The 57,671-nt window shown below is 64.2% G+C and carries 46 protein-coding genes and 8 tRNA genes (2 of these 54 cut by a window edge); 22 read left to right on the forward strand and 32 right to left on the reverse strand.

Annotated elements, in window-relative coordinates:
- From A9O65_RS04210 to A9O65_RS04240, 7 genes are all read right to left on the reverse strand, one after another.
- Positions 1-342 carry the start of a porin gene (locus A9O65_RS04210; RefSeq protein WP_064701461.1) on the reverse strand. 771 nt of this gene lie to the left of the window's left edge, so only the first 342 of its 1,113 coding nucleotides appear in the window; it begins with the start codon at positions 340-342; its stop codon lies off the left edge, out of view.
- Positions 343-707: 365 nt separating this feature from the next.
- On the reverse strand, positions 708-1,793 hold the full coding sequence (locus A9O65_RS04215) for a ProQ/FINO family protein (protein ID WP_254783078.1): 1,086 nt from the start codon (positions 1,791-1,793) through the stop codon (positions 708-710).
- A gap of 64 nt (positions 1,794-1,857) precedes the next feature.
- Positions 1,858-2,397 (reverse strand): dihydrofolate reductase, encoded by a 540-nt coding sequence (locus A9O65_RS04220; RefSeq protein ID WP_064701463.1) that lies wholly within the window; start codon positions 2,395-2,397, stop codon positions 1,858-1,860.
- Positions 2,394-3,167 (reverse strand): thymidylate synthase, encoded by a 774-nt coding sequence (locus A9O65_RS04225; RefSeq protein WP_244534442.1) that lies wholly within the window; start codon positions 3,165-3,167, stop codon positions 2,394-2,396. Before A9O65_RS04225 ends, A9O65_RS04220 begins: the two co-directional genes overlap by 4 nt.
- 190 nt (positions 3,168-3,357) lie before the next feature.
- Positions 3,358-4,137, reverse strand: coding sequence for a prolipoprotein diacylglyceryl transferase (gene lgt / locus A9O65_RS04230; protein ID WP_064699413.1), 780 nt, complete (start codon positions 4,135-4,137; stop codon positions 3,358-3,360).
- A gap of 127 nt (positions 4,138-4,264) precedes the next feature.
- Positions 4,265-5,059 (reverse strand): sulfite exporter TauE/SafE family protein, encoded by a 795-nt coding sequence (locus tag A9O65_RS04235; RefSeq protein WP_064699414.1) that lies wholly within the window; start codon positions 5,057-5,059, stop codon positions 4,265-4,267.
- Positions 5,056-6,159, reverse strand: coding sequence for a response regulator (locus A9O65_RS04240; RefSeq protein ID WP_064701486.1), 1,104 nt, complete (start codon positions 6,157-6,159; stop codon positions 5,056-5,058). The genes A9O65_RS04235 and A9O65_RS04240 overlap by 4 nt, the downstream gene beginning before the upstream one ends.
- Before the next feature lie 107 nt (positions 6,160-6,266).
- On the opposite strand from A9O65_RS04240, the gene A9O65_RS04245 reads away from it, so the two are divergent.
- Positions 6,267-7,031, forward strand: coding sequence for an NRDE family protein (locus A9O65_RS04245; RefSeq protein ID WP_064701464.1), 765 nt, complete (start codon positions 6,267-6,269; stop codon positions 7,029-7,031).
- Positions 7,032-7,061: 30 nt separating this feature from the next.
- Here A9O65_RS04245 and ptsP read toward each other — a convergent pair whose 3' ends face one another.
- Positions 7,062-9,323, reverse strand: a complete 2,262-nt coding sequence (gene ptsP, locus A9O65_RS04250) for a phosphoenolpyruvate--protein phosphotransferase (protein ID WP_064699416.1) — start codon at positions 9,321-9,323, stop codon at positions 7,062-7,064.
- 80 nt (positions 9,324-9,403) lie between these two features.
- Positions 9,404-9,898 carry an RNA pyrophosphohydrolase gene (locus A9O65_RS04255; protein ID WP_064699767.1) on the reverse strand — a complete coding sequence of 165 codons (495 nt, stop codon included), beginning with the start codon at positions 9,896-9,898 and terminating at the stop codon, positions 9,404-9,406.
- Between the two features lie 148 nt (positions 9,899-10,046).
- On the opposite strand from A9O65_RS04255, the gene A9O65_RS04260 reads away from it, so the two are divergent.
- Positions 10,047-10,703 carry a histidinol-phosphatase gene (locus A9O65_RS04260; protein WP_064699417.1) on the forward strand — a complete coding sequence of 219 codons (657 nt, stop codon included), beginning with the start codon at positions 10,047-10,049 and terminating at the stop codon, positions 10,701-10,703.
- 130 nt (positions 10,704-10,833) lie between these two features.
- On the opposite strand, the gene A9O65_RS04265 is transcribed toward A9O65_RS04260, so the two are convergent.
- The gene (locus tag A9O65_RS04265; RefSeq protein ID WP_064701465.1) at positions 10,834-11,808 is read right to left on the reverse strand and encodes a malate dehydrogenase; all 975 of its coding nucleotides are present in this window, start codon (positions 11,806-11,808) and stop codon (positions 10,834-10,836) included.
- Between the two features lie 222 nt (positions 11,809-12,030).
- On the opposite strand from A9O65_RS04265, the gene A9O65_RS04270 reads away from it, so the two are divergent.
- Both A9O65_RS04270 and A9O65_RS04275 read left to right on the forward strand, forming a co-directional pair.
- The gene (locus A9O65_RS04270) at positions 12,031-13,137 is read left to right on the forward strand and encodes an efflux RND transporter periplasmic adaptor subunit (protein WP_064701466.1); all 1,107 of its coding nucleotides are present in this window, start codon (positions 12,031-12,033) and stop codon (positions 13,135-13,137) included.
- A 2-nt stretch (positions 13,138-13,139) separates the two neighbouring features.
- Positions 13,140-16,214 carry an efflux RND transporter permease subunit gene (locus A9O65_RS04275; protein WP_064701467.1) on the forward strand — a complete coding sequence of 1,025 codons (3,075 nt, stop codon included), beginning with the start codon at positions 13,140-13,142 and terminating at the stop codon, positions 16,212-16,214.
- A gap of 154 nt (positions 16,215-16,368) precedes the next feature.
- Here the strand turns inward: A9O65_RS04275 and rsd are convergent, their stop codons facing one another.
- From rsd to rnr, 6 genes are all read right to left on the reverse strand, one after another.
- Positions 16,369-16,881 carry a sigma D regulator gene (gene rsd / locus A9O65_RS04280; RefSeq protein ID WP_064699421.1) on the reverse strand — a complete coding sequence of 171 codons (513 nt, stop codon included), beginning with the start codon at positions 16,879-16,881 and terminating at the stop codon, positions 16,369-16,371.
- A gap of 63 nt (positions 16,882-16,944) precedes the next feature.
- Positions 16,945-17,496 carry a disulfide bond formation protein B gene (locus A9O65_RS04285; RefSeq protein WP_064699422.1) on the reverse strand — a complete coding sequence of 184 codons (552 nt, stop codon included), beginning with the start codon at positions 17,494-17,496 and terminating at the stop codon, positions 16,945-16,947.
- Entirely contained in the window at positions 17,493-19,121 is a 1,629-nt protein-coding gene (gene gshA, locus A9O65_RS04290) for a glutamate--cysteine ligase (protein WP_064701468.1), read from the reverse strand. Before gshA ends, A9O65_RS04285 begins: the two co-directional genes overlap by 4 nt.
- A 231-nt stretch (positions 19,122-19,352) precedes the next feature.
- On the reverse strand, positions 19,353-21,707 hold the full coding sequence (locus A9O65_RS04295; protein WP_064701469.1) for a Tex family protein: 2,355 nt from the start codon (positions 21,705-21,707) through the stop codon (positions 19,353-19,355).
- Between the two features lie 141 nt (positions 21,708-21,848).
- A complete protein-coding gene (rlmB, locus tag A9O65_RS04300) occupies positions 21,849-22,640 on the reverse strand; it encodes a 23S rRNA (guanosine(2251)-2'-O)-methyltransferase RlmB (protein WP_064701470.1) in 792 nt (263 codons plus the stop codon).
- A 35-nt stretch (positions 22,641-22,675) separates the two neighbouring features.
- Complete coding sequence (gene rnr / locus A9O65_RS04305; protein WP_064701471.1) at positions 22,676-25,105, reverse strand: ribonuclease R; 2,430 nt, start codon at positions 25,103-25,105, stop codon at positions 22,676-22,678.
- 234 nt (positions 25,106-25,339) lie between these two features.
- Here rnr and A9O65_RS04310 point away from each other — a divergent pair.
- The 3 genes from A9O65_RS04310 (at position 25,340) to A9O65_RS04320 (ending at position 25,705) form a co-directional block, all read left to right on the forward strand.
- Positions 25,340-25,426 (forward strand) — tRNA-Leu (locus A9O65_RS04310).
- 63 nt (positions 25,427-25,489) lie between these two features.
- Positions 25,490-25,576: transfer RNA gene (locus tag A9O65_RS04315), tRNA-Leu, on the forward strand.
- A 42-nt stretch (positions 25,577-25,618) separates the two neighbouring features.
- Positions 25,619-25,705, forward strand: a tRNA-Leu gene (locus A9O65_RS04320).
- 109 nt (positions 25,706-25,814) lie between these two features.
- On the opposite strand, the gene A9O65_RS04325 is transcribed toward A9O65_RS04320, so the two are convergent.
- The 12 genes from A9O65_RS04325 to A9O65_RS04380 form a co-directional block, all read right to left on the reverse strand.
- Positions 25,815-26,666 carry a DNA/RNA non-specific endonuclease gene (locus A9O65_RS04325; RefSeq protein WP_064701472.1) on the reverse strand — a complete coding sequence of 284 codons (852 nt, stop codon included), beginning with the start codon at positions 26,664-26,666 and terminating at the stop codon, positions 25,815-25,817.
- Positions 26,667-26,728: 62 nt separating this feature from the next.
- Positions 26,729-27,004: an Lrp/AsnC family transcriptional regulator gene (locus tag A9O65_RS04330; protein WP_064699428.1), complete on the reverse strand. Its 276-nt coding sequence runs from the start codon at positions 27,002-27,004 to the stop codon at positions 26,729-26,731.
- A gap of 90 nt (positions 27,005-27,094) precedes the next feature.
- Positions 27,095-28,663: a SpoVR family protein gene (locus A9O65_RS04335; protein WP_064701473.1), complete on the reverse strand. Its 1,569-nt coding sequence runs from the start codon at positions 28,661-28,663 to the stop codon at positions 27,095-27,097.
- A gap of 20 nt (positions 28,664-28,683) precedes the next feature.
- Complete coding sequence (locus tag A9O65_RS04340; RefSeq protein WP_064699430.1) at positions 28,684-29,970, reverse strand: YeaH/YhbH family protein; 1,287 nt, start codon at positions 29,968-29,970, stop codon at positions 28,684-28,686.
- A gap of 99 nt (positions 29,971-30,069) precedes the next feature.
- On the reverse strand, positions 30,070-31,992 hold the full coding sequence (locus A9O65_RS04345) for a PrkA family serine protein kinase (RefSeq protein WP_064699431.1): 1,923 nt from the start codon (positions 31,990-31,992) through the stop codon (positions 30,070-30,072).
- Between the two features lie 245 nt (positions 31,993-32,237).
- Entirely contained in the window at positions 32,238-34,250 is a 2,013-nt protein-coding gene (locus tag A9O65_RS04350; protein WP_064701474.1) for an NADPH-dependent 2,4-dienoyl-CoA reductase, read from the reverse strand.
- Between the two features lie 163 nt (positions 34,251-34,413).
- Positions 34,414-34,490 (reverse strand) — tRNA-Asp (locus A9O65_RS04355).
- A gap of 3 nt (positions 34,491-34,493) precedes the next feature.
- Positions 34,494-34,570: transfer RNA gene (locus tag A9O65_RS04360), tRNA-Val, on the reverse strand.
- A gap of 36 nt (positions 34,571-34,606) precedes the next feature.
- A tRNA-Asp gene (locus A9O65_RS04365) sits at positions 34,607-34,683 on the reverse strand.
- 27 nt (positions 34,684-34,710) lie between these two features.
- Positions 34,711-34,787 (reverse strand) — tRNA-Asp (locus A9O65_RS04370).
- Positions 34,788-34,827: 40 nt separating this feature from the next.
- Positions 34,828-34,903: transfer RNA gene (locus tag A9O65_RS04375), tRNA-Val, on the reverse strand.
- A 181-nt stretch (positions 34,904-35,084) separates the two neighbouring features.
- The gene (locus A9O65_RS04380; RefSeq protein ID WP_064699433.1) at positions 35,085-35,792 is read right to left on the reverse strand and encodes an alpha/beta family hydrolase; all 708 of its coding nucleotides are present in this window, start codon (positions 35,790-35,792) and stop codon (positions 35,085-35,087) included.
- A 160-nt stretch (positions 35,793-35,952) separates the two neighbouring features.
- Between A9O65_RS04380 and ccoN the strand changes: the two genes are divergently transcribed.
- The 9 genes from ccoN to A9O65_RS04425 are packed head-to-tail and all read left to right on the forward strand — an operon-like array spanning position 35,953 to position 44,558.
- Positions 35,953-37,380, forward strand: coding sequence for a cytochrome-c oxidase, cbb3-type subunit I (gene ccoN, locus A9O65_RS04385; RefSeq protein WP_064699434.1), 1,428 nt, complete (start codon positions 35,953-35,955; stop codon positions 37,378-37,380).
- A 16-nt stretch (positions 37,381-37,396) separates the two neighbouring features.
- Positions 37,397-38,005, forward strand: coding sequence for a cytochrome-c oxidase, cbb3-type subunit II (ccoO, locus tag A9O65_RS04390; RefSeq protein ID WP_064699435.1), 609 nt, complete (start codon positions 37,397-37,399; stop codon positions 38,003-38,005).
- A 2-nt stretch (positions 38,006-38,007) separates the two neighbouring features.
- Positions 38,008-38,217 carry a CcoQ/FixQ family Cbb3-type cytochrome c oxidase assembly chaperone gene (locus A9O65_RS04395; protein ID WP_064699436.1) on the forward strand — a complete coding sequence of 70 codons (210 nt, stop codon included), beginning with the start codon at positions 38,008-38,010 and terminating at the stop codon, positions 38,215-38,217.
- The gene (gene ccoP, locus A9O65_RS04400) at positions 38,214-39,158 is read left to right on the forward strand and encodes a cytochrome-c oxidase, cbb3-type subunit III (RefSeq protein WP_064701475.1); all 945 of its coding nucleotides are present in this window, start codon (positions 38,214-38,216) and stop codon (positions 39,156-39,158) included. Before A9O65_RS04395 ends, ccoP begins: the two co-directional genes overlap by 4 nt.
- Positions 39,159-39,194: 36 nt before the next feature.
- A complete protein-coding gene (ccoG, locus tag A9O65_RS04405) occupies positions 39,195-40,604 on the forward strand; it encodes a cytochrome c oxidase accessory protein CcoG (RefSeq protein ID WP_064701476.1) in 1,410 nt (469 codons plus the stop codon).
- Positions 40,604-41,116 carry a FixH family protein gene (locus A9O65_RS04410; RefSeq protein ID WP_064699439.1) on the forward strand — a complete coding sequence of 171 codons (513 nt, stop codon included), beginning with the start codon at positions 40,604-40,606 and terminating at the stop codon, positions 41,114-41,116. Before ccoG ends, A9O65_RS04410 begins: the two co-directional genes overlap by 1 nt.
- Before the next feature lie 3 nt (positions 41,117-41,119).
- Positions 41,120-43,573 carry a heavy metal translocating P-type ATPase gene (locus tag A9O65_RS04415; protein ID WP_064701477.1) on the forward strand — a complete coding sequence of 818 codons (2,454 nt, stop codon included), beginning with the start codon at positions 41,120-41,122 and terminating at the stop codon, positions 43,571-43,573.
- Positions 43,570-43,788 (forward strand): cbb3-type cytochrome oxidase assembly protein CcoS, encoded by a 219-nt coding sequence (gene ccoS / locus A9O65_RS04420; protein WP_064699441.1) that lies wholly within the window; start codon positions 43,570-43,572, stop codon positions 43,786-43,788. Before A9O65_RS04415 ends, ccoS begins: the two co-directional genes overlap by 4 nt.
- Entirely contained in the window at positions 43,785-44,558 is a 774-nt protein-coding gene (locus A9O65_RS04425; RefSeq protein ID WP_064699442.1) for a sulfite exporter TauE/SafE family protein, read from the forward strand. Before ccoS ends, A9O65_RS04425 begins: the two co-directional genes overlap by 4 nt.
- A gap of 125 nt (positions 44,559-44,683) precedes the next feature.
- Here the strand turns inward: A9O65_RS04425 and ttcA are convergent, their stop codons facing one another.
- From ttcA to A9O65_RS04440, 3 genes are all read right to left on the reverse strand, one after another.
- Entirely contained in the window at positions 44,684-45,562 is an 879-nt protein-coding gene (ttcA, locus tag A9O65_RS04430) for a tRNA 2-thiocytidine(32) synthetase TtcA (protein ID WP_064701478.1), read from the reverse strand.
- A 93-nt stretch (positions 45,563-45,655) separates the two neighbouring features.
- On the reverse strand, positions 45,656-46,282 hold the full coding sequence (locus tag A9O65_RS04435) for a 3'-5' exonuclease (RefSeq protein ID WP_064701479.1): 627 nt from the start codon (positions 46,280-46,282) through the stop codon (positions 45,656-45,658).
- A gap of 56 nt (positions 46,283-46,338) precedes the next feature.
- Positions 46,339-48,153: a putative nucleotidyltransferase substrate binding domain-containing protein gene (locus A9O65_RS04440; protein ID WP_064701480.1), complete on the reverse strand. Its 1,815-nt coding sequence runs from the start codon at positions 48,151-48,153 to the stop codon at positions 46,339-46,341.
- 530 nt (positions 48,154-48,683) lie between these two features.
- On the opposite strand from A9O65_RS04440, the gene A9O65_RS04445 reads away from it, so the two are divergent.
- From A9O65_RS04445 to mntR, 6 genes are all read left to right on the forward strand, one after another.
- The gene (locus A9O65_RS04445; RefSeq protein WP_064699446.1) at positions 48,684-48,944 is read left to right on the forward strand and encodes a DUF4212 domain-containing protein; all 261 of its coding nucleotides are present in this window, start codon (positions 48,684-48,686) and stop codon (positions 48,942-48,944) included.
- Between the two features lie 5 nt (positions 48,945-48,949).
- On the forward strand, positions 48,950-50,743 hold the full coding sequence (locus tag A9O65_RS04450; RefSeq protein WP_064699447.1) for a sodium:solute symporter family protein: 1,794 nt from the start codon (positions 48,950-48,952) through the stop codon (positions 50,741-50,743).
- Between the two features lie 94 nt (positions 50,744-50,837).
- Positions 50,838-51,353, forward strand: a complete 516-nt coding sequence (locus A9O65_RS04455; RefSeq protein WP_064699448.1) for a hypothetical protein — start codon at positions 50,838-50,840, stop codon at positions 51,351-51,353.
- 143 nt (positions 51,354-51,496) lie between these two features.
- Positions 51,497-55,441, forward strand: coding sequence for a hybrid sensor histidine kinase/response regulator (locus A9O65_RS04460; RefSeq protein ID WP_064699449.1), 3,945 nt, complete (start codon positions 51,497-51,499; stop codon positions 55,439-55,441).
- 129 nt (positions 55,442-55,570) lie between these two features.
- Positions 55,571-56,851: an Nramp family divalent metal transporter gene (locus tag A9O65_RS04465; protein ID WP_064699450.1), complete on the forward strand. Its 1,281-nt coding sequence runs from the start codon at positions 55,571-55,573 to the stop codon at positions 56,849-56,851.
- A gap of 10 nt (positions 56,852-56,861) precedes the next feature.
- Positions 56,862-57,272 (forward strand): manganese-binding transcriptional regulator MntR, encoded by a 411-nt coding sequence (gene mntR, locus A9O65_RS04470; protein ID WP_064701481.1) that lies wholly within the window; start codon positions 56,862-56,864, stop codon positions 57,270-57,272.
- An 86-nt stretch (positions 57,273-57,358) separates the two neighbouring features.
- Here mntR and A9O65_RS04475 read toward each other — a convergent pair whose 3' ends face one another.
- Positions 57,359-57,671, reverse strand: partial view of a response regulator gene (locus A9O65_RS04475; RefSeq protein ID WP_013333318.1) — the end only. 353 nt of this gene lie beyond the right edge of the window; 313 of the gene's 666 nt are visible here — the last part of the coding sequence; its start codon lies off the right edge, out of view — the gene reads right to left on this strand; the stop codon is at positions 57,359-57,361.

The following is a 57,671-nucleotide window of genomic DNA, read 5'->3' on the forward strand; positions in this document are numbered from 1 at the left end:
CAGGCCGACATAGGCAGTGTCACCGGCATCACGACCGGCAGTCTTCATTTCGTCGGCTTTGAAGTCGTCGAATTCGATCTTCATGTAGCCGGTCAGGCCGTCGTAGATGACGTGCTCGGCGGCGAAGCCGATGGTAGAGCCGTTATCGAAAACGTCGTTTTCGGTCTGGATGTTCGCCGGCTCGCCATCCTCTGAAACATCGTTCTCGATGTTACGGAAACCGATCTGGACGTTACCGTAGATGTCGAGCTTGGTGCCGTCCTGGTTGTAGACAGTGGCGGCCTGGGCGCCGGAGGCGACCATGGCACCGGCGATGGCAGTCGCTAACAGTGTCTTTTTCATTGCAATCATCCTTATGACTAGCTTGCTGTTTCGATCGTTGCTGCTCTAGCAGCCGGCTTGCCTGTCAGGTGCCGGTTCCCGTCGCTACCCGCGTCCCTCCCGGGAGGTGGTAGTGCGAGCCAGACCACGGCCAAGCCTTGTTATATAATCCAATGCTCGCAGGAGCAACTCTATACCGGGATTGGCGAGAGCGCAACAAGAAAAAAACACTGTTTTCCTTCACTGCGCACCCCGATCGCCGCCCATTGCCCTGCGATGACGACCGGGCGCCGTCTCGGCGGGCCGGCGCGATGCCGGATCATCATGCACTGCTGATATGACGCTTTCAAGTCAGCCGAAAGGCAAAGCGGGCCGCCTGTTCGCTCTCAACGAGGATTATGTCGCGCCACCAGCTCGCCCAGCTTGCGCTGCAGGCGATGATCGTCGGGTTCGTCATCTTGTCTGCCGACGCTCGTCGACGAAGGCGATGACGTTTGCGCCTCCTTCCCTTTCCCGGCCTCGGCGGCATTTGCCTGGGTCTTCTCGCGCCGCCCCTTCGAGCGCGACGCACGCTGAGCGGATTTTGCACTCTTGCGCCGGCCGGACTGCAACCGGTCGAGCTTCTTGCGAGCGTGCTCGGCGGCTCCCGCATCAACGCCCCCGGCAGGGGCACCGGTGAGATCGATGCGCTCGGCTCCCTCGCGCACCGACTTGAGATAGCGTGGCAGATTCACGTAACAAGCGAGCGCGCGTCGCACCAGCTTTTCGGGCCAGGGCTCGCGAGCGGCGAGCGCCTCGTGGATTCCCACCTGCAGCGGCCGCGTATGCCCCTTGAAGAAAGCATCCGGGTAGCGTTGATACCATTGCTCGAGCAGTGCCTGAGGGGATGGCGCCTCCTCGATGCTCGGCAATGCATCCTGCTGCCCCGGAGTGTCCGTGGCCTCGGGTTCCGGAGTCGTGTCAGGCTCGGAGGCCTCGGCGTCATTCGATACCGCCTCGGCCGACGGCCTCTCATGATCCCGATGGCGGTGCCCGATCAAGGCCGAAAGCCCCTGGGCAGGCCGCCCCCGACGCTGGAAGAACGAGGCCGTACCCTGTTCCGCCGGCACCTCGCGATCCTCGCGCAGATGGCGGTTATGTGCCTCGAGTTCCCGGTTCTGCTCGTCGAGTTCCCGGTTTTCCTCCAGCAGTTCCAGGCAGGATGCTTCGGCGTCGGCCAGGCGTCGTTCCAGCTCTGCTGCACGCTCCTCCAGCGCTGCGCGCTCGGCATCCTTTTCCCTGGCCTCGGCCGTCAGCTCGGCATTGCGTGCCTCCAGCGACTGCCGCTGGCGTTCCAGCTCGTCGAGCCTTGAGGACATCGCCTCCCGCTGGAGGCGCGCATCCCGCAACGCTTCCAGCAGGGCCTCGGCGCGCCCTTCCAGCGCCACCATCAGGCGCGTTGAGCGTTCCTCGATCAAGTCCTGATCCTCCAAGTGCGCCTTCCCGAACACGCCGGGCGACGGCTAGCGCGCGCCGGCGTCATCCTGACAGTCTGTGTCAGTCGTCGGCCTCTGGCAAACCCCGGCGCCGATACGACACGAAATCATAGGCCGGCTGCCCCTCTCCGGGGGAGCCGGGAAGGCGCTGCCATTCTTCCCATTCGCTCATGTCGAGCGCCGGGAAATGCGCGTCACCGTCCAGCTCGACGGCGACTTCCGTCAGATAAAGACGACTGGCATGCACCATTGCCTGCGCATAGATCTGGGCGCCGCCCATCACCATGATCTCGTCGACACCATCGATGGTTGCCTGCTGATCGGCCAGCCTCAGGGCCGAGGCCAGGTCATGGCAGACCCTCACGCCTTCGTGCTGAAAGCTGGTATCCCGCGTGACCACGATATTGAGCCGCCCGGGCAGCGGCCGGCCGATCGACTCGAAGGTCTTGCGCCCCATCACCAGCGGCTTGGCCTGGGTCATGCGCTTGAAGAACTTGAGATCCTCGGGCAGATACCAGGGCAGCTGGTTGTCCACACCGATCACTCGGTTGCTCGACATGGCGGCGATCATCGCCACCGGCACCAGGGTGGAATCGATCATACCGCCACCTCCGCCTTGATGTGGGGATGCGGATCATACCCTTCGATGGCGATATGCTCGAAGCGGAAGGCGAAGAGGTCGTCGATGCTCGGCTCGAGCCACAGCCGAGGCGCAGGTCCCGGCTCTCGCGAAAGCTGGCGCTCGGCCTGCTCGAGATGATTGAGATACAGATGGGCATCGCCGAGGGTGTGCACGAAATCCCCCGGCTCCAGACCGGCCACCTGGGCGATCATTCGTGTCAGCAACGCATAACTGGCGATGTTGAAGGGCACACCGAGGAAAATGTCGGCACTGCGCTGATAGAGCTGGCAGGACAAGCGCCCTTCGGCCACGTAGAACTGGAACAGGCAATGACAAGGAGGCAGTGCCATCTCATCGACCAGGGCCGGATTCCAGGCCGACACGATCAGCCGGCGCGACTGCGGGTTGCGCCGCAGTTGCTCGAGCAGACCGGTGATCTGGTCCACATGGCCACCGCGTGGATCGGGCCAGCTACGCCACTGATAGCCGTAAACGGGCCCCAGGTCGCCGTTCTCGTCGGCCCACTCGTCCCAGATCCGCACCCCGTTTTCCTTGAGGTAGGCAATATTGGTGTCACCGGCCAGGAACCACAGCAGCTCATGGATGATCGAGCGCAGGTGCAGCTTCTTGGTGGTGATCAGCGGGAAGCCGCGCGACAGGTCGAAGCGCATCTGGTGGCCAAACAGCGAACGGGTACCGACGCCGGTACGGTCGTCGCGCTCGACACCATGTTCGAGCACGGCGCGCATCAGGTCGAGATACGGTTGTTCCAGAGGAGGGAGAGTGTCGGCTGTCACGGCATCATCGAAGCTGGGAAATGGGCCCCCATTCTACACAGTCCAGGCTGGAAGCTGGAAGCAGCATGAACCCCACAGTCTTTGGGTCGAGGTTTTCTTCAAGCTTCCAGCTTACGACGTCAGGCTCCGGACAAAGCCCGTTTCAGGGCGTCGGCTGGCGGCGCGACCATCCCATCAGCAACGCCCCGACGATGATCATCGGCAACGACAGCAACATGCCCATGGTCAACCAATCGAAGGCGATGAAGCCCAGCTGCGGGTCCGGCCGCCGCACGAACTCCACCGAGAAGCGAAAGATCCCGTAGAGCACCAGGAAGAGACCGGATACCAGCCCCCGACGACGCGGGTGCGCCGATACCCACCACAGCACCACGAACAGCACCACGCCCTCCAGCAGCGCCTCGTAAAGCGATGAGGGATGTCGCGGCTCGGGCCCCATACCCGGAAATGGCATGCCCCAGGGCAGATCCGTCACGCGACCGGGCAGTTCGTGATTGATGAAGTTACCGATACGTCCCGCGCCCAGGCCGATGGGAACCAGAGGAGCGACGAAATCGGTTAGGGTGAAGAAGGCAAGCCCCTTGCGGCGCGCAAAGAACCAGGCCGCCAGCAAGACGCCGACCAGCCCGCCATGGAAGCTCATGCCCCCATCCCAGATGCGCAGGATCCAGAGCGGATCGGCCAGCCACTGCTCCATGCCGTAGAAGAGCGCATAGCCCAGACGACCGCCCAGCACCACGCCAAGGGCGCCATAGAACAGCAGATCGCCGACATCGTCACGTGTCAGGCCGATGCGCTCGGCGCGCTGTCGTCCTAGCCACCAGGCCGCGATGAAACCGATCACGTACATCAGGCCATACCAATGCACCTGGAAAGGCCCCAACGAAACAGCAACGGGGTCGATGGAGGGATAAGTCAGCATGGCATCCTCGGAAACAATAGAAAGACGTAAGCCGTAAGCCGTAAGCCGTAAGCCGTAAGCCGGGATGCTGCCACCAAGCAGGCCAACGGAAGAGGTTTTCTTAAAACTTACGGCTTATGACTTATAACTATAAAAGAAACTTCAACCCGACCCCCGCCAACAAAGCGGCGAAGGCCAGTCGCAACAGGCGGCCCGGCAGGCGGTGCGCCAACCAGACGCCGAGCCGCGCGCAGGGCACACTGGCCAGCACGATGCCAAGAAAGGCAGGCCACATGACATAGCCAAGCGCACCCGGCGGCAGCCCAGGGGCCTGCCACCCCACGATGATGAAGGTGGCCGCACCGAACAGTGCGATCGGCAAGCCACAGACAGAGGAGGTCCCCACTGCCTGGGTCATCGTCGCCCCGCTCCGAGACAGCCAGGGCACGCTCAAGGTTCCCCCGCCAATGCCGAAAAGCGCCGACACTGCGCCGATCACGACACCGGCCAGCATCATGACGCCACGCCCCGGCGTCAGCCTTCCGGGCCTGGGGCGTACTCCCAGCAGCATTCTGGCCGCGACCAGCAGCATGAAAATACCGAACAAGGTCCCCAGCCGACCGCCCGACAGATTGCCGGCCACGAACACCCCGGCGATGGCTCCCAACATCAGGCCGGGCAGCAGGGCCAGGAACCATGTGCGATGCACGCTCCCCCGCCGATAGTGCCCCCAGGCCGAGGAGGCTCCGGTCACCACGATGGTCGCCAGGGACGTCCCCACGGCGAGATGCATGCTGACCTCGGGCACCACGCCCTGAAGATCGAAAGCGAACACCAGGGCCGGCACGATGATCAAGCCGCCACCGATACCGAACAGCCCGGCCAGAGTGCCAGCGATCCCCCCAAGGGCCAGATACCCCAGCCATAAGGTCAGGCCACTCACGACCGTTCCCCGCCTTCCTTCAGGGCACCCGGCAGCCAATGGCGTACGGTTTCCAGCAGGTCCTGCGGCCGGTAAGGCTTGGCCAGGTAATCGTCCATGCCGACCTGCGCAAAGCGCTGACGATCGGCCTCACTGACATTGGCGGTCAGCGCCACGACCACGCTGCGCGTACGTTCCGGCATCGAGGCCTCGCGTTCGCGCCAGAGACGACAGGTCTCGACGCCATCCATATCGGCCATGAAGATATCCATGAAGATCAGATCGACCGGCATTTCCCCCAGCCGCTGCAGCGCCTCCGAGCCACTGGCCGCGGTGACGACCTGAAGCCCCTGACGCTCCAGCACCTGTCGCGCCAGCATCAGGTTGACCGGCCCGTCATCGACAATCAGCACCCTGGCGCTCGGCCCTTCCTCCAGAGAAGGCGACTCGTCCAGCGTCTCCAGCAACGCCAGGGCATCGACCAGTTGCTCACGCAAGGCGTCGACGGCTTCCGGGCGTTGGCGCGCGTCCGCAAGCGACTCCTCGAGCGCCGTCAACGAGGGCATCAGTGTCTGCTGCAGATGGGCGAGGTAGTCGGACTTGAGGCGTGACGCTTCCCTGGCGCGCTCTCGCTCGGCTTCGAGGCGTTCCACCCTGCCACGCTGCGCCTGCAACTCTTCGGCGAGATGGCGTTCCGACTGGCGTGTGCGCGTCATCTCCCCCTGCCACTGTTCGATCAGTGTCTCGACGGCCGCCACCATGTCGTCGAATCGCGCCATCGGTGAGCGCGACATGTCGCGCGGGACGACCGTGGCATCGGCATGGCGGGTCAAGCAGTCGGCCAAGTGGGCAAGCCGCGTCTCGGTATCGTGCTCGCAGCGACGCAGGCGCTGTTTGAGCAGCGTCAGGAAGACGGCAACGTTCAGGCCACCACCCAACAGCAACGCCAGCAGCAACCAGAACGTAATGCTCCAGGACGCTTCGGTCGGCATCAGCCACCAATAGATCAGACCTGCCGCCAGCCCCAGTGCCACGAGCAGCAACTGAGCGAGCAGTACCGGCCAGAGAATGGGGGTAACCAGCCGTGACCAGAAGCGTTCCTTGCGTGTCTCGACTCGCATGATCATCCCTGTAACGGGTCGATGATGTTGAAGGAGTGTACGCCGGGAAGACGCCCCTGTCATGGCCTCGCTTCCCAGCACGACGCAAGAGGGTTACGCTCACGGCCATGTGTCTCATCGCCTTCGACTTCCGTCCCTCGGACGCGGTACCGCTACGCTTGATAGCCAATCGCGACGAATTCCATGCCCGTCCGACAGCGGCACTCGGCATCTGGGCAGATGCCCCCTCGATCCTCGGCGGACGAGACCTGGTCGCCGGAGGCGGATGGCTGGCCATGCACGAGAAAGGCCGCTTTGCCGCCGTGACCAACGTCCGCGACCCCCGACTCGAGATAGCCGAGGACGCCCCCAGCCGAGGCGGCCTGGTGCGCGCTGCCCTGGAATGCGACGATCTGCCGACCTGGCTGGCCAGCCTGGCCGAGGGAGACGCCTTGCGCTATGCCGGCTTCAACCTGCTGGCAGGCGATGGGCAGAACCTCTGGCATCTGCACCGTGGTCTGGACGCCCTCACCCTCGCTGACGTCCCACCGGGACTCCATGGGTTGTCCAACGCCACGCTGGATACCCCCTGGCCCAAACTCGTCGGTGCGCGCCAGGGTCTCGCCGCCAGTCTGCATGGCCGATGGCCCCAGGATGCCCTGGCGGCCTTCGCCGACACGCGTCAGGCGCGCGACGACCAACTGCCCGATACCGGTATGGGGCTCGAGCTGGAACGACGGTTATCGGCGCCCTTCATCATCGGCCAGGACTATGGCACAAGGGCCACCTCCTGGCTCGAATGGCATGCAGATGGCCGTTTCGCGATCGGCGAGCGGCGCTTCGGCCCCCTGGGCGTGATGCTGGGCGAGCAACGACTCTCTCGCAGCCCCTGAACGCTTCCTGCCACCGGCCGTTGGCCGCTCTCAATCCTTCGGCGGCAGCAGGTGGCTCAGTTGCCATTCCCCCATGCACCGATCCAGATGCCGACGCACCTCCAGAGGAGAGTCGAGCCGCAAGGTGTCCTCGACCAGTTGCTTCGCGGCCGCCAGGGAAACCCGCCGGACGGCCGCCCTGACCTTGGGCAGGCTCGGCGCGTTCATGGACAGCGCCTCGAAGCCCATGCCCATCAACAGCAAGGCACCCGCCGGGTCACCGGCCAGTTCGCCGCACACCGACGCCGGCACCTCGAGCGCCCGGGCCTCTGCCGCCAGCTGCGCCAGCGCGGACAGCACCGCCGGATGGCAAGCGTCATAGAGCTCCGCGACTCGGGGGTTGTTGCGATCGACCGCCAACAGATACTGAGTCAAGTCGTTGCTGCCCACCGAGAAGAAATCGACGCGTTTTGCCAGGGCACCGAGCTGGTAGAGCGTGGCCGGCACCTCGATCATCACACCCACTCGGGGCCTGGCCACCGTCACGCCTTCCTCACCGAGCTCGCTGATGGCGCGCTCCAGAAGACGCAAGGCGTCGTCGACCTCACCGACGTTGGTCACCATCGGCAAGAGTATCTGGAGATTGTCGAGCCCCTGGGAGGCACGCAGCATGGCACGCAATTGCACCATCAGGACTTCCGGATGATCCAGAGTCACCCGAATGCCACGCCACCCCAGGAAGGGATTGGCCTCGTCGATGGGAAAGTAGGGCAGGTCCTTGTCGCCGCCGATGTCCAGCGTCCGCATCACCACCGGCAAGGGCGCGAACCCCTCGAGCTGTTCGCGGTAAAGCCGGGTCTGCTCCTGCTCCCCCGGGAAACGCTCGGTGATCATGAAGGGCACTTCAGTGCGGTACAGCCCCACACCACCGATACGTGCCTTCAGCGAGGCCATCGCATCCACCGCCAGGCCGGTATTGACCATCAACGGCATATCATGGCCGTCCGGGGTGCGGCTCGGCTGATCCTGCTCGTGCTCGAGCACCTCGGTCAGCGCCCGCTCCTCATCGATCATGCTCTGGTAACGCCGCTCCAGCTCGTCGCCGGGGCGCACGAACAGCCGACCACGGTGCCCGTCCAGCACCACCCGGGCACCGTTGAGGCGCGGCAACGGCAAGTCGACCATGCCCAGCACCGTGGGAATGCCCATGGCACGAGCCACGATGGCTACGTGAGACGTACTCGAGCCGCGCACCGACACCAGGCCGCCCAGACGCTCCCGCGGCACTTCGCCCAGCACGGAAACGCTGATCTCGTCGCCCACCAGGATGGTATTCTCCGGATAGCTGTCCGGCGTCGCACTGGTGCCTTCCTGCAAGTGCGCCAGCACGCGACGCCCCAGATCGCGAACGTCGGCGGCCCGCTCGCGCAAGTAGTCGTCATCCACGCGTTCCAGATACTGGACATGACGCCGCACCACATCGGCCAGCGCTCCCGGCGCCCACTGCCCCTCCCGGATGCGCTTGACCACCTCCTGGGACAGTGCCGCCTCGCCCAGCATCTGCTGGTAGACATCGAACAAGGCCAGTTCCTGGGAGGAAATGCGGTTGGCCAGACGCTCGCCCGCCGAACGAATCTCGTCGCGCACCTTGCCGATGGCCTCGCGCAGACGTTCGATCTCGTACTCTTCATCGGTGGGAATCAAATCCGGCACGCTATCGAGATCCGCCGGCGGCGCAATCACCACGGCCTCACCGATGGCCATGCCCGGCGAGGCCGCCACACCGGTAAAGGTCGCCTGCCCGCCCGGCAGGGTCGGCCGGCTCAGGCTCCCGGTGGCCAGGGCGTGAGCCAGCACACCGGCCAACTGCGCGGCCATGGTGACCAGGAAGGCTTCGTCGGCTTCATCGTACCGGCGTTTTTCGGACTGCTGCACGACCAGCACGCCCAGCATGCGACGCTGATGGATGATGGGAACGCCGAGAAAGCTGGAGTACCGCTCCTCGCCGGTGGCCTCGAAATAGCGGAAATGCGGGTGAGCCTGGGCATCCTCGAGATTCAGCGGTTCCTCGCGCTTCGCCACGAGGCCCACCAACCCTTCCCCGACCGGCAAGGTCACCTGCCCCACCGCCTGGGTGCGCAGGCCAATGGTCTCCATCAACACCAACCGGTCAAGGTCGGCATCGAAGAGATAGAAGGAGCACACGTCGGTACGCATGGCCTTCCGAATGCGGCGCACCATGGTCGACAAGGCGGCATCCAGGTTGCGAGCCCCGTTGACCTCGAGGATGATGCGCCGCAACACCTCGAGCATCGGCGTCCTGCTATCCATTTTTGTTGTCTCTCGCCTCGCGGAGTATGGCGCCGGGGTAACTCCCGGCTCGTCTCGGGTCGTCAGCTCCGTTCGAGAGCCAGGCGCTGTGCTCTGGGCGACAGCTCGCGCAATGCACGGCGATAGACCTCCCGCTTGAAGGGCACGACCTGTCCCAGGGGATACCAGTAGCTGACCCATCGCCAGCCATCAAACTCTGGCTTGGCCGGACCGCCGTCCATGCAGATCCGGTTATCCCGACAGCGGATCCGCAGCAGGAACCACTTCTGTTTCTGTCCGATGCACACCGGTCGGCAGTGTGTGCGGACCATGCGTCGTGGCAGGCGATAGCGCAGCCAGCCCCTGGTGCAGCCAAGCACTTCGACGTCGTCGGCGGTAAGGCCGATTTCCTCGTGCAACTCACGAAACAGTGCCTGTTGCGGTGTCTCGTTTGACTTGATGCCTCCCTGGGGAAACTGCCACGCATTCTGCCCAACCCGACGCGCCCATAGCAGCTGCCCTCGATCGTTGGTGATGATGATGCCAACGTTGGGGCGAAAGCCGTCTGCGTCGATCACGGGCTTCACCTTATGAATCCAGTATTGAAGCCATTCTTCCACAAGCGCGTGAAAGGGTTCAATAAGGGGATTCGCCACGCTCGAATCCCCTTCTGACGTCTGACATAATCGCGGCTTTGCCTCCCTCCCAACCGCCAAGAGGAATGCCGTGAGCCTCGCCATCTTCGACCTGGACCACACCCTGCTCTCGATCGACAGCGACCATGCCTGGGGCGAGTTCCTGCTCGAACAGGGTGCCGTGGACCCCGTCGCCTACAAACAGGCCAATGACCGTTTCATGGCGGACTATGAAGCCGGCACCCTCGACATGCACGCTTTTCTGGAAGTGGCCTTGAAACCGCTCGCGGACAACACCCCCGAACAACTGGCGGCCTGGCACCAGCAGTTCATGGCCAGCAAGATCGAGCCCAGCATCCTGCCGCGGGGCGAGGAGCTGGTGGCCCATCACCGAGCGCGCGGCGATACCCTGTTGATCATTACCGCCACCAATCGTTTCATCACCGGCCCCATTGCCAAGCGACTCGGGATCGACGACTTGATCGCCGTGGAGCCCGAAATGATCGATGGCCGCTACACCGGCCGGGTCAGCGGCACTCCGAGCTACCGGGAGGGCAAGGTCGAGCGCCTCATGGCCTGGCTGGCCGATCGCGAGGAAACCCTGGACGACGCCTGGTTCTACAGCGACTCCCACAACGACTTGCCGCTGCTGGAGAAGGTCGATCACCCCGTGGCCGTGGACCCGGACGCGACCCTGCGCGACACTGCCGAAGCACGCGGCTGGCGAATCATCAGCCTGCGCGACTGAACCGGCTTCGCCGGTTCGGAGCTCGAAGCTGGAAGCTCAAAGCCATAAGAAAACCCCGCCAGGAGTCACCTCGAGCGGGGTTTTCTGTTTTTCCTTCCAGGCGCGCAGCGCCGCCCTTCAAGCTTCAGGCTTACCCAAGCAGATGCTCGACGGCGGCCCGTTCTTCACGCAGTTCCTGCTCGGTGGCGTTCATGCGCTCGCGGCTGAAGTCGCCGACCTCCAGGTCCTGGACGATCTCGTACTTGCCGTCCTTGCAGACCACCGGGTAGGAATACATGATGCCCGGCTCGATGCCATAGCTGCCATCGGCGGGAATTCCCATGCTGACGATGCCGTCGCTGCCCAGCGCCCAGTCGCGCATGTGGTCGATCGCCGCGGAGGCCGCTGAAGCGGCGGAAGACGCGCCACGCGCCTTGATGATGGCGGCTCCACGCTGCTGCACGGTCGGTATGAAGTCGTTCTCGTACCAGTCCTGATCGACCAGATCGAGCGCCGGCTTGCCATCCACCTTGCAGTGGGCCAGGTCCGGATACTGGGTGGCACTGTGGTTGCCCCAGACGATCATGGACTCGACGTCGTTGACGTGCTTGCCCACCTTCTGCGCCAGTTGGGTCTTGGCGCGATTGTGATCGAGGCGCATCATCGCCGTGAACTGGCCGGTATCCAGGTCCGGGGCGTTGCAGGAAGCAATCAGGGCGTTGGTATTGGCCGGGTTGCCCACCACCAGCACGCGCACGTCACGGCTGGCGTTGTCGTTCAGCGCCTTGCCCTGCACGGAGAAGATGGCCGCATTGGCCTCGAGCAGATCCTTGCGCTCCATACCCGGCCCACGCGGACGCGCGCCGACCAGCAGGGCAAAATCGGCATCCTTGAAGGCGACATTGGGATCGTCGGAGGCGATGATGTCCTGCACCAGCGGGAAGGCGCAGTCGTTGAGCTCCATCACCACGCCGTTGAGGGCGTCCATGGCCGGCGGAATCTCGAGCAGCTGCAGGATGACCGGTTGGTCCTTGCCCAGCATGTCGCCGGACGCGATGCGAAACGCCAGGGAATAGCTGATCTGACCTGCGGCACCGGTAATGGCTATACGGACGGGGTCTTTCATCGTGGCTCCTTCGGTTGTCGCCGTGCGGATGAGCCAGGCGGGCCAGGGACCCGCCTCGGCCGGGATTCGAACCGAGGAAATGGTATGCCTGCAGTGCACAAAACTCAATTCGACCTGAGACTAGCCCGTTTCGCGACATCACGCTTTTACTCGGCGCCACTATGCTGAGATGATTTCGCTTTCTGCGCACCGATGTTGCGTGACTCACCAGGGAAGGTTCGAATGCCGCGCCGACGCCCCGCTTCTTCCGTTCTGTTGGCCATCGTGCTTGGCCTCGCCTTGCTGCTGTGGCTCGCCTTCGGCGACCTGTCGAGCTTTCGCGACGACCCGCCGCCAACGGCGGAGTCCGAAACGCCGCCCCCGCCCCGGGTCGAGATCGAAACGCGTCTGGCCGAACCCTATGCGCCGACACTGACGGTACAAGGGCATCTCGAGGCATACCGGGAGCTGGAGCTGCGCGCTCGCCGATCCGGTCGCGTGGAAGCCCTCCCGGTTTCGCAGGGAGCGCGCGTCGAGCGTGGCGACGAACTGCTGCGTCTCGAGCAAGACGCCCTGCCCGAGCGCCTGGAACAGGCCGAAGCGGAGCTGGCCCTGGCCCGTGCCGAGTTATCGGGCGCTCGCGGGTTACGCGATCGCGAGCTCATCTCTACCCCCGATTTCCTTCGCCGCCAGAGCGCGGTGAGTGCCGCCGCCGCCGAACTGGCCGATCTGCGCCAACAACAGGAGGATACCCGGACCGAGGCGCCGTTCTCCGGCGTGCTGGACAGGATCGATGTCGACCCGGGCGAACTGCTCCAGGCGGGTGAAAGCTGGGGACGCCTGGTTGATGATTCACGGCTCACCGCCAAGGCCTGGGTGCCTCAACGCAAGGCGCTCTCGTTGACGCCAGGCCTTGCTGCTCGGGTACGCCTGCTCGATGGCTCCACCCTCGAAGGCGAGCTCACCTATATCGCCAGCCAGGCCGACGACGCCACGCGCAGCTTCGCCATCGAGGTCGACCTGGCCAACCCCGAGCACCGCCGCTTGGCTGGCGCCAGCGCCACGCTCGAATTGACACTGCCGTCACGCCGCGTACACCGCCTCTCGCCGGCACTGCTGGTACTCGACGAACAAGGCCGGTTGGCCGTCAAGCACCTGAACGACCAGGACCGGGTGGTCCGCGACACCGTCGAACTGATCAGCAGTGACGACGAACAGGCCCGGGTCACGGGGCTCCCCGAGAAGGTTCGCCTGATTACCCTGGGAGGTGGCTTCGTCGATCCCGGCGATGCCGTCACGCCGGTACCGGTCGACGACACCACCACGCCAGCCGACGCGGAGCACCCCTGATCATGCGCACGCTGATCTCGGCGGCGCTGGACCGCTCGCGCACCACCCTGCTGTTGCTGATCGCGCTGTTACTGGCGGGGCTTGGTGCCTGGCAGGCAGTCCCCAAGGAAGCCAATCCGGATATCCCCATTCCCGTCATCTACGTGTCGATGACGCTGGAGGGCGTCAGTCCGGAAGACGCCGAACGCCTGCTGGTCCGGCCCATGGAGCAGGAACTGCGCAGCATCGAGGGGCTACGCAAGCTGACCGCCCAGGCCGGCGAAGGCCACGCCTCCCTGAACCTGGAATTCGATCCCGGCTTCGATCCCGACCAGGCTCTGACCGATGTCCGAGAGCAGGTCGACATCGCCAAGGCCGATCTGCCCGACGAGGCCGAGGAACCCCGGGTCGTGGAGGTCAACGTCGGGCTGTTTCCGGTACTCTCCATCGGCCTATCGGGGCCGATCGAGGAAAGCCGGCGCGTCAGCGTGGCCCGCCGCCTCAAGGAAGAGATCGAGGGCATCCCCGAAGTGCTCGAGGTCGATATCGGCGGCGACCGGGAGAACCTGCTGGAAATCGTCGTCGACCCCCTGGTGCTGGACAGCTATGGCGTCGACTTCGAGACCCTGTTCAATCGAGTGAGCCGCAACAACCGACTCGTGGCGGCGGGCAGCCTGGATACCGGAGCCGGCCGCCTGGCGCTCAAGGTCCCCGGGGTGATCGAGCAGCTCGAGGACGTGATGAAGATGCCGGTCAAGGTCGATGGCGACCGGGTGGTCACCTTCGGGGATGTCGGCTGGATCCATCCCACTTTCAAGGATCCCCAGGGCTTCGCCCGCATCGATGGGCAGCCGGCCCTGGTGCTGGAAATCGCCAAGCGTGCCGGCGCCAACATCATCGCCACCATCGAATCGGTGAACGACCTGCTCGACGAGGCCGATGGCCTGCTGCCCGATGCCCTCGAGGTGACCACCATCATGGACCAGTCCGAGATGGTCGACTCGATGCTCTCGGAACTGCTCAACAATGTCCTCACCGCCGTGGTACTGGTACTGATCGTGATCCTCGCCGCCATGGGGCTGCGCCCTGCTCTGATGGTGGGCCTGACCATCCCCGGCGCCTTTCTCACCGGCATCCTGCTGATCTGGGCCATCGGCTTCACCCTCAACATGGTCGTGCTGTTCGCCCTGATCCTGGTCGCCGGCATGCTGGTCGACGGCGCCATCGTCGTCAGCGAACTGGCCGACCGCCACCTGCGTCAGGGCCAGGCGCCACACGATGCCTGGATCAATGCCGCCAGCCGCATGAGCTGGCCTGTCATCGCCTCCACGGCCACCACTCTGGCCGTTTTCGTCCCCTTGCTGTTCTGGCCCGGCGTGGTGGGCGAGTTCATGAAGTACCTGCCGGCCACGGTCATCCTCTGCCTGCTGGCTTCCCTGGCCATGGCCCTGATCTTCCTGCCCACCCTGGGCGGCGTGTTCGGCGCCCGCAGCGGCCGGGCATTGAGCGACACCGAGCTGATCACCCCGGGTGGCCGCCTGTATCGCGCCCTGCTGGCCCGCTTGCTGACCCGGCCAGGGCTTACCCTGCTGGTTGCCTTGCTGCTGATGGCGCTGGCCTATACCGCCTATGCCCGCTTCAACCATGGTGTGGAATTCTTTCCCAGCGTGGAGCCCGACAGCGCCCAGATTCTCGTGCACTCGCGAGGTGACTTCTCCGCAAAAGAGAACGACGCCATCGTCCAGCGGGTCGAAGCACGCCTCACCGACATGAGCGAGATCCAGGCGCTCTATGCACGCTCCTTCGCCACTTCCGACCAGCAGCTCGGCGCTGACGTCATCGGGGTTCTGCAGTTCCAGTTGATCGACTGGCACGAGCGGCGGCCGGCCAGCGAGATTCTCGCCGACATGGCCAAGCGCACCGATGACATTCCCGGCGTCAAGCTGGAGTTTCGCGAGCAGGAACAAGGGCCGGCCGCCGGCAAGCCCATCGTGCTGGAGATCAGCGCCACCACGAGCGAGCAGGCTGAGGCGGCCGTGGCATCGCTGCGCCAGGCCATGCAAGAGCTGGGCGGCTTCCGCGACATCGAGGACAATCGCAGCCTGCCCGGCGTGGAGTGGCGCATCAAGGTGGATCGCGAGGCCGCCGCACGTTTCGGCACCGATGTGGCCACCGTCGGCAGCGCCGTGCAACTGCTCACCACCGGCCTGCAGGTGGCCAGCTACCGCCCCGCCGGCGTCGACGATGAGGTCGATATCCGCGTACGCCTGCCGGAGGGGGCTCGCTCCCTGGATCAGCTCGATCGCTTGACGCTGAACACCTCTCGCGGTCAGGTGCCGATCTCGAACTTCGTCAGCATCGAACCGGCCCCCAAGGTCAGCACCCTGCACCGTATCGATGGCCGTCGCGCCATCACGCTGGAAGCCGATGTCACGGCCGGCGAACGTCCCGACGAGCGCCTGCGCGCGCTGTCCGATGCCATGGCGTCGTTGCCCGATGGAGTCAGCGTCCAGGTCGCCGGTGAACAGGAAGACCAGCAGGAAGCCATGAACTTCCTGGTCACCGCCTTTCTGGTGGCGGTCTGCCTGATGGCGCTGATTCTGGTCACTCAGTTCAACAGTCTCTACCAGACGCTACTGGTGCTGTCGGCCATCGTCTTCTCCACTGCCGGTGTGCTGCTCGGCCTGCTGGTCAACGGCCAACCCTTCGGTATCGTCATGGTTGGCATGGGCATCATCGCCCTGGCCGGCATCGTGGTGAACAACAACATCGTGTTGATCGATACCTTCAATCAATTGCGCGATGAAGGGCTCTCGCCGAGCGAAGCCGCGCTCCAGGCGGGGGGATTGCGCCTGCGACCGGTGCTGCTCACTGCCGTGACCACGGTACTCGGGCTGATGCCAATGGTGCTCGAGATCAACGTCGACCTCTTCGCGCCCAGGCTTGGCCTGGGCGCCCCCTCGACCCAATGGTGGGGGCAGCTGTCCAGCGCCATCGCCGGTGGCCTGACCTTCGCCACGGGGCTGACGCTGTTGCTGACGCCCTGCATGCTGGTGCTCGGCCCAAAAGGGAGGAAAAGCCGTAAGAGTGAAGAGTGAAGAGTGAAGAGTGAAGAGTGAAGAGTGAAGAGTCCAAGGCTAGCCCCGAGGCTTGGGGCATCAAGGTTTTTCTTTCCTCTTCCAGGCACGAAGCGCCATCCTTCTTTCTTCCAGCGGCGCCAGCCGCGATCTTCTTCCGGCGAAGCCGGGGCCCTCAGGCCCTCGGCGAGCTGCCGGCATGAAGTTCGGCGCTGGCGGCGTCGGGGGCGTGAGCAGCGTGCAGACGACCGATCAGGCGGTCCTCCAGGGAGAAGCGCTCGGTAAGCCCCTTCTGCAAGCGATCAAGCCAGGCGGGCAGGCGCGACATGTAGTACTCGCAACGCGTGGCGCTGCCATAATCCTCGTCGAAGGCCAGCACCAGCTCGGTGGACATGTCGAGACGTTGCAGCAGGCTATCCGCCAGCGCCAGGGCGGCGTTGTCGTCGAACGCCTCGGCCTCGGCACGCAGCTGGGGGTAGACTTCAAAGTGGCCGGCACTGATGTAATCCATCAACAGCTCGCTGAAGGCATCGATGCGCGCCTTGTTCAAGGCTTCGAGATCGGCGTCGCAAGCCTCCTGCAACTCGCGGAAATTCGTCAGCAACGCCCGCCGCTCGGCGAGCCAGCGATCGATCAGTTGATGAACGCCACCCCAGCGTTCCTGCGCGTTCTTGCAGTCTTCCAGCATGGGTGTCTCCCTCGAGTGGACCGCCGACCTTGAGCAACAGACTCACCCCTGCCGGTGGCACTGTCAATCCCGATCGGGTACCCCCTGCCAACGATAGCCATGGTCGCGACGCAATGATTTCACCAGCAGCCCCAGGGGCGCCAGCATCAGCACCACGAATCCGATCAAGGTCCAGCCGGGCAACGACAGGCCCAGCAGGCTCGCGCTCACCTCGGCGCACTCGCCCGAGCCGGTCAGCACCGTGGCCAGCACTTCGCGCAATGGCAGGATTTCCATCATGTAGTCGAGCCCCGGGCCACAGCTCGGCACCTGATCCGCCGGCAACGACTGCAACCAAAGGTGGCGGCCGGCCAGGCCAATCCCGGTGCCGACTGCCACCACGCCCAGGAGCCCATAGAGCGCCGCGCCGGCACGCCCCTTCGGGTCATGCCAGGCGGCGAGCGCGAACACTACGCCTGCGACGATCACGGCCACCCGCTGAAAGATGCACAGCGGACAAGGCTCCAGGCCGGCGCCATGCTCCAGCCCCAGGGCCACCGCCATCATCAGCACGCAGAACGCCAATCCCGCCAGGCTCCAGCGACGCACGCTCCATTCCTCGAGCTCCATTATCATGATTGGCCTCCCGCGGCTCTCAATGGCGTCAAGGCCCGGGATTCCCGGGCACGGTCAAAGTAGTCGGCCAGGAAGTCACTGAAGCTCTCGCTTTCTGCCGCTTCTATTTCTCCCTGCTGCTGGTGCGAGGTTTCCACCAACTGATCGAAGAGCGCCGAACGGGCCGGCCCGATGGGTTCATCCCGAAGCTGCTCGGCCTGCTCCCGGGCCAAGTCCATGATGACATCGACGAATTCCCCGCCCTCCTGCTCCAGGCGTTTCAGCAGGCGGCCGGAAGGCGTTAGCGTCGGGTCATCGAGCCAGGGCGTCAGCTCGGCCAGGGCCTCGGCATGCGGCGCCCCCTCCTCCAGCCGATCGAGCAGCATGGCGACCTCGCGCAGCTCGACGAAGATCTCGTGCCCCCAGTCGGCGATGGAACGCTTGCGGCCATGGTGATCCAGGCGCAGTTCGGGATCGCGCCCGCGCGACACGACCAGTCGACGATTGTCGTCGAGATGCTCGCATTCCTCGTCGGTGATCCAGGGGCTTTCCGAGAGCAGGCACCACATCAGGAAGGTATCGACGAAGCGGCTCCGGGTGGCATCGAAGCCCAGGGGATCGAAGGGATCGAGATCGAGACAGCGCACCTCGATGTACTCGACACCCCGCGCTTCCAGCGCCTGGCTCGGCGTCTCGTCGTGCCGCGCGACTCGCTTGGGGCGGATGTCGCTGTAGTATTCGTTCTCGATCTGCAGGATATTGGCATTGAGCTGTTGCCAAGCGTCGCCGTCGCCTTTCACACCCAGCGCGCCATAGTCGGGCCAGGGGGTCGAGATGGCATGTCGCAGGGTGTTGACGTAGTTGGACAGCGAGTTGAAACAGATCTTGAGCTGCGCCTGTACCTTGTTCTGGTAGCCCAGATCGGACATCCGCAGGCTGGTCGCATAGGGCGAGACCAGGGTGTGCTCGCCATGGGGCCTGAGCCCTTCCGGCACACGACCATCGGGCAGGAAGCTGCGATCCACCGCCGGCGAGGCCCCGAACAGATAGAGCAGCAGCCAGCTATGGCGACGGAAGTTGCGGATCAGGTCGAAGTAACGCGACGAGCGGTAATCCTGCATGGACGTCTGCTCATCGCCGTCCAGCGTCTTGAGCAGCGCCCAGAAATCGTCCGGCAGGGAGACGTTGTAATGCACGCCGGCAATGGCCTGCATGATGCGCCCGTAACGCACGTCCAGCCCCTTGCGGTAGACATGCTTCATCATGCCCACGTTGGAACGGCCGTAATCGGCAATGGGAATGCTCTCGTTGCCGTCGAGCCGGGCCGGCATGCTGGCCGGCCAGATCAGCTCGCCGTTCAGGCGGCGATAACTGAACCGATGCAGGTCGGCGAGAAAGGCCAGCGCCTCCTCGGGCCGGCTGTAGACCGGCGTGATGTACTCGAGCAATGCCTCGGAATAATCCGTGGTGATATGCGGATGGGTCAGCTTCGAGCCGAAATCGGCGGGATGCGGCGTCTGGGCGATGCGCCCTTCGGCGTCGACGCGTAATCCCTCTTTCTCGATGCCTCGTCGCAGGCGGCCGAAGCGCCCCTGGCTGGCCGGCCCGCTGAGTCGTTCGATGAGGGTGGAGAGCGATTCGGACAAGATGACACCCCATGTCGTGGCGGCCGGTCGGGCGAACGGCCGGCTTCCCGGTTATCGGTCAGGCGCCGCGGCACCCATAGAATTCCAGATTATGGCGCCGAAACACGGCGATTCAAGGCTGCCGGCCCAGCGGCGGAATATCGAGCCATGCACGGCTCGGTATGCCTCACCGTATCCTGCGGCTCGCCGCGGGGCTTGCCAGACCTTGCCTGCAAGATTTTCGAATCGTGCCTAGCCATCGCGCTTGGCCTTGAGCAACGCCGCTCCCAGGGCACCGAGCTGTCCCTCGTCCCGGGACGCCTGTCCCTTCGACTTGCCCCCTCCCTTGCGAGGCGCCTTGCCACGCCCGCGGGACTCACCACCCTTGCGCGGCCCGTCGCTCTCGACCTCGCCCGGCTGATCATCGAGGCGCATGGTCAGACCGATACGCGAACGCTCCAGATCCACGCTCATGACCTTGACCTTGACGATATCGCCGGCCTTGACGACCGAGCGGGGATCTTCGACGAAGCTGTTGGACAGCGCCGAGATGTGCACCAGGCCATCCTGGTGGACGCCGATATCGACGAAGGCGCCGAAGTGGGTGACGTTGGTCACGCTGCCTTCCAGCACCATGCCCGGCTCCAGATCCTTGAGCGTCTCCACGCCTTCGCGGAATTCGGCGGCACGGAATTCGGGACGCGGATCACGACCGGGCTTGTCCAGCTCCTTGAGAATATCGTTGACGGTGGGCACGCCGAAGCGTTCGTCGGCGAAGTCGGCCGCCTTGAGCGACTTGAGAGTCGCGCTGTCGCCGATCAGTCCTGCCAGTTCACGGCCGCTGCGGCTGGCAATGCGTTCCACCAGCGGGTAGGCCTCGGGGTGCACGGCACTGGCATCCAGCGGATTGTCACCGTTCATGATGCGCAAGAAGCCGGCGCACTGCTCGAAGGTCTTGGGTCCCAGGCGGCTGACATCCAGCAGCTGACGACGCGAGCGGAAGGCCCCCTCGGCATCACGGCGGGCCACGATGTTCTCGGCCAGCCCGGCGTTGAGGCCGGCCACCCGCGACAACAGGGCCGAGGACGCCGTATTGAGGTCCACGCCCACGGCGTTGACACAATCCTCGATCACGGCTTCCAGGCTACGCGAGAGCTGAACCTGGGAGACATCGTGCTGATACTGGCCCACGCCGATGGACTTGGGCTCGATCTTGACCAGCTCGGCCAGCGGGTCCTGCAGGCGACGGGCGATCGACACCGCCCCGCGGACGGTCACATCGAGATCCGGCAGTTCACGGGCGGCATATTCCGATGCCGAATAGACCGAGGCACCGGCCTCGCTGACCATCACCTTGGAGAGTCGTCGCGTCCCGGCCATGGCCTTTACCAGCTCGCCCGCCAGCTTGTCGGTCTCGCGGCTGGCCGTGCCGTTGCCCACGGCAATCAGGGAGACGTCGTGGGCTTCCACCAGCCTGGCCAGCTCGGCCAGCGACTCCTTCCACTGGTGGCGAGGCGCATGGGGGAAAATGGTCGACTGGTCCAGGAACTGGCCGGTGGCACTGACCACGGCCACCTTGCAGCCGGTCCGCAGGCCAGGATCGATGGCCAGGGTCGCCTTGGCACCGGCCGGCGCGGCCAGCAACAGATCCTTGAGATTGGCGGCAAAGACGCCGATGGCCTCGGTCTCGGCACGTTCGCGCAGACGGCCCATCAGCTCGGTTTCGAGATGGGTGTAGAGCTTGACCCGCCAGGTCCAGCGCACCACTTCAGCGAGCCAGCGGTCGGCGGCACGTCCTTGATCCCGGATCTCGAAGTGCCTGGCGATGGCCACCTGCGCCGGATGAACGGCGGCCTCTTCCTCGCCCGGCAGGCGAATGGCCAGCGACAGCACCCCTTCGTTACGCCCTCGGAACATGGCCAGGGCACGATGCGAGGGCACCTTGGCGATGGCCTCGTCATGCTCGAAGTAATCGGCAAACTTGGCGCCTTCGCGCTCCTTGCCGTCGATCAGCCGAGCACTGAGCACCCCTTCGCTCCACAGCCGCTCGCGCAATTGCCCCACCAGCTCAGGGTCCTCGGCGAAACGTTCCATGAGGATCTGCTTGGCGCCGTCCAGCGCCGACTTGGCATCCTCGATGGCCGGAATATCGCCATCCGCCGCGCGCAGATAACCGGCGGCCTGCTCCTCGGGCGAGAGGGTCGGGTCGGCGAGCAGCGCCTCCGCCAGGGGTTCCAGCCCGGCCTCACGGGCGATCTGCGCCTTGGTACGACGCTTCTTGCGATACGGCAGGTAGAGGTCTTCCAGGCGCTGCTTGGTGTCGGCCGCGCGGATGCTGGCGGCCAGCGCCTCGGTGAGCTTGCCTTGTTCGTCGATGCTGGCCAGCACCGCCTCGCGGCGCTCTTCCAGCTCGCGCAGATAACCTAAGCGCTCTTCCAGCTGCCGCAGCTGGGTATCGTCCAGGCCACCGGTCGCTTCCTTGCGATAACGGGCGATGAAGGGAACGGTGGCACCACCGTCGAGCAATTCCACGGTCGACGCCACCTGGGGCGCGCGAACGCCGAGTTCCTCGGCGAGACGATCGATGATCTTGGCTTGTGCGTCCATGAAGTCCTTGGCAATCCAGGTCCAGATGATCGCGACAAGGTATCACAAGCCCGTCGCTGACGGCAGACGCTATCGGCAGGCCACTATCCGGGGGCGAGATACACCAGGCAAGTGCTCACCGCTCACGCCCCGAGTTTCGTCTCAGCGCTGCCCCGCCCCTCGCTGCCGTACCGCCTCGAACAGGCAGATGCCGGTGGCCACCGACACATTGAGGCTGGCCACCTGTCCTGCCATGGGCAACTTGACCAGGCCATCGCAGGCTTCCCGGGTCAGCCGCCGCATGCCCTTGCCTTCGGCGCCCATCACCAGTGCCGTGGCGCCGGTGAAGTCCGCATCATACAACTCCGCCTCGGCCTCTCCAGCAGTGCCTGTCACCCAGACGCCCATCTCCTTCATCCGGGCGAGCGCACGCGCCAGATTGGTCACTCGATAGACGGGCACGCTCTCGGCAGCCCCGCAGGCCACCTTGCGCACCGTGGCATTGAGCGGCGCGGCCCGATCCTTGGGCACCACCACGCCATGGGCGCCGGCGGCATCGGCACTGCGCAGACAAGCGCCGAAATTGTGCACATCGGTGATGCCATCGAGCACCAGCAGCAGCGGCGCGGCCTCGGCCGACCAGCCCTGGAGACGGTGCCAGAGCGATGCTTCGGGTTCGAAGGCCAAGGGCGGGCAGAAGGCCACCACGCCCTGGTGCACGGCGCCCTGGGCGAGACGATCGAGGCTGTCACGCGGCTGTGTCACCACCTTGACGTTGCCGTCGCGGGCGAGCGCGACCAGCTCGGCCAGACGCTCGGATGCGTCACCGTCCTGGACCCAGAGCTCGCGAGGCATCTCGCCACGTTCGATCAGGGCGCGCACGGCGTGAACGCCATAGACCGCATCTAGCCCGCCGGGGGCCTGGGCCCCTCGGCGGCGGGAGTGCTTGCTCATGAGAAATGTCTCGTCGCTGGAAGAGGCCTCACCGCTCAGCGGCGACGCGGACCACGGCGGCGGCGCTTCTTGCCGCCCTCTTCGCCCTTGTGGCTGCCATCGTTGCCCTTGCCGCCATCGTTGCCCTTGCCGCCGTCGTTGCCCTTGGCATGTGACGGGGCCTTCGGCTTGTCGGCGGCGTCATTGCGCTTGGAGCGGCGCTTGGGCGCGCGGCGCGGACGCGGCTTCTCGTCGGCCAGCTCGAAATCGATCTTGCGGTCGTCCAGATCGACCCGTGCCACCTGGACGGTCACGCCGTCGCCGAGCCGATAGCTCATGCCGCTGCGCTCGCCCTTGAGGCGATGCTTCTCCGGCTCGTAGTGGTAGTAGTCGGAAGGCAGCGAAGTGACGTGCACCAGCCCCTCGACATACACCTCATCGAGGCGCACGAAGATGCCGAACTGGGTCACCGAGGCAATGGTACCTTCATAGACCTCGCCCAGCTTGTCGGACATGAACTCGCACTTGAGCCAGCCCTCCACGTCGCGTGTGGCGTCGTCGGCACGGCGCTCGGTCATCGAGCAATGCTCACCCAGCTCCAGCATCTGCTCGAAGGTATAGGGGCACCACTTGCTGGGTGGCTCCACCGGCGGATTCTCGGCACGCAGCACGGTGTTGGTCTGGCGCGGTCCACGGATCACCGAACGAATGGCCCGGTGCACGAGCAGGTCCGGGTAGCGGCGAATCGGCGACGTGAAGTGCGCATAAGCCGGATAGGCCAGGCCGAAGTGCCCCTCGTTCTGGGGCGAATAGACCGCCTGGCTCATGGAGCGCAGCATGACCGTCTGGATGATGTCGGCGTCATCGCGCCCCTTGATCGTCTCGGCCAGGTCCCGGTAATCCTGCGGCGTCGGCTCGTCACCGCCGCCCAGCGAGAGCCCGAGCTCGGCCAGGAACAAGCGCAGCTTGTCGAGACGCTCCGGCGAGGGGCGTTCATGAATGCGATACAGCGCCGGCAGGTCATGCTTGTCGAGGAAGCGAGCGGTGGCGACGTTGGCCGCCAGCATGCACTCCTCGATGATCTTGTGGGCATCGTTGCGAGAACGCGGCACGATCTTCTCGATCTTGCGCTCGTCATTGAAGACGATGGCCGTCTCGGTGGTCTCGAAGTCGATGGCGCCGCGCTCCTCCCGAGCCTGGCGCAACACCTTGTAGAGCGAATGCAGGTTCTTCAGCGACGGCACCAGGTCACGATACTGCTCGCGCAGCGCATCGGCCTCTTCTCCCTCATCCTCGAGGATCGAGGCGACCTTGTTGTAGGTCAGCCGGGCGTGGGAGCGGAAGACCGCTTCGAAGAAACGATACCGGCTGATGGCGCCGCTCTTGGAGATATTCATCTCGCAGACCAGGGCCAGGCGGTCGACATCGGGATTCAGGGAGCACAGGCCATTGGAGAGCAGCTCCGGCAGCATCGGCACTACCTGCCCCGGGAAGTACACCGAGTTGCCGCGGGCGATGGCTTCCTGATCCAAGGGGCTGCCCGGACGCACATAGTGGGAAACGTCGGCGATGGCCACCAGCAGCTTCCAGCTACCGGACTTGGTCTTCCAGGCGCAGACGGCATCGTCGAAGTCCTTGGCGGACTCGTCGTCGATGGTCACCAGGGGATAGTCACGCAAGTCGATCCGCTGCTGCTTGTCGTCCTCGGCCACCTCGTCGGACATGCTGGCGATCTGGTCCAGCACTTCCGGGGGAAACTCCGAGGGAATCTCGTAGCTGCGCAGGGCGATGTCGATTTCCATGCCGGGATCCATGCGCTCGCCGAGCACCTCGCTGACCTCGCCGACCGGCTGCACGCGGGTATCGGGTTGCTTGACGATGTTCGCCGAGACCACCTGTCCATCCTGTGCACCGCCATTGGCGTTATGCGGGATGATCACTTCCTGGGTGATACGCGAGTTCTCGGGAATCAACACCCCGAACTCGGGCGTGTTCTGACGATATACGCCAACAATGGTCTGGGTATTGCGCGCCAGCACCTCGACGATGGTCGCCTCGTCACGTCCGCGCCGATCGCGCCCGCTGATGCGCACCAGCACATGATCATCATGGAAGACGCGACGCATCTGGCGCGGCGGTATCACCAGGTCGGGTTTCTTGCCATCGTCGCGCAGCAGAAAGCCGAAACCGTCACGATGGCCAAGCACCTTGCCCTTGATCAGATCGAGCTTGTCGATCAGGGCATAGGCGCCGCGGCGATTGCGCAGCACCTGCCCATCGCGCTCCATGGCCGCCAGTCGCCGACGTACCGCTTCCTGGAGGTCCTCGTCCTCGAGGCCCAGCATCTGGCTCATGGCCTCGTGGGTGATGGGTTTGCCGCATTCTTCCAGGCGCGCCAACAGGTATTCGCGACTGGGAGCGGGCTTGTCGTACTTGTGGGCCTCGCGACTGGCGTGCGCGTCGTCTTCGAGCGTCCAGTGGGTCATGCGGGGAGCATCCTTGGCAGGGTCGGGGACGGCATGCGTTGCGTGACGCGCGGGTGCCGCGGGCAATCGTTGTGGCAATCGGAATATGGTGTCATGGGCGGCAGTATAGCGCCGCCACGCCCATCACCCAACCATACTGCAACTATACCAAGAGACCAGCGCGTCTCAGCCCGCACTCGAGCACGCACACGGGGCTTGCATTATCGCCAGAATTCGGTAACATACGCGCCACTTGCCCAGATGGCGGAATTGGTAGACGCGCTAGCTTCAGGTGCTAGTGTCCTTACGGACGTGGAGGTTCAAGTCCTCTTCTGGGCACCATCGATACCCTCTTGATCAGGTTTTGGGTATCATGCTCTTTATCAGCTCGATTCGTTCGTGTTCGCCCAGGTGGCGGAATTGGTAGACGCGCTAGCTTCAGGTGCTAGTGTCCTTACGGACGTGGAGGTTCAAGTCCTCTCCTGGGCACCATAATCGCGCCAGCGATGCCCGGAACACGACGATGCATGATGCGCCCAGGTGGCGGAATTGGTAGACGCGCTAGCTTCAGGTGCTAGTGTCCTTACGGACGTGGAGGTTCAAGTCCTCTCCTGGGCACCACACCCGCGTCATGCAGCTGTGAATGAAAGAGCACCACACGAAGCACCCCACAGGAAACCGCGACGACAGATCGCGGTTTTTTTGTGCCTGAATGTCAGCGTCCCGACAGTCAGAAGCGGCCTGGCAATCGCGCCACTTCCTCGAGCCCCCAGCCCTCGGTGGCCACGCCGGCTTCCAGCGACTCGGCCGCCGCCGGCGAAAGCTGCGGAAAGAAATCCAGCCCAGTGCGCGCCTCGATCTCGTCGATACTGACCACGAAGCGATCCAGGGGCTCATCACCGTTCACGTCCTGGGGCATCAGGAATGCCAGCGCCCGAGGCCGCTCCCCAGGCACCACCAGGATCTTGTAGAAGGCCTCCGGCACTTCCACCAACCCCACGCGATTCAGCATGCCATCCAGGAAATCGTCATCGAACACAGGGCCGGCGATCACCTGGAGCGTACCCAGACGCGGCACGAAGCGATCGATCACCACCTCCTCGAGACGCTGCCAGAGACGGCGATTCAGATCCGGGCGCTGCGGCGTCATGTTGCTCATCAGGAAGGTATCGCGCTGGGCATCACGACCATGCACCACGGCAATGGCATAATTGGGCGCCAGATGTCCCCGATCATAGCCGCTGTGCGCGTAACTGTCCGGCGTGACCGGCCAGAGGCTGCGCCAGTCCTGTCGAAATCCCGGGCGCTCCCCCGCATGGGGATTCTCCACCTCATGCAGAACATAGCTCACCCATAGCGGACTCACCCGCAGATCCGACCAGCCCAGCAGATAGCCGTCGTTGCGCAGGACGCGATGCAGGCTCAGCGGCGTCACCTCCGCCCAGGTCGGCACGCCCATCCAGCTCAGCCGATCGCGCACCTCGCGCTCCTGCATGTACCACAGGCCGCTGCCAACCGCCGCGAACAGCACGGCGACGCCAGCGCGCCGCATCATGCGACGCAGGAAAGTATGACGCAACATCCGGGGGAATCCGTTCCAGTCAGGGTACCGAGACACCTTGCCTCGGCAACGAAGGGGGCGTGTTACCAACCGAGCGAGAACATGGTCTCGAGGTCGTGGCGTGAATGCACCTGCATGGCATTGAGGGTCTCGGTCTCGCGAATCCCCTCCACCTCATCGAGCCGTCCGGTCACCAGCTCGGCCAGGCTCTCGAAGTCCCGGGTGCGCGCGATGGCCACCAGGTCGTAACGACCGCAGGTGGAGAACACCTCGCTGATGCCCTCGACCTCCGCCAGGCGCTCGGCCACCGACTGGATCTTGCCCTTCTCGGCATTGATCAGGATCACGGCATTCTGCATCGGGCACTCCTCGGCTGTCCTTGGCTGAACGATACGCGATAGTGCAGACCACCGCGACTGCGGCGATTATAGCAGCGTCGCGCCTCGCCATCAGCTTGCCCCAGGCGACTCCGAATCCTCGTCCTCGGGCAGCGGCCATTGATAACGACGCACCACCTCGCCCTGCTCGATCGACTCCAGCTTGACCGGGAAGCCCCACAGCTGGTGCAGGTGGCGCATCACCGGGTAGACGCTGCGCGCCAAGGGCCGACGATTATCCTGGACATGGCGCAAGGTCAGCGAACGATCACCTCGTATGTCCGCCGAATAGACCTGGATGTTCGGCTCCCGCACCGAGAGAGCATACTGGGACGCCAGCGCCTCCCGGATACGCCGGTAACCACGCTCATCGTGTATTGCCGTCACCTCGAGCATCTCGTCCTGGTCATCGTCGACGACCTTGAACAGCTTGAGATCGCGAATCACCTTGGGTGACAGGAACTGCTGGATGAAGGATTCGTCCTTGAAGTTGCGCATGGCGAAGTGCAGCGTCTCCCGCCAGTCGCTGCCGGCGGTATCGGGAAACCATTCGCGATCTTCCTCGGTGGGCGACTCACAGATGCGCCGGATGTCGGAGAACATGGCAAAGCCCAGGGCATAGGGGTTGATGCCATTGAAGGCCGGGCTGTCGAAGGGTGGCTGCTGCACCACGGCGGTGTGCGACTGAAGGAATTCCAGCATCAGCCCCTCGTCCACGACACCATCGTCGAACATGCGATTCATCAAGGTATAGTGCCAGAAGGTCGCCCAACCTTCGTTCATCACCTGCGTCTGGCGCTGCGGGTAGAAGTACTGCGCGAGCTTGCGCACGATGCGCACCACTTCACGCTGCCAGGGCGCCAGCAGCGGCGCATTCTTTTCGATGAAGTAGAGCAGGTTCTCCTGAGGCTCGGGCGGATAGCGCCCACCGGCGTGCAGCCCCAGAGGATCTTCCTCATCATCGCGCTCCCCGACTCCCTCGCCTGCCGAGGCGCGCTCGGGAATCGTCCGCCACAGGGTATTCACCTGGGCCTGCAGGTAGGCTTCTCGTTCCTTCTGGCGACGCTCCTCCTCCTCGGCGGAAATCGGCGAGGGTCGCTTGTAACGGTCGACCCCATGGTTCTGCAGGGCATGGCAGGCGTCCAGAAGCTGCTCCACGGCAGTCACGCCGTAACGTTCCTCGCACTCGGCGATGTAACGACGGGCGAACAACAGGTAATCGACGATGGAGCCGGCATCGGTCCAGGTCCGGAACAGATAATTGCCCTTGAAGAAGGAGTTGTGTCCATAGCAGGCGTGAGCCATCACCAACACCTGCATCATCAGGGTGTTCTCCTCCATCAGGTAGGCGATGCAGGGGTCGGAATTGATCACCAGCTCATAGGCCAGCCCCATCTGTCCGCGCCGGTAGGCTTGCTCCACGGCCAGGAACTGCTTGCCGAAGGACCAGTGGTGATACCCCACCGGCATGCCGACGCTGGCGTAGGCATCCATCATCTGCTCGGTGGTGATGATCTCGATCTGGTTGGGATAGGTATCCAGCCGATACTCGTCGGCCAGACGTGCGATCTCCTCCTCGAACTCGGTGAGGATCTCGAAACTCCAGTCGGAACCGGTGGCGATGGGCTTGCGATCGGTCATGCTGCCTCCTTGGCCTCGCCTCAGGACTGGGCGGCGCGACGCCGGAACAACTCGCGGAACACCGGGTAGATGTCGCCGGCCTCGACGATCTGGCGCATGGCGAAGCGGTCGGCATACTCGGCTTCCACACGCTCGTATTCCTCCCACAGTGCCTGATGGGCATGGGGCGTGATCTCGACATAGGTGAAGTACTGCAGCCTCGGCATCAGCGAATTCACCAGCAGGTCGCGACAGGTCAGGGAGTCATCGTCCCAGTTGTCGCCATCGGAGGCCTGGGCCACGTAGAGATTCCACTGGCTCGGCGGATAGCGTGCCTCGATGATCTCGTCGACCAGCGTCAGGGCGCTCGAGACGATGGTGCCGCCGGTTTCCCGGGAGTAGAAGAACTCCTCCTCGTCGACTTCCTTGGCGGCGGTATGGTGGCGCACGAAGACCAGCTCGACCCGCTCGTAGTTGCGCTCAAGAAAGAGGTAGAGCAGCAGGAAGAAGCGCTTGGCGATGTCCTTGTGGGCCTGGGTCATCGACCCGGAGACATCCATCACGCAGAACATCACCGCCTTGCTGGACGGCTGGGGCTGATTGATCACATTGTTGTAGCGCAGATCATAGGTATCGATGAAGGGCACCGCCTCCAGGCGCTTCTCGAGCCGCTCGATCTCGGCCTTGAGTTCGTCGATACGCGCCGGATTGCGCAGCACCGGGTCCTTGCGCTCCTCGGCTTCCAGCGCTTCCCGCGCCTCGCGCAACGCCCGCTTGATCGGCCCGCGCATGGCGATGCGACGGGCATGCGCCTCACGCATGGAGCGCACGATGTTGATGCGTGCCGGCACCCCATCCCGGGTCAAGCCGGCGCGCACCGGTTTCACCTCGTCCAGATCGACCAGCGGCTTGCGCTCCAGGTGCGGCAGCTCCAGCCCATCGAAGACGAAATCCAGGAACTCCTCACGGGTCAGGGTGAAGGCAAACTCGTCCATGCCTTCGCCCTGATTCGAGGCACCACCCTCGCCGGCACCGTCTCCACCGCCGCCGCCACCGGGGCGACGCAGCCGGTCCCCCTCGACGAACTCCTTGTTGCCCGGCGCGATGATGGTGCGCCGACCACCGGGACCATGCTGGAACACCGGCTCGGAAATGTCCCGGGTCGGTATCGAGACTTTCTCGCCACGTCCCATGTCGGTGATGGAACGGCGGTTGACCGCTTCCTCGACGGAACGCTTGATGTGTCCGCGATAACGATCGAGGAACCGCTGGCGGTTGACCGCACTCTTGTTCTTGGCATTGGCCCGACGGTCGATGAAATACGTCATGCTGACCTCCTCTGGGCGCTGCTCACCACGGGGAGCGACGGCCCAGGCCGCCCTCCCCGCGCTTGACCGGTAGCATCAGGTCGCCGCCCGCAGCCCGGGCTACTGCGACTTGCGCACCCGCAGATACCATTCGGAGAGCAAGCGCACCTGCTTCTCGGTGTAACCGCGGTCGACCATGCGTGCCACGAAGTCTTCATGTTTCTTCTGGTCGGCCGTCGATGCCTTGGCGTTGAAGGAGATCACCGGCAGCAGCTCCTCGGTGTTGGCGAACATCTTGTGCTCGATCACCCCGCGCAGCTTCTCGTAGGACTGCCAGCTCGGGTTCATGCCGTTGTTCTGGGCCCGGGCCCTGAGCACGAAATTCACCACCTCGTGACGGAAATCCTTGGGATTGGAGATCCCGGCCGGTTTCTCGATCTTCTCCAGCTCCTCGTTGAGGGACTGGCGATCGAACAGCTCGCCGGTCTCGGGATCACGATACTCCTGATCCTGAATCCAGAAGTCGGCATAGGTGACATAGCGGTCAAAGATGTTCTGGCCGTACTCGGAGTACGACTCCAGATAGGCCGTCTGGATCTCCTTGCCGATGAAGTCCACATAGCGCGGCGCCAGGAATTCCTTGATATAGCGCAGGTAGCGCTCGAAGGTCTCGCGGGGCAGCTGCTCCTGCTCGAGACGCTGCTCGAGCACGTAGAGCAGATGCACCGGATTGGCGGCCACCTCGTGGTTATCGAAGTTGAACACCTTGGACAGGATCTTGAAGGCGAAGCGGGTGGAGAGGCCGTCCATCCCCTCGTCCACGCCGGCATTGTCGCGATACTCCTGGATCGACTTGGCCTTGGGATCGGTGTCCTTGAGGTTCTCGCCATCATAGACACGCATCTTGGAGTAGATGCTGGAGTTTTCCGGCTCCTTGAGCCGCGAGAGCACCGAGAACTGCGCCAGCATGCGCAGGGTATCCGGCGCGCAGGGCGCCTCGTTGAGCGAGGAATGCTCAAGCAGCTTCTTGTAGATGTTGATCTCCTCGCTGACCCTCAGGCAATACGGCACCTTGACGATGTAGACGCGGTCGAGGAAAGCCTCGTTGTTGCGGTTGTTGCGGAAGGTCTGCCACTCGCTCTCGTTGGAATGCGCCAGGATGATGCCATCGAAGGGAATCGCCCCCATGCCTTCGGTGGGGTTGTAGTTGGCCTCCTGGGTGGCAGTGAGCAGCGGATGCAGCACCTTGATCGGCGCCTTGAACATCTCGACGAATTCCATCAGCCCCTGGTTGGCCTTGCACAGCCCGCCCGAGAAGCTGTAGGCATCGGGGTCGTCCTGGGAGTAGAGCTCCAGTTGACGGATGTCGACCTTGCCGACCAGCGAGGAAATGTCCTGATTGTTCTCGTCGCCCGGCTCGGTCTTGGAGATGGCGATCTGGTTGAGCCGCGACGGGTAAAGGCGCACGACCCGGAACTGGGAGAGATCGCCGCCGAATTCCTGGAGACGCTTGGCCGCCCAGGGCGACATCACGCTCTTCAGGCAACGCCGGGGAATGCCGTATTCCTTCTCCAGCAGCTCACCATCCTCTTCGGGGGAGAACAGGCCGAGCGGCGATTCCTGCACCGGCGATCCCTTGAGCGCATAGAAGGGCACCCGCTCCATCAGGAGCTTGAGACGCTCGGCGAGCGACGACTTGCCACCACCGACCGGCCCCAACAGGTAGAGAATCTGCTTGCGCTCCTCAAGGCCCTGAGCGGCATGCCGGAAGTAGGCAACGATCTGCTCGATGGCCTCTTCCATGCCGTAGAACTCCTCGAAGGCGGGGTAGCGGCGGATCACCTTGTTCGAGAAGATCCGCGCCAGCCTCGGATCCTTGGCCGTGTCGATCACCTCGGGCTCGCCGATGGCCTCCAGTATGCGCTCGGCGGCGTTGGCATAGGCCGAAGGCTGCTCCCGACAGAGTTCCAGGTACTCCTGCAGGCTCATCTCCTCCTGCTGGGTACGGGCATAGCGGTTCTGCACATGATCGAAGATGCTCATCGAAGCCTCCTTTAGACCCGGCGCCCCGGCCATGACTGTCGGCGAACCTGCCGGGGATCGGTAACTTCAGCGTAGACAGCATTAGCGGACAACGATTCTTCATTCTTCAACGCAGCAGCCTGCCACGACTCTTCCGCCACTACATTACTCGCCACTACTTTCCTGCCACCACCCTATATCCCTATGAACCCGGAAGCCGCCTTGTGGTTCGTGGAAAATGGTCGCATGGATTCGACGCCTCGCACTCAGAGCGCGGCGGCCACCCGAGTCCCCTGGTCGATGGCCCGCTTGGCGTCCAGTTCCGCCGCCTTGTCAGCACCGCCGATGACATGCACCGAGACGCCTGCCTCACGCAACGCCTCGAGATCGTCGCGCACCGACTCCTGACCGGCACAGACCACCACGGTATCCGCCTCGATCAGGCGCGGCTCGCCGTCCTGGCGGATGTGCAGGCCCTCGTCGTCGACCCCCACGTACTCACACCCGACCAGCGTCTCGACGCCACGATGACGCAGCGAGGCCCGATGTACCCAGCCGGTGGTGGTGCCCAGCCCCTTGCCAGGCTTGGAGGTCTTGCGCTGCAGCAACGTGACGCGGCGCGGCACCGTCGGCCGACGCGGCTCGCGCAGCCCACCCGGCGTCGACACCGTCAGATCGACCCCCCACTCTTCGCACCAGGCCTCGACATCCAGGGCAGGATGCCCGGCATGGGTCAGCAGTTCCGCCACATCGAAGCCGATCCCTCCCGCGCCGATGATGGCCACACGCGGCCCGACGCGCTCGGCGTGCACGATGGCCGCCGGGTAGGACATCACCTTGGGATGATCGATGCCGGGCAAGTCCAGACGTCGGGGCCGCACACCGGTGGCCAGCACCACCTCATCGAAGGCCCTCAGGTCATGCACGCTGGGCGCCATGCCGAGGCGCACGCTCACCTGATGGCGATCCAGCATTACCCGGAAGTAACGCAGGGTTTCATCGAACTCCTCTTTGCCGGGAATCCGCCGAGCATAGTTGAACTGGCCGCCCAGCTCGGACTGACGCTCGAACAGCGTCACCGCATGGCCCCGCCGGGCAGCCGTCACGGCGGCCGCCAGCCCGGCCGGGCCGCCTCCCACCACAGCGACGGACCTCGCCTCTCCGGCCGGCTCGATGACCAGCTCGGTCTCGTGGCAGGCCTGGGGATTGACCAGACAGGACGTCAGCTTGCCCTGAAAGGTGTGATCCAGGCAGGCCTGGTTGCAGGCGATGCAGGTGTTGATCTCCTCGCTCCGACCGTCACGGGCCTTGGCGATCCAGGCCGGATCCGCCAGGAAGGGCCGCGCCATGGAAACCATATCGGCCTGCCCCTCGGCGAGCACCCGCTCGGCCACCTCGGGCATGTTGATGCGATTGGTGGTGATCAACGGAATCGACAGCGCATCACGCATGCGGCGAGTCACCTCGCTGAACGCCGCTCGCGGCACACTGGTGACGATGGTCGGCACCCGCGCCTCGTGCCAGCCGATGCCGGTATTGACGACATCCGCCCCGGCTTCCTCCACGGCGCGTCCCAGCGCCACCACGTCCTCGGAGGTACTGCCTTCTTCGACCAGATCGATCATCGACAACCGGAAGACGATGAGAAAGTCATCGCCCAGCTCGGCACGTATGCGCCGTACGATTTCTACCGGAAAGCGAATGCGGTTTGCGAGATCACCGCCCCATTCATCCTCGCGCCGATTGGTGCGCCGGCAGATGAACTGATTGATGAGATAGCCTTCTGAGCCCATCACCTCGACACCGTCATAGCCTGCTTCACGCGCCAGGCTGGCGCAGCGCACATAGTCGTCGATGGTCGAGGCAACCTCGTCACGACTCAGCTCGCGCGGTGTCGACGGATTGATCGGCGCCTGAATCGGCGAAGGCGCCACCGGCTCGGACGTATAGGCATAACGCCCGGCATGCAGGATCTGCAGACAGATCCGACCTTGTTCGGCATGCACGGCGTCGGTCACCTTGCGATGGTCGGCCACCTGCTCGGGCCGCTCCAGAGTCGCCGCGCCCTGGAAGACCGCGCCTTGAGGGTTCGGCGCGATGCCGCCGGTGACGATCAGCCCCACGCCCTCTCTGGCCCGCTCGGCATAAAAGGCAGCCAGGCGCTCGAAACCATTCGGCGCTTCTTCCAGGTTGGTATGCATCGAGCCCATCAGCACGCGATTGGGCAGGGTCAGGTGTCCGAGCGTGATGGGGCGAAACAGATGCGGATATGCGGTCACGGTCGAGTCCTCATGGTCGGGCAACGGAAATTCAAACAACTGTATGATAGTCGCTCGGGTTCCGCAAAGCCCGGGCATTCGCCCAAGGAGGATAGTCGATCTCGACACTCACGCACGCGAAAGGCCCGAGTCTTTCGACTCGGGCCTGGAATTCGTGAGCAGATGGCGGACCGGACGGGACTCGAACCCGCGACCTCCGGCGTGACAGGCCGGCATTCTAACCAACTGAACTACCGGTCCGCGTGGTGGGCGGTACTGGACTCGAACCAGTGACCCCCAGCATGTGAGGCTGGTGCTCTAACCAACTGAGCTAACCGCCCACGCGTTTACTGCCTGGATTGTTTCGCTTGTCATCGTGGCGGACCGGACGGGACTCGAACCCGCGACCTCCGGCGTGACAGGCCGGCATTCTAACCAACTGAACTACCGGTCCACAAGACGACTGGCGACACAGGATGGATGGCGGACCGGACGGGACTCGAACCCGCGACCTCCGGCGTGACAGGCCGGCATTCTAACCAACTGAACTACCGGTCCGCTTTCGCTACCTGCGACATGATCGGGCATGACTTCGTCATGGTGGGTGGTACAGGGATCGAACCTGTGACCCCCAGCTTGTAAGGCTGGTGCTCTCCCAGCTGAGCTAACCACCCCCGGTCACGTGGCGCTGCATTCTACAGGGACGGCGCTCATTGTCAACGCGTTTTTTTCGCCTCTCCCCGACTGACGCCCGTGGAGAATCCCGCCTCTATCATCTACTTGGAAGCACTGGCAGGCGCGAGACACCGGCTCCAGCGGGAGCCCCGATTCATGTCGCGCACGACGAGAAGCTCGTCATGCGTGGCGCGCCATGAAGGCGGCAATGCCGCGCGCGCCCTCGCGGATCAATTCGCTCTGGGTCAGGCCCGAGGCACGCCGTGGTCGCCAGTCGTGCTCGCCATCCTTCAGCCAGTGCACCTCAGCGACATCGGGCAGGTCATAGCCGTCGACTTCTTCCCGGGTACCGAAGGGATCACGCTCTCCCTGCATCACCAAGGTCGGGCACCGCAATGCCGGCCAATGGTCGAGCCGCCGTCGCTCCGGACGACGCGGCGGATGAAAAGGATAACCGCACAGCGCCAGGCCAGCCGCCCCGTCCCGAGCCGCCAGCATGCTGGCCACGCGCCCACCCATGGACTTGCCGCCCAGCCACAGCGGCGTTTCCAGATGGGGCGACAGAGCCTCCTGCCACCTCGCCAGTTCCTCGACCAGCCGCTCGATGCGGGGCGGCGGCCGGCGCCGTCCCTCGCGGCGCATGCGACGCAGGTACTCGAACTCGATGGCCAGGGTCTGTACCCCGGCATCGGCCAGGGCACGCCGAAGCTCGACCAGAAAGGGGGAATCCTGTCCGGCACCGGCGCCATGCGCCAGCAGCAGGCACCCTGTCCGGCACTCGCCCTGCACCTGGAGCGGGCCGAGTGCTTCGGGACCCTCGACGCATCCCGCGCCCTGTTCGAGCGCTTGGCTCAGCTCGTCGACATCGAGACTGTCGATGCTTCTCATACTTTCTGTTGACACTGCATTGCCTATATTGTGTACCAAATGATTATATAAATGTATTCATTTGATGGATCGACTCGGCTAGACTCCTGCGAATCGGCATGCCAAGAGACAGGCGAGGCTGACCGACACGTCGACAGACTGGAGTTGGATGGAAACCCGCATGAACAACGCATTCGAGCACCCGACCTACAACTACAAGGTGGTCCGACAGTTCGCGGTCATGACGGTGATCTGGGGCATCGTGGGCATGTCCTGCGGCCTTGTCATCGCCTCGCAACTGGTGTGGCCGCAACTCAACCTCGGCCTGCCCTGGACGAGCTTCGGCCGCCTGCGCCCTCTCCACACCAACCTGGTGATCTTTGCCTTCGGCGGATCGGCGCTGTTCGCGACGTCCTACTACGTGGTGCAGCGCACCTGCCAGGCCCGGCTCTGGTCCGACCGGCTCGCGGCCTTCACCTTCTGGGGCTGGCAGGCAGTGATCCTCTCGGCCTTGATCACCCTGCCGATGGGCTACACCACGACCAAGGAATACGCCGAGCTCGAGTGGCCGATCAACCTGCTGCTCGCCGTGGTGTGGATCGTCTACGCCATCGTCTTTCTGGGCACCATCAAGCGACGCCAGACCTCGCATATCTACGTGGCCAACTGGTTCTTCGCCGCCTTCATTCTCACCGTGGCGGTGCTGCACATCGTCAACAACGCGGCCATTCCCGTCTCCGCGATGTACTCGATCTCGATCTACCCAGGCGCCATCGACGCCATGACCCAATGGTGGTACGGCCACAACGCCGTAGGGTTTTTCCTGACCGCCGGCTTCCTGGGCATGATGTACTACTTCGTGCCCAAGCAGGCCGAACGACCGGTCTACTCCTACCGATTGTCGATCGTGCACTTCTGGGCGCTGATCATGGTCTACATGTGGGCCGGCCCGCACCACCTGCACTACACCGCCCTGCCCAACTGGACACAGTCGCTCGGCATGGTGCTGTCGATCATCCTGCTGGCCCCCTCCTGGGGCGGCATGATCAACGGCATGATGACCCTCTCCGGTGCCTGGCACAAACTGCGCACCGACCCCACCCTGCGCTTTTTGGTGGTGGCCCTTTCCTTCTACGGCATGTCGACCTTCGAAGGGCCGATGATGGCCGTGAAGACCGTCAATGCCCTCTCCCACTACACCGACTGGACCATCGGCCATGTGCACTCCGGCGCGCTTGGGTGGGTCGCGATGATCACCATCGGCTCGATGTATCACATGGTTCCTCGTCTGGTCGGCGAGACCCGGATGCATTCGGTGCGCTTGATCGCCGTGCACTTCTGGCTTTCGACCATCGGCACGGTGCTCTACATCGCTGCCATGTGGGTCAACGGCATACTCCAGGGCCTGATGTGGCGCGCGGTCAACGACGACGGAACCTTGATGTACAGCTTCATGGAGTCCGTCGAGGCCAGCGGTCCGGGCTATGCAGTCCGCATGATCGGCGGCATGTTCTGGGTCATCGGCATGCTGCTCATGGCCTACAACGTCGCCATGACCCTGCGCCGTCAACCGACCGGTGCCGAACGTCCCCTGCCGCAGACCGCCTGAGCCGACGGAGAATCCCATGAGACACGAGATCGTCGAAAAGAACGTCGGCCTGCTCGCCGTACTGATCCTGGTTGTCATCAGCTTCGGCGGCCTGGCGGAAATCGTGCCGCTGTTCTTTCAGAAGCAGACCACCGAACCCGTCGAGGGCCTCGAGCCGCTCTCCCCGCTGGAGCTGGCCGGTCGCGACATCTATCGACGCGAGGGCTGTGTCGGCTGCCACTCGCAGATGGTGCGTCCCTTCCGGGCCGAGACGGAGCGCTACGGGCACTACAGCGTGGCCGGCGAGTCCGTCTACGAATACAACTTCCTGTGGGGCTCCAAGCGTACCGGCCCCGACCTGGCCCGGGTCGGTGGGCGCTACAGCGACGACTGGCACCGTGCACACCTCTACAACCCGCGTGACGTGGTGCCGGGCTCGGTGATGCCCGCCTACCCCTGGCTATTCGACAACACCCTCGATGGCGACCATATCGGCGACAAGATGCGTGCCCTCCAGTCACTCGGGGTGCCCTACGACGACGAGCAGATCGCCAGCGCCCGGGAAGCGGTCGAGGGCAAGAGCGAGATCACCGCCCTGGTGGCTTATCTGCAACAACTTGGCACCGTGCTCGAGGACAAGCGCTGATCATGGATACCGGAACGCTGAACGGCATCATCATCATCCTGCTGATTGTCGCCTTCATCGGGCTCACGATCTGGGCTTACTCGAAAGGCCGCCGGGCGGAGTTCGACGAAGCGGCCCGACTGCCCTTCGCCGATGACCCCATCGTAGAGCATGACACACCGCCCGAGCGAGCGGCCGAGAACCGACACGACAAGGGAGGCAGGAAGGCATGAATTCGCTTTGGAGCAACGACCTTTCCGGCTTCTGGAGCGCCTGGATCATCGTCATCACGCTGGGCACCATCGCGCTCAGCGCCTGGCTGCTGTTCGCCAACCGCAAGACCGACAAGCAGCCCGATGCCGAGGGCCATGTGGCCACCACCGACCATGCCGCCGATGGCATCGAGGAATATGACAACCCCCTGCCGCGTTGGTGGTTCAAGCTCTATGTCGGCACGGTGCTCTTCGCTCTCGGCTACCTGGCCCTCTACCCAGGGCTCGGCAACTTCGCCGGCCTGCTGGGCTGGAGCCAGGAAGCCCAGTGGGACAGCGAGATGCAGCAGGCCGAGGCCCGCTACGCACCGATCTTCGCCAGCTACGCCGAACGCCCCATCGCCGAGCTGGCGAATGATGCCGAGGCCATGCAGGTGGGTGAACGGCTTTTTCTCAACAACTGCGCCATCTGTCACGGCAGCAATGCCCGAGGTGGCAACGGCTTTCCCGACCTCAGCGACGATGCCTGGCTCTACGGCGGCTCACCGCAAGACATCGTCACCTCCATCACCCAGGGTCGCAGCGGTGCCATGCCAGCCTGGGAGCACCTGGGCGAAGAGACGCTCGTCGACGTCACCCAGCACGTGCTGTCGCTGTCGGGCAAGGCCACCGACCCGGCGCGGGCGGAAAAGGGACGCGAGGTCTTCACCGCCATGTGCGCCAGCTGCCACCAGCCGGACGGGACCGGCAATCCGATGATGGGCGCACCGAACCTGACCGACGACGCCTGGCTCTACCAGGGAGCCGACCAGTCGCTCGAAGCCGCAGTGCTCGAGACCCTGCGCAACGGGCGCAACGGGCAGATGCCAGCGCAGGTCGATTATCTCGGCGAGGACAAGGTTCACCTGGTGGCCGCCTACGTCTACCAGTTGAGTCGCCAAGCCCCGGAAAGCGTCGACTGAGACGTCATCAAGGCGCCGCCGAGGCGGGAGGATGGCATGACCCAGGACATTGCATATCGCGAAGCCGACGACCGAATCCCCGTCACGGAGCTCGGTCATTCGCTCTACGAGCCTCGCCGACACATCCAGGTGCGCGAGGTCCGGGGGCGCTTCCAGCGCTGGCGGCGCGGCCTCGACACACTGCTGGTGTCAGCGTTCTTTGCGCTTCCCTGGGTCTCGCTCGACGGGCGACCGGCGATCTGGTTCGACCTGCCCGGCCGCGCCTTTCACCTCTTCACCATGACCTTCTATCCACAGGAGTTCATGCTGCTCTCATGGCTGCTGATCATCGCCGCCTTCGCCCTATTCTTCGTCACCGTGCTCGCCGGCCGCCTGTGGTGCGGTTATGCCTGCCCGCAGAGCGTCTGGACCTGGTGGTTCATCTGGGTCGAGCACCGGCTCGAAGGCCCTCGCCACCGACGCCTCAAGCGCGACCGACGCCCCCTGGATGTCGACACGGCATGCCGCAAGGGGCTCAAGCACGCCCTCTGGCTCGCCATCGCGCTGGCCACCGGCCTTACCTTCATCGGCTACTTCACACCGATCCGCGATCTGGTCATGGCCCTGCCATACCTGGAAGCCAGCGGCTGGGCGTATTTCTGGCTCGCCCTGATTGCCTCGTTCACCTACCTCAATGCCGGCTGGTTGCGTGAACAGGTCTGCCTGCACATGTGCCCCTACGCGCGGTTCCAGGCCGTAATGTTCGACCGCGACACCCTGACCGTCTCCTACGACGCCGGCCGTGGCGAGCCGCGTGCACCCCGCCGCCGGGAAACCGGCACCCAGGCCACGGAGCCGGGCGACTGCGTCGACTGCGGGCTCTGCGTTCAGGTATGTCCCACCGGCATCGATATTCGCGAGGGCCTGCAGCATGCCTGCATCGACTGCGCGGCCTGCATCGATGCCTGCGACGGCGTGATGGACCGACTCGGTCGGCCTCGCGGCCTGATCCGTTACACCACCGAAAACGCCCTGGCCGGCAAGCCGACACGAATGGGCCGGCCGCGCCTGCTCGGCTACCTGGTGGCACTGCTGGCGATGCTCGCCCTGTTCGCCGGGAACCTCGCCGACCGCACGCCGCTCGACCTCGACGTGGAGCGAGACCGTCAACACCTGTTCCGGATGACCTCCCAGGGCAATATCGCCAACGTCTATACCCTGACCGTACGCAACCTGGACAACGTCGATCACCGCTATCGTCTCTCCGCCTCGGGGCTTGACGGACTGCGTCTGGACAGACGGCGACTCGCCGTCCCCGCCGGTCAGTCCCGCCAGCTGGTGGTCGAGGCCAGCGTCGATCGCAACGCCATTCACCGGCCCAGCCATGACATCCAGTGGCGCCTCGAGGCGCTCGATGCCGACATCTCGCTGGTCCACGACAGCCGCTTTCTGGGAGGAACTCCCTGATGCACACGACCTCGCCTCCCGTGACGCCCTGGTACAAGCAGTTCTGGCCCTGGTTCATCATCGCCCTGCTGGCCTCCTCGGTGACCTTCAGCATGGTCTACCTGGTCGCCTCGATCCGCTATTTCGACGGCACCGTGGCACAGGACTATTATCGACGCGGCCTGGCGATCAACGAACAGCTCGCCAAACAGGAAAGGGCCGGCCAACTGGGCCTGGCGGCTCAACTGCGTGTCGATGCCCTCACCGGTGACGTGATCGTCGACCTGCAAGGCCAGCGACGTCCCGAGCAATTGCATCTGGCCTGGATCTTCCCCACCGAACATGGCCGCGACCGCCACCTGACATTGCAACGCGTCCAGCAGGGGCGCTACGTCGGCACCCTCGATGCCCCCTTGCGCTATCGCTGGTATCTGCACCTGCAGCCGACGCCCGGCGACGACGCCGCCTGGCGCCTCACCGGCGAGGCCCGCTTCCCCCACGAGGGCAGCATTGCCCTGACGCCGGGTATCTGAGCCATGGCGGACAGCGCCGAGACCCTCGTGGAGGACGCCCGGACCTGCTATCACTGCGGCGAGCCGGTTCCCGAGCATGCGCCCTGGTCACTCGAGATCGGCGAATGTCGCTACCGGCTCTGCTGTCCCGGCTGCGAGGCCGTGGCCCATGCCATCGTCGATGGCGGCCTGGCAAGCTACTACCGCTTCCGAACCGCCCTGCCCGAACGCCCCCGGCAACGGCATGACATCCACGCCGAGCAGTGGTCATTGTTCGACGATCCCGGTCTTCAATCCCGCTTCGTGCAAGGCGACGACAGCAGCGCCCACACGACCCTGGCAGTGGATGGCATCACCTGTGCGGCCTGCGCCTGGCTGATCGAGCACCGACTCAACGCCCTCGAAGGCGTCATCGGCAGTGCCGTCGATCTCACTCACCACCGCCTGCGCCTGGAATGGGAACCACACCGCATTGCCCTCTCACGCCTGCTCGCCGAACTCGCGGCTATCGGCTATCCCTCCCGCCCCTTTGAACCGGACGAGGCCCAGCAGCGCCTGCAACGCGAGTCTCACCGGCAGATGCGCCGATTGATCGTGGCCGCCCTGGGCATGATGCAGGCCCTGATGTTCTCCCTGCCCTTCTATCTGGCGGGCGATGCCGGGCTCGACGCCGACTTCGACCGCCTCTTTCACTGGCTGGCCTTGGCGCTGACCACGCCGGTGGTGCTGTACGCGGCCCAGCCCTTCTTCCAGCAGGCCTGGCGCGACCTGCGCGCCCGCTCCCTAGGCATGGATGTTCCGGTGTCCCTGGCCATCGGCTCGGCCTACCTGGCCAGCGCCTGGGCGGTCGTCAGCGGCCAGGGCGAGGTCTATTTCGACTCGGTGAGCATGTTCACCTTCTTCCTGCTGTTCGGACGCCATCTCGAGGCCCGCGCACGACGCCGGGGCGGCGCCGCCGGCAATGCCCTGGCCGAACTGCTGCCAGTCTCGGCGACACGCCTCGACGACGACGGCCAATCGCGCCTTCTCCCTGCCAGCGAACTGCGCGCCGGCGACCGGGTACTGGTCAAGCCGGGACACGTCGTGCCCGCCGATGGCGTGATCGAAAGCGGTGCCTCCAGCCTCGACGAATCGACCCTGACCGGCGAAACGCAACCGGTGGCACGGTGCGTCGGCGACGCTGTCACCGGTGGCAGCCAGAATATCGAAAGCCCGCTGACCCTGAGGATCACCCACGCCGGTCGCGACACCCGGGTCGCCGGCATTCTCGACCTTACCGACCGAGCCTTCGCCAGCCGGCCACGCATCGCGCTCAAGAGCGCGCGCCTGGCCCATCACTTCGTGCTCCAGGTACTGCTGATCGCCGCTGTCGTGGCCCTGGCCTGGTGGTTCATCGCCCCTGACCGAGCCTTCTGGGTCACGCTTTCGGTGCTGGTCGTCACCTGCCCCTGCGCCCTGGCGTTGGCCACGCCCACCGCGCTCACCGCCGCCCACGGCCGACTGCATCGGCGCGGCGCCCTGCTGACCCGCGCCGATGCCCTGGAAGCGCTGGACGGTATCGACCGGGTAATCTTCGACAAGACCGGCACTCTGACCACCGGCGAGATGCGCCTCATCGACACCCGCACCCTCGAGGACGATGATCCGCGATACCTTTGCGCCATCGCCGCGGCCCTCGAGTCACATTCGGAGCATCCCATTGCCCGCGCCTTCCACCCGTACCGCCAGCCCGATGTGGTCGCCGATGACGTCACCCGCCAGGCCGGTGCCGGACTCGAAGGCCGCATCGCGGGAACCCGCTGGCGGCTAGGCCGCCCCGACTTCGCCGCCTCCCCGGCGCCAGCACCACCCGACGACGGACACTGGCTGTTGCTCGCCGAGAATGATCGCCCCCGTGCCTGGTTCGCCCTGGAGGACCGTCTACGCGATGATGCCGACACCACCCTGGCGACGTTGCGTCTGGCCGGCATCGAGGTGGAACTGCTTTCCGGCGACGCCGAGCCCCGGGTTCGCGCCCTGGCCGAGCAGCTGGGCATCGACGACTGGCAGGCTGCGATGAGCCCGGAGGACAAACTGGCCCGACTCCGCCACCACCAGGCACGCGGCGAGCGCGTCGCCATGGTGGGTGATGGCGTCAATGACGTGCCGATACTGGCCGGTGCCGATGTAGCCTTCGCCATGAACGGCGCCACCGACCTGGCCCGCACCCGGGCCGATGTGATCCTGCTCACACCCCGACTGCAGCGCGTCGCTGACGCGATCGGGATCGCCCGCGCCACCCAGCGCGTCATTCGACAGAATCTCGGCTGGGCCTTGTTCTATAATCTGCTGGCACTGCCACTGGCAGCCTGCGGCCTGGTGCCTCCCTGGCTCGCCGCCATCGGCATGTCCCTCAGCTCGCTGGTGGTGGTGGGCAACGCCCTGCGCCTGGCTCGCCCCGGGAGCTTTCGCCACTTGATCACCCCGGTGTCGTCATGAGCGTTCTCTACCTCCTGATTCCACTGTCGCTCGTCCTGCTCGGCCTGGCCGTCTGGGCCTTCTTCTGGGCAGTGAACAACGACCAGTTCGACGACCTGGAAGGGCCCGCCTACCGCATCCTGTTCGATGAGGATGACCCGCCCGCGCCACGCCCCGTTCACCGACAGCAGGACGATGCCACCGGGCCTTCTCAAGACCGGGAGAATGGCGCATGAATCCGACCGGACTGGAACTCCCGCCCCTGGCGGCCGCCTTCGTCTTCGGACTGCTGGGAGGCGCCCACTGCATCGGCATGTGCGGTGGCATCATGAGTGCCCTGACATTTGCCGTCCCCCCCAGCATGCGCCAGCCAACGCGCCTGGCCGGCCTACTGCTGGGCTACAACCTGGGCCGTATCACCAGCTACATGTGTGCAGGCGGCCTGATCGCCCTGCTCGGCACCATGATCGAGATCGCACCCGGCGCCCGCCTGGCACTCCAGGTGCTGGCCGCCGTGATGCTGATCCTGATGGCGCTTTACATTGCCAACTGGTGGAAGGGCTTGCTGCGCCTCGAAGCCCTCGGGCGACATCTTTGGCGCCACCTGGAGCCCATGGGCAAGCGCTTGATGCCGGTGGTGAAACTGCCCCAGGCCGTGGCACTGGGTGCCGTATGGGGCTGGCTTCCCTGCGGCCTCGTCTACTCGATGCTGGCCTGGAGCCTGGCGACTGCCGATCCCATCCAGGGCATCCTGCTGATGGGCGCCTTCGGCCTGGGCACCCTGCCAGCCCTGCTGGCGACCGGCCTGGTCGCCCGTCAGTTGGGAGCGCTGATCCGCCATCCCGCTACCCGTACCCTGGCGGCACTGGCCATCATCGCCTTCGCCCTATGGCAACTCTGGGGAGTACTGTCCATGGGCACAATGGATCACGACCCTATGAACCATGATCAAATGAATCATGACCAAATGGAGCAGAACCCGATGGATGGGCATTCGGGGCACTAAGAAGAGAGAAGAGAGAAGACAGGCTAGGCCCCAGGGGTTGGGACGCCAAGGGGATTCTGCCCTCTCAAAGGCACGCAGCGCCGTTCTTCTTCCTTAAAGCGATGCAGTCGCGTTCTTGAAAGCCATCAAAGCTCGGTGAAGTCGATACGCGAGGCCTGCATTCGAGCCTGCTTCTCCTCGAGTCCGGCAAAGTCGAAGAGCTCACGGTCGGCAAGCTGCGACGGCGCCACATTGGTGACCGCCTTGAACATGCTCTCCAGGCGCCCGGGATGCCGGGCTTCCCAGTCGGCCAGCATTTCCTTGACCACCTGGCGCTGAAGATTGGGCTGGGAACCGCACAGGTTGCAGGGAATGATGGGGAATTCCATGCGCCGGGAGAACTCGGCGATATCCGACTCACGGCAATAGGCCAGCGGGCGGATGACGATGTTCTTGCCATCGTCGGAGAGCAGCTTGGGCGGCATCGACTTCAGGCTGCCGCCGAAGAACATGTTGAGAAACAGCGTCTCCAGGATATCCTCACGATGGTGCCCTAGGGCGATCTTGTTGGCGCCGATCTCCTCGGCATAGCCATACAGCGAGCCACGACGCAGCCGCGAGCACAGCGAGCAGGTGGTCTTGCCCTCAGGCGTCTTCTCCTTGACCACCGAGTAGGTGTCGCGCTCGAGAATGTGATAATCGACGCCGATGCCTTCCAGGTACTCGGGCAGCACGTGCTCGGGGAAGCCGGGCTGCTTCTGGTCGAGATTGACCGCCACCAGCGAGAAGTCGACCGGGGCGTTGCGCTGCAGGTTGCGCAGGATCTCGAGCATGGTGTAGCTGTCCTTGCCACCGGACAGGCAGACCATCACCTTGTCGCCCTCGCGGATCATGTCGTAGTCGATGATGGCGTTGCCGACCTGGCGTCGCAGGCGCTTCTGCAGCTTGTTGAACTCGCGCTTGGCCTTGGCGGCGTTGTGAACGCCGCCGTCACGGGGGTTCCGGTCGGTATGAGAGTCGAACATCACGGCATCTTGCATGGTCACGGCGCTGCCAGGGCATCTACGGAATTCGGGGCGCTCATCCTACCATTCCGACCAGCACAGGCGAAGCGTCCCTCAGCTGCTCCGACGCCGTGCGGCGTCATCACGTGCCAGACGCAGATACATCAAGGCCGTGGTCACCGCATCGCCCAGTGCACTGTGGCGCCCCATCATCGGCACGTCGAGCCGCTCGGCAGCTTCCTCGAAGCGCGGTCGCCCCTCGAGCTGAGGATGCCGATAGCGCTGGCGCCGCTGGAAGAGATGCGCCACATCGATCGCCGCATTGGGCAGATCGAAGCCGAAGCGCGGCCGCAAGCCGCGATTCAGCATGGCCAGCTCGTCCTCCAGGTGCCATCCCACCAGAGGACGATTGCCGACGAAATCGAGAAGCTGCTCCAGGGCGACTCCCAACGCCTCCCCTTCATCCAGGTCGACGCCGCGCAACCCGTGTCGACGAACGGACTCGGCCGTGAGCCCCTCCGGTCGACGCACATGCAGGTCGAGCGATTCGCTGGTCAAGACCCGGTCTCCCTGCAGGCGCACGGCGGCGATCGCCACCGGCTCGCCATGGCCGCTGTCAGGCTCGGTGGCTCGGCAGGCCACGGCGACCATCTCGTCGCCGGTATACGGCTGAAAGAGCCAGCCATATCGACCATCGGCATGGCGCCGGCGATCGGCTGCGCGTCTCAAGGCCTTGAACATGCTGCTTCCCTCCCGGTCGCTCTACATTCCCTGTCGTGTTCGGCCACCGTCATCCCTCAGCCATATTCGAGGTGATAGCGATGGGACAGCCGTTGCTTGAAGTCCTTGACGATGTGCAGCGCTTCGCGCAACAGATCACGTTCCAGCGACGACAGCTCCTGAACCACTACGCGGTCCGGCTCGCCTTCCTTGCCATCAAGGCGCTCGAGTTGTTGCTTCAGGCGCAACTCGGTGAACAGTGACAGCGCCTCGCCCAGGTCTTCGGCGAAGCGAGCCTCCAGCCGGCCATCGGCCACCAGGGCATCGAGCCGCTCCAGGGTCGAGGTCACCGTGATGTTGCGCTCCAGGGCCATGACCCTGACGCCATGCACGACCGGAAAGATCCCGCCTTTCTTGATGTCGATGCCGTGTTGCGGCTTTTTCAACGAGCCGAACAATGTCAGCGGCGTCGAAAAGCGCAAGACCGGGCGCGCGAAGTGCGACAGCAGGATCTCGTCGCCGGCGCAACGCTCAAAGAGAGACTCGCGCAAGCGCGCCAGCAACGCCGGATTGCCCGCCATGGCCCGGGCATCGAGCAGGATGGCCAGATTCATCAGCGAGTCCGCATCGCAACGCCGTGCCCAGGTATCGATACGCTCTCGCCATTGCGTCTCCCCTCCAACCCATTGCGGGTTGGACACCATGATGTCGCCCGGACAGGGCGGATAGCCCAATTCGAGAAGCGCATCGCTGAAGGCACGCATACAGGCCTCGCGCTCCGGCCAGGCGAGGTTCTCCTCCAGGATCAGGCCATTGTCCTGGTCGGTCTTGAGAATCTGTTCGCCACGCCCCTCGCTGCCCATGACCATCAAGCACGTCGCGCCGTGATAGCGCTCGTCGACGAGGAAGTCCCACGTCTTGCCGATGATCCGCCCATTCAGCGCCGACAACAGCCCCATGACGAAACGCGGCTTGGCCCCCTGGGCCATCAGTCCTCTGACCAGGTCGGGCATCAGCCGGCTGGCCGCCGACAACGACGCCAGGTCATCAGCCTGTTCCACCTGCAGGCTGACCACATGACTGCGGCTGGAAAAATGGCTTAGCGCATCGGTCAATTCCACCACGCCGACAGGGACGTCATCTTCCATCACCACGACTCGCTCGACACGGTGGCGAGTCATCGCGACCAGCGCCTCGAACAGATACTGGTCCGGTCGCACCGTGATCAGCGAAAAGTTGGCGATGGAGCGCACCGGCGCATCCTGCGGCCACTTCTCCAGCACCAGGGCATTGAGCAGGTCGGTCTTGGTCACCATTCCCACGCCGTTCTCGCCATCGACCAGTAGGCTATCGACCCGACGTGCATCCAACGTGGCCACCGCTTCGGTGATGGTCGCCGCTTTCGTCAGGTGATGTGGCCGGCGCATGCACTCCCTGGAACGCGCCAGCATGGCACCAGCCATGAGGCTTCCCCCCGAAGCACGCTGGGCGGCCAGCAAGCGCGTCTTGTGCGCCAGGTTGCGACGAAAGCACTCGGCAAAGGCGGGGTAGTCATCGCACAACGCCAGGAATTCCGACTTGGGCAACAGGTAGCAGAGACTCTCTTGTTCGGCCCGAAATCGATACCGGCTCTGCCCACGCAGGATGCTGATCGCACCGAACAGGTCACCGGCAGTGTAATGGCCGATGCGTTCCAGTTCACCAGAGCGGGAAACATCCAGTTCGGCGACCTCGCCCTTGTGGATCAGAAAGACGCTCTCTCCCGGCTGACCGGCATCGAGAATGATCTCTCCCAGGTCGAAATAGACCAGGTCGAGGCTTCCGCTTACCCGCTTGCGGCCGTCCTCATCGAGCAAGCTGAACGGCGGTTGGGAAAGATCGACATCGACCATGACGAGGGCCTCGTGGCGTGGTCATCACCCAGCGTCTCTCTGACATCTTCTTCGGCAAGACGGGGTCGTGCATTCACCATTGATGCATCCATCATCGAACGAAAGCATCCACCCGGGGACAGTCCCCGACATCAGACTAACAAAGCCACACCAATGGCAAGAATCCATACCATGGTTCTATATGCCGAAGTCGTACGACACTGAGTCATGGAGACGATGGCGTAATACCATCGTGTCATGCTGTACGACTTTCCTCTCTCTCCACTACCTTCTTGGCCGCTATACCATGGTCCCATATCGACTTAAGGACTATATCCGAAAAACCTTCAAAACACTCATAATCCACTGATTAAAAAAAGAAACCATAGATACACAAAAATACTTGCCGCTCATTGATACCAAAGTATGGGCTTTCTTTTTTCACATTATTGACCAGCATTACTCGTGACACAGTGGATGATGACTTCGCCTCATCACTGCTCCCTTCAGGTGCAACTTTCCGACCTCGACAACAAACGGAGAGCAACACAATGGCAGACAAAAAATCCAACGCCGAAGCCTACTGGGCGGCCAACATCCGGCTGATCGCCGGATGCCTGGTCGTCTGGGCCCTGGTGTCCTACGGCTGCGCCATCCTGCTGAGGCCTCTACTGGCCGGCATCGCCATCGGCGGTACCGACCTTGGCTTCTGGTTCGCCCAGCAGGGTTCGATACTGACCTTCATCGGCATCATCTTCTTCTATGCCTGGAAGATGAACCGACTGGATAAACAGTTCGGACTCGAGGAGTAACCCACATGAGTCAATTTGCCATCAACGTCCTCTTCGTGGGCGCCTCCTTTGCCTTGTACATCGGCATTGCCATCTGGGCCAAGGTCGGGTCGACCAAGGACTTCTATGTGGCCGGTGGCGGTGTCCACCCCATCACCAACGGCATGGCCATCGGCGCTGACTGGATGTCGGCGGCTTCCTTCATCTCCATGGCGGGCCTGATCGCCGCCGGTGGCTACGCCAACTCGACGTTCCTGATGGGCTGGACCGGCGGCTATGTCTTGCTGGCGACCCTGCTGGCGCCCTACCTGCGCAAGTTCGGCAAGTTCACTGTCCCGGAGTTCATCGGCGACCGCTTCTACAGCAAGCCGGCCCGCATGGTCGCGGTGGTCTGTCTGATCGTGGCCTCGGTGACCTACGTCATCGGCCAGATGGCCGGTGCGGGCGTGGCCTTCTCGCGCTTTCTCGAGGTGGATGCCACGACCGGCCTGTTGATCGCTGCCGTGGTGATCTTCTTCTATTCGGTACTGGGGGGCATGAAGGGCATCACCTACACCCAGGTGGCCCAGTACATCGTGCTGATCATCGCCTACACCATCCCGGCAGTCTTCATCTCGCTGGAGCTGACCGACAATCCCATCCCACCGCTCGGGCTGTTCTCCGACCACAGCGAATCCGGCGTTCCTCTGCTGGCCAAGCTCAACGAGGTGGTCACCGCCCTGGGCTTCAACGAGTACACGGCAGACGTGGACAACAAGCTCAACATGGTGCTGTTCACGCTCTCGCTGATGATCGGCACCGCCGGCCTGCCTCACGTCATCATCCGCTTCTTCACCGTGCCCAAGGTGGCTGATGCCCGCTGGTCGGCCGGCTGGGCCCTGGTGTTCATCGCTCTGCTCTACCTGACCGCCCCTGCCGTGGCCTCCATGGCACGTCTCAACATCGCCACCACGGTCTATCCCGAGATGGCCGGCCAGGTCGAGAACGTCGAGCAGGCCACCGCCGATCCGATTCTCTACGAGGATCGCCCCGGCTGGATCCGCACCTGGGAAGAAACCGGGCTGATTCAGTACGAAGACAAGAACAACGACGGCCGCATCCAGCTCTACAACGACAGCGAGGACTTCGCGTCGACCGCCGAACAGCGCGGCTGGGAAGGCAACGAGCTGTCGGTCAACAATGACATTCTGGTCCTGGCCAATCCCGAGATCGCCAACCTGCCCGGCTGGGTGATCGGCCTGATCGCGGCGGGCGGCCTGGCGGCGGCACTGTCGACAGCCGCGGGACTGTTGCTGGCCATTTCCTCGGCAATCAGTCACGACTTGATCAAGGGGGCCATCAATCCACGCATCAGCGAGAAGGGCGAGTTGATGGCGGCCCGCATCTCGATGTCCGTCGCCATCATCGTGGCTACCTATCTGGGGGCCAATCCTCCGGGCTTCGCGGCACAGGTCGTGGCACTGGCCTTTGGCATCGCCGCCGCCTCGCTGTTCCCGGCACTGATGATGGGGATCTTCTCCAAGCGGGTGAACAATACAGGCGCCATCACCGGCATGCTGACCGGCCTGATCTTCACCCTGGTGTACATCTTCATCTACAAGGGCTGGTTCTTCATCCCCGGCACCAACAACCTGCCGGATACGGCGGAACACTGGGTGCTGGGCATCTCGCCGCTGTCCATCGGGGCCGTGGGTGCCATCATCAACTTCGCGGTGGCCTTCACCATCTCCCGGATGACCGCAGAACCGCCTCAGGAAATCCAGGAGCTCGTCGAGAGCGTGCGCTATCCCAAGGGCGCTGGCACCGCCACCGGCCACTAGGTCATAATCCCACCTCGGCGTCGTCCGCGGCGCCGGCCACAACCCTTGCATCGGGCTTCCTTCGGGAAGCCCGATGGTCGTCAGGAAGCCCGACATGATTTGGCATTTGATCGCGGCGATCTTCGCCGGCCTCGGCGCGGCAGGTCTCGGACTGCTGCTGCGCACTCTGAGCGGCAAACGGCTGCCGCGCTGGATCGTCCCCGTATGCGCCGGCCTCGGCATGCTCGGCTACCAGATCCAGCACGAATACGGCTGGTTCGACCATAAGCGCCAGCAACTGCCCGATTCTGCCCAGATCATCTCCACCACCCAGGAGCCGGCCTTCTGGCGTCCCTGGACCTACCTGCTGCCAATGACCACGGCCTTCACGGTGGTGGATCGCGACGATCGCGTCGTCACCACGGCGGACGGACAGCGACTGGTGGAATTCATTCTCTACCGCTTCACCTCCGGCGCCTCCGAACGCGTGATCCATCAGGCCCAGCTATTGAACTGCGACAGCCACGAACTGGTCCCGCTCGGTGAGGAACAACGCCAGCCGCAGATCGACGAGCTGCGCCGTCTGACGGGCTCGGATCCGCTCTACCAGGAGATCTGCCAAGCGAATTGAGGGGCACCCACGAGTCGCTCTCTCGCCCATTTTCCCGTCGCCATGCCTCCCCTGCGACTCGCTACCCTATGTCGACCGTCAACAGGGGCGTTTGACTGCCCGCCAGGCTGCTAGAATGGCCGCATCAAGTAAGGGAGATGCGCATGTTCGCTGGCTGGCTACTGATCGTCGTTTCACTGCTGTATGTCGCCGTCCTGTTCGCCATTGCCTGGCGCGGCGACCGCCTGGCCAGGTCACGGGGCGCCACACGACGCCGTCCGATCGTCTACAGCCTGGCGCTGGCCATCTACTGCACCTCCTGGACCTTCCATGGCGCCGTGGGCCAGGCTGCCACCTCGGGTTGGTCCTTCGCCAGCATCTTCGTCGGGCCCATTCTCACCCTGCTGCTGTTCTGGCCGGTGCTGGCCAAGATGATCAGGGTCGCCAAGCATCAGAACGTGACCTCGATCGCCGACTTCATCGCCTCGCGCTACGGCAAGACCCAGTCCCTGGCCGCCTTCGCCAGCCTGGTAGCCTTGATCGGCACCCTGCCCTACATCGTGCTGCAGCTGAAGGCCGTCTCCACCTCCTTCAGCGTGCTGACCTCGGAGGCGGACATCACCCGCGCGCCGCTGTTCGGCGATACCGCCTTCTATGTGGCCCTGGTGATGGCGGCCTTCGCCATTCTCTTCGGCACCCGCCATACCGATGCCACCGAACATCATGAAGGCCTGATCCATGCCGTGGCCTTCGAGTCGCTGATCAAGCTGGTGGCCTTCCTGACGCTGGGCGCCTACGTGACCTGGGGCATGTTCGATGGCCTCGGCGACCTGCTGGCCTTCGCCGATATCCAGCTCGAGCTGCAACGCCAGCTTGCCCAGCAGGACTTCGGCCAGGGGTTCTGGGCACAAACGCTGCTGGCCATGCTGGCCATCCTCTGCCTGCCGCGCCAGTTCCATGTCGCGGTGGTGGAGAACACCCATCGCGACGATGCCGCCAAGGCCCGCTGGCTGTTCCCGCTCTACCTGGTGGCCTTCGGCTTCTTCGTGCTGCCTCTGGCGGCCGCCGGCCTGACCATCTTCGCCGATACCGATGTGCCGCCCGATACCTATGTGCTGGCACTGCCCATGGCTGCCGGCAGCGAATGGCTCACCCTGCTGACCTTCATCGGCGGCTTCTCGGCCTCCACCGGCATGGTGATCGTCGCCGCGGTAGCGGTGTCGATCATGATCTCCAACGAGATCGTCATCCCCGCCCTGTTCCGTCTTCGCTGGTTCGACACCAAGGCCCGCGACTACGGCCGTCTGGTGCTGCGTGCACGGCGCATCACCATCGGCGTGATCCTGGCGCTGGCCTACGGTGCCTACCAGTTGCTCGGTGACTTCAGCTCCCTGGCCGCCATCGGCATGCTGTCCTTCGCCGCCGCCGCCCAGTTCGCCCCGGCTCTGATCGGTGGCCTCTACTGGAAGCGCGGCAATCGCCTGGGCGTGATCGTGGGCATGAACGCCGGCTTTGCGATCTGGGCCTACTGCCTGCTGATGCCGGACCTGATCGCGGCCGGCGTGCTTCCCGAGACCTGGCTGCAAGGCGGTCCGCTGAACATCGGCTGGCTCTCGCCCACCGCCCTGTTCGGACTCAATGTGGGCGACAGTTTCACCCATGGCGTGATGCTGTCGTTGGGCGTCAATCTGGTCGCCTACATCTTCGTTTCCCAGATGACCCCGCAGCGCGTGGTCGAGCGCATCCAGGCCTCGCTGTTCGTCGACAGCGTCGAGACCCGTCAGACCTCGGTGAACCGCCCCTGGACCGGCGCCACCACGGTGGGCGACCTCAAGGTCCTGTGTGAACGCTTCCTGGGTGCCGGCCAGGTCAGCCGGGCCTTCGACGACTATGCCCGCCGCATCGGCAAGCCGCTGGAGGACAATACCCGCGCTTCCATCGATGTCATCCAGTTCACCGAGCGCTTTCTGGCCTCGGTGCTGGGCGCGTCCTCGGCCCGTATCGTGGTCAATTCGGCGCTGCAGGGCCGAGGCATCGGTATCTCGGATGTGATCTCCATCGTCGACGAGGCCTCCCAGGTACTGGAGTTCAACCGCGCCCTGCTCCAGGCGACCATCGAGAACATCAACCAGGGCATCAGCGTGGTCGACCAGAACCTGCGCCTGGTGGTGTGGAATCAGCGCTATCTGGAACTGTTCCGCTTTCCCGATCACCTGATACGGGTCGGCGCGCCGATCGATCGCATCTTCCTCTACAACGCCCACAACGGCGAATACGGCCCCGGCGACCCCGAGGAACACGTCAAGCTGCTGCTCGACAACATCCGCGAGGGCCAGCCCCACCGCTACGTGCGCTATCGCCAGGACGGCAGCGTCCTGGAGGTGCAGGGCAATCCCATGCCAGGTGGTGGATTCGTCTACACCTATCAGGACATCACCCAGCAGAAGCGCACCGAGGAAGCGCTGATCCGCTCGGAAAACAACATCCGCATCTATACCGACAATGTGCCGGCGCTGATTGCCTATTTCGACAAGGACTGCCGCTACCTCTTCACCAACCGAGCCTATGAGCAAGCCTTCGAGATCGATCGCAACGAGGTCATCGGCAAGCCCCTGCAAGCGGTGATTCCCGAGGACATGGCCAGGGAGCGCGCGCCCTGGATCGATCGCGCCCTCGCCGGCGAACGCGTCAATTTCGAAGTCTCGCTGCAGTTGCCCGAAGGCATTCGCTACATGCTGGTTACCTATACGCCGCACTTCGGCGACAGCGGCGCCATCCTCGGCTTCTTTGCCCTCTATCAGGACATCACCGAGCGCCGCCGCGCCGAGATCGCCCTCAAGGAGACCAACGAAACCCTGGAGGAACGCGTCCGCGAGCGCACCCAGGCGCTCTCCGAGGCCAATGCCGCCCTGCGCCAGGAAAACCGGGTCCGTGCCGAGGCCGAGCAGGCATTGCGCCAGGCCAAGCAGGTGGCCGAGGACGCCAACGCCTCCAAGACCCGCTTCCTCGCCGCGGCCAGTCATGACCTGCTGCAGCCCCTCAATGCTGCGCGCCTGTTCACCTCGGCCCTCACCCAGGAGATGGATGCCGACGACATGAAGCGCACCATCGGCCATATCGACAATTCCCTGCAGGCCGCCGAGGAGCTGCTCGGCACCCTGCTCGATATCTCCAAGCTCGACGCCGGCGCCCTGACCCCCCGACGCAGCCATTTCGCCCTGGCAGACATCTTCCGGCCGCTGCGCGCTGAGTTCGACGTCATGGCCGAGGAGCGCGGCCTCGACCTGGTCGTCGTGCCCAGCCGCGCCTGGGTCGACAGCGATGCCCAGATGCTGAGACGCATCGTGCAGAACTTCCTCTCCAACGCCATCCGCTACACCCAGGAAGGCCGCGTGCTGCTGGGCTGTCGTCGTCAGGGAGAGCGGCTATCCATCGAAGTCTGGGACAGCGGCCCGGGCATCCCTGAGGCCAAACAGGCCGAGATCTTCCAGGAGTTTCGTCGCCTCGACCAGGCATCGCGCCACAAGGAAGGTGAAAAGGGGCTCGGCCTGGGGCTTTCCATCGCCGAGCGCATGAGCCGGGTGCTCGACCATCCCATCCGCGTGCGCTCCGAGGAAGGCGCCGGTACCGTCTTCGCGGTCAGCGTGCCGGTGGTGGAGGCCCGCAGCCAGGAAGTTGCCGAGGAGAAGAGCAAGACACGCCGTGCCGGCAACAAGCTGGCCGGCACGCGCATCCTGTGCATCGACAACGAGACGCTGATCCTGGAGGGGATGAAGGCGATGCTCACCGGCTGGGGCTGCGAAGTCTTCACGGCCACCTCCATCGGTGGTGCCAAGTCGGTACTGCGCCATCTAGATGCCGATCCCGATGCCATCCTGGCCGACTACCATCTCGACAACGAAGTCACCGGCCTGATGGCCATGGAGGCGCTTGCCGAGCGTCTGAACGGCAACGTCCCTGGCATCGTGATCACCGCCGACCGTACCGAGGAAGTCGCCGAAACGGTCAAGCGCGCGGGTTACCACCTGTTGCTCAAGCCGGTACGTCCCGCTGCCCTGCGGGCCTTGTTGACCCGAACCCTGCAGGCCAGCCGGGCCGCTGCCCGCTGATGGCGCGATGAGCGCTCGCCCCTTCGATAGTTAACATCAATCGAAGGGGCGAAGGAAGGCTATTGGTCAACGTGGCGACCATGAGTTAACTTCGAGACCAGTTATTAACCATGGTTAACAGACCCTGCCATGCTTTCCACCATTTCCAACGATGCGATTCGCGACAAGGCCGCCGCAACGCTTAGCGGCCGTCGTCGACGCTGGGGCTGGACCCCGTTCTTCGGCCCGGCGCTGATTGCTGCCGTGGCCTACGTCGATCCCGGCAACTTCGCCACCAATATCGAGGCCGGCTCGCGCTATGGCTACGCCCTGCTGTGGGTGGTGCTTGGCGCCAACCTGATGGCGATGCTGATCCAGACCCTGTCGGCACGCCTAGGCCTGGCCACCGGCCGCAACCTGGCCGAGATCATTCGCGACCGCTATCCCCGTCCGCTGGTCTGGTGCTACTGGGTCCAGGCCGAGATCGTCGCCATCGCCACCGACCTGGCCGAATTCCTCGGTGCGGCCCTGGCCTTCAACCTGCTCTTTGGTCTCTCGCTGATGGAAGGCGCCCTGCTCACGGGCCTGATCACCTATCTGGCCCTGTTACTGCACCGCCAGGGATTTCGCCTGATGGAGATCGTCATCGGCGCCATGATCATGGCAATCGCCAGTGGCTTTTTGCTGGAAATGCTGCTCGGCACGCCCGACCCCACGCCACTGCTCGAAGGACTGCTGATTCCGGGCTTTCCCGATGGCTACGCCCTCTACCTGGCCGCCGGCATCCTCGGTGCTACCGTGATGCCTCACGTCATCTACCTGCACTCGGCACTCTCCCAGAACCGCATCCAGACCGATGACGAGGGACAACGCAGGCGCTTGATGCGCTACTACCGGCTCGACGTCATCATCGGCATGGCGGTCGCCGGCCTGGTCAACCTGAGCATGCTGGCCATGGCGGCGGCGGTCTTCCATGCTCAGGGACGGCTCGATGTCGCCACCATCGGCGACAGCTATCAGCTGCTCTCGCCGATGATGGGCCAGCAGGCGGCCAGTCACATCTTCGGCCTGGCTCTGCTGCTGGCCGGACTGTCCTCCTCGATCGTCGGTACCCTGTCGGGCCAGGTGATCATGCAGGGCTTCGTCAACTTCACCATTCCCCTGTGGCTGCGCCGGCTGATTACCATGGTGCCGGCATTGGCGGTCATCATGATGGGCATCTCCGAACAGAAGGCCCTGGTCGCCAGCCAGGTCATCCTCAGCTTCGGCATCCCTTTTGCCCTGATCCCTCTGTTATGCTTTACCGCTGACCGCCAGCTCATGGGCAGCCTGGTCAACGGCAGGGCCGTCACCCTCATCGGCGGGGGCATCTGCGCGCTGATCATCGCGCTCAACGGCTATGTACTCTTCTTCACCCTGACGGGACACTGACAGGTCGCGAATGCCAGCCTTGCCCAAGCACGAATACTTCCGGCGTGTTCGACAGGATCACCAGACGGAGCTGGTCGAGGACTACGTCGAGGAGATCGCCCACCTGCATGCCCGGCATGGCGAGGCGCGTGCCAGCGACCTCGCCGAATGCTTCGGCGTCAGTGCTGCCGCCGTTTCCAAGGTGATCACTCGGCTCAAGCGCGATGGCCTGGTCATTGCTCGCCCCTACCGCGGCATCTTCCTGACGCCGCTCGGTGACGACATGGCCAGACGGGTCGCCAAGCGTCACGCCGTGGTGCTGGAGGTCCTGCGCAAGCTCGGCGTGCCCGAAGAGATCGCCCGGGCCGACTCGGAAGGCATCGAGCACCACTGCAGCGAGGCAACGGTGGAGGCCATGCGCCGTTACCTGGACGACGACTGACGCGCTGCACTTCCGTCGCCGGAAACCGAAAACGCCGCCCCGAAGGGCGGCGTTCGCATTGATGGTGTGTACATCCGGCCAGGCCGTCAGGACTCTTCCACCTTCGGCGGCTCGACCTCGAGCTTCTGGGCCGCGATCACTGCCTGGGTTCGCGAGTGCACGCCGAGCTTGCGCAGGATGGCCGTGACATGGGCCTTGATAGTGGCCTCGGAGACATTGAGTTCGAAGGCGATCTGCTTGTTGAGCAAGCCTTCGGTGAGCATGTTCAGCACCCGGAACTGCTGCGGCGTGAGCGAGGCAATGGCCTCGGCAAAGCGCGTGTCTTCCTCGTCGGCCTCACCCAGGGCTTCGGCCATTTCCTCCGGCAACCATACTTCGCCATCGAGAATCTCGCCCACT

It is taken from the genome of Halomonas caseinilytica, from assembly GCF_001662305.1.
Taxonomy (GTDB): Bacteria; Pseudomonadota; Gammaproteobacteria; order Pseudomonadales; family Halomonadaceae; genus Halomonas; species Halomonas caseinilytica.

What these genes read in the sequence shown, in the direction of transcription:
- A9O65_RS04220 (WP_064701463.1), bottom strand. Translation starts at nt 2,397, where the DNA reads ATGATCGATTCCACCCTGGTGCCGGTGGCGATGATCGCCGCCATGTCG.
- A9O65_RS04225 (WP_244534442.1), bottom strand. Translation starts at nt 3,167, where the DNA reads ATGCGCGCCGTGCTCGAACATGGTGTCGAGCGCGACGACCGTACCGGC.
- lgt (WP_064699413.1), bottom strand. Translation starts at nt 4,137, where the DNA reads ATGCTGACTTATCCCTCCATCGACCCCGTTGCTGTTTCGTTGGGGCCT.
- A9O65_RS04240 (WP_064701486.1), bottom strand. Translation starts at nt 6,159, where the DNA reads ATGCGAGTCGAGACACGCAAGGAACGCTTCTGGTCACGGCTGGTTACC.
- A9O65_RS04245 (WP_064701464.1), top strand. Translation starts at nt 6,267, where the DNA reads ATGTGTCTCATCGCCTTCGACTTCCGTCCCTCGGACGCGGTACCGCTA.
- ptsP (WP_064699416.1), bottom strand. Translation starts at nt 9,323, where the DNA reads ATGCTCGAGGTGTTGCGGCGCATCATCCTCGAGGTCAACGGGGCTCGC.
- A9O65_RS04265 (WP_064701465.1), bottom strand. Translation starts at nt 11,808, where the DNA reads ATGAAAGACCCCGTCCGTATAGCCATTACCGGTGCCGCAGGTCAGATC.
- A9O65_RS04270 (WP_064701466.1), top strand. Translation starts at nt 12,031, where the DNA reads ATGCCGCGCCGACGCCCCGCTTCTTCCGTTCTGTTGGCCATCGTGCTT.
- A9O65_RS04275 (WP_064701467.1), top strand. Translation starts at nt 13,140, where the DNA reads ATGCGCACGCTGATCTCGGCGGCGCTGGACCGCTCGCGCACCACCCTG.
- rsd (WP_064699421.1), bottom strand. Translation starts at nt 16,881, where the DNA reads ATGCTGGAAGACTGCAAGAACGCGCAGGAACGCTGGGGTGGCGTTCAT.
- A9O65_RS04285 (WP_064699422.1), bottom strand. Translation starts at nt 17,496, where the DNA reads ATGATAATGGAGCTCGAGGAATGGAGCGTGCGTCGCTGGAGCCTGGCG.
- A9O65_RS04295 (WP_064701469.1), bottom strand. Translation starts at nt 21,707, where the DNA reads ATGGACGCACAAGCCAAGATCATCGATCGTCTCGCCGAGGAACTCGGC.
- rlmB (WP_064701470.1), bottom strand. Translation starts at nt 22,640, where the DNA reads ATGAGCAAGCACTCCCGCCGCCGAGGGGCCCAGGCCCCCGGCGGGCTA.
- rnr (WP_064701471.1), bottom strand. Translation starts at nt 25,105, where the DNA reads ATGACCCACTGGACGCTCGAAGACGACGCGCACGCCAGTCGCGAGGCC.
- A9O65_RS04325 (WP_064701472.1), bottom strand. Translation starts at nt 26,666, where the DNA reads ATGTTGCGTCATACTTTCCTGCGTCGCATGATGCGGCGCGCTGGCGTC.
- A9O65_RS04330 (WP_064699428.1), bottom strand. Translation starts at nt 27,004, where the DNA reads ATGCAGAATGCCGTGATCCTGATCAATGCCGAGAAGGGCAAGATCCAG.
- A9O65_RS04335 (WP_064701473.1), bottom strand. Translation starts at nt 28,663, where the DNA reads ATGACCGATCGCAAGCCCATCGCCACCGGTTCCGACTGGAGTTTCGAG.
- A9O65_RS04340 (WP_064699430.1), bottom strand. Translation starts at nt 29,970, where the DNA reads ATGACGTATTTCATCGACCGTCGGGCCAATGCCAAGAACAAGAGTGCG.
- A9O65_RS04345 (WP_064699431.1), bottom strand. Translation starts at nt 31,992, where the DNA reads ATGAGCATCTTCGATCATGTGCAGAACCGCTATGCCCGTACCCAGCAG.
- A9O65_RS04380 (WP_064699433.1), bottom strand. Translation starts at nt 35,792, where the DNA reads ATGAGAAGCATCGACAGTCTCGATGTCGACGAGCTGAGCCAAGCGCTC.
- ccoN (WP_064699434.1), top strand. Translation starts at nt 35,953, where the DNA reads ATGAACAACGCATTCGAGCACCCGACCTACAACTACAAGGTGGTCCGA.
- ccoO (WP_064699435.1), top strand. Translation starts at nt 37,397, where the DNA reads ATGAGACACGAGATCGTCGAAAAGAACGTCGGCCTGCTCGCCGTACTG.
- A9O65_RS04395 (WP_064699436.1), top strand. Translation starts at nt 38,008, where the DNA reads ATGGATACCGGAACGCTGAACGGCATCATCATCATCCTGCTGATTGTC.
- ccoP (WP_064701475.1), top strand. Translation starts at nt 38,214, where the DNA reads ATGAATTCGCTTTGGAGCAACGACCTTTCCGGCTTCTGGAGCGCCTGG.
- ccoG (WP_064701476.1), top strand. Translation starts at nt 39,195, where the DNA reads ATGACCCAGGACATTGCATATCGCGAAGCCGACGACCGAATCCCCGTC.
- A9O65_RS04410 (WP_064699439.1), top strand. Translation starts at nt 40,604, where the DNA reads ATGCACACGACCTCGCCTCCCGTGACGCCCTGGTACAAGCAGTTCTGG.
- A9O65_RS04415 (WP_064701477.1), top strand. Translation starts at nt 41,120, where the DNA reads ATGGCGGACAGCGCCGAGACCCTCGTGGAGGACGCCCGGACCTGCTAT.
- ccoS (WP_064699441.1), top strand. Translation starts at nt 43,570, where the DNA reads ATGAGCGTTCTCTACCTCCTGATTCCACTGTCGCTCGTCCTGCTCGGC.
- A9O65_RS04425 (WP_064699442.1), top strand. Translation starts at nt 43,785, where the DNA reads ATGAATCCGACCGGACTGGAACTCCCGCCCCTGGCGGCCGCCTTCGTC.
- ttcA (WP_064701478.1), bottom strand. Translation starts at nt 45,562, where the DNA reads ATGTTCGACTCTCATACCGACCGGAACCCCCGTGACGGCGGCGTTCAC.
- A9O65_RS04435 (WP_064701479.1), bottom strand. Translation starts at nt 46,282, where the DNA reads ATGTTCAAGGCCTTGAGACGCGCAGCCGATCGCCGGCGCCATGCCGAT.
- A9O65_RS04440 (WP_064701480.1), bottom strand. Translation starts at nt 48,153, where the DNA reads ATGGTCGATGTCGATCTTTCCCAACCGCCGTTCAGCTTGCTCGATGAG.
- A9O65_RS04445 (WP_064699446.1), top strand. Translation starts at nt 48,684, where the DNA reads ATGGCAGACAAAAAATCCAACGCCGAAGCCTACTGGGCGGCCAACATC.
- A9O65_RS04450 (WP_064699447.1), top strand. Translation starts at nt 48,950, where the DNA reads ATGAGTCAATTTGCCATCAACGTCCTCTTCGTGGGCGCCTCCTTTGCC.
- A9O65_RS04455 (WP_064699448.1), top strand. Translation starts at nt 50,838, where the DNA reads ATGATTTGGCATTTGATCGCGGCGATCTTCGCCGGCCTCGGCGCGGCA.
- A9O65_RS04460 (WP_064699449.1), top strand. Translation starts at nt 51,497, where the DNA reads ATGTTCGCTGGCTGGCTACTGATCGTCGTTTCACTGCTGTATGTCGCC.
- A9O65_RS04465 (WP_064699450.1), top strand. Translation starts at nt 55,571, where the DNA reads ATGCTTTCCACCATTTCCAACGATGCGATTCGCGACAAGGCCGCCGCA.
- mntR (WP_064701481.1), top strand. Translation starts at nt 56,862, where the DNA reads ATGCCAGCCTTGCCCAAGCACGAATACTTCCGGCGTGTTCGACAGGAT.